The organism is Streptomyces sp. NPDC005141 (genome assembly GCF_053599975.1).
In genome coordinates this window covers 56,929-101,941 of sequence record NZ_JBSFYW010000032.1, presented here as the reverse complement: position 1 = coordinate 101,941, position 45,013 = coordinate 56,929, and the positions used below count along the sequence as shown (strand labels likewise).

General features: G+C 70.9%; 38 protein-coding genes (1 of these 38 cut by a window edge). 14 read left to right on the top strand and 24 right to left on the bottom strand.

Features of this window, described 5'->3' with window-relative positions; translation table 11 throughout:
• The first annotated feature begins 627 nt into the window (after nucleotides 1–627).
• Nucleotides 628–1,629: a tryptophan--tRNA ligase gene (trpS, locus tag ACWD68_RS24380; RefSeq protein ID WP_451808553.1), complete on the top strand. Its 1,002-nt coding sequence runs from the start codon at nucleotides 628–630 to the stop codon at nucleotides 1,627–1,629.
• A gap of 230 nt (nucleotides 1,630–1,859) precedes the next feature.
• Here the strand turns inward: trpS and proC are convergent, their stop codons facing one another.
• From proC to ACWD68_RS24365, 3 genes are all read right to left on the bottom strand, one after another.
• Complete coding sequence (gene proC / locus ACWD68_RS24375) at nucleotides 1,860–2,669, bottom strand: pyrroline-5-carboxylate reductase (protein WP_451808552.1); 810 nt, start codon at nucleotides 2,667–2,669, stop codon at nucleotides 1,860–1,862.
• Between the two features lie 151 nt (nucleotides 2,670–2,820).
• A complete protein-coding gene (locus ACWD68_RS24370) occupies nucleotides 2,821–3,654 on the bottom strand; it encodes an ABC transporter permease (protein WP_451808551.1) in 834 nt (277 codons plus the stop codon).
• A complete protein-coding gene (locus ACWD68_RS24365; protein WP_451808550.1) occupies nucleotides 3,651–4,766 on the bottom strand; it encodes an ATP-binding cassette domain-containing protein in 1,116 nt (371 codons plus the stop codon). Before ACWD68_RS24365 ends, ACWD68_RS24370 begins: the two co-directional genes overlap by 4 nt.
• Before the next feature lie 308 nt (nucleotides 4,767–5,074).
• Here ACWD68_RS24365 and ACWD68_RS24360 point away from each other — a divergent pair, with 308 nt between their 5' ends.
• Nucleotides 5,075–6,496, top strand: a complete 1,422-nt coding sequence (locus ACWD68_RS24360; RefSeq protein WP_451808549.1) for a SulP family inorganic anion transporter — start codon at nucleotides 5,075–5,077, stop codon at nucleotides 6,494–6,496.
• Here ACWD68_RS24360 and ACWD68_RS24355 read toward each other — a convergent pair.
• From ACWD68_RS24355 to ACWD68_RS24345, 3 genes are all read right to left on the bottom strand, one after another.
• A complete protein-coding gene (locus tag ACWD68_RS24355; protein ID WP_451808548.1) occupies nucleotides 6,460–7,254 on the bottom strand; it encodes a class I SAM-dependent methyltransferase in 795 nt (264 codons plus the stop codon). The genes ACWD68_RS24360 and ACWD68_RS24355 overlap by 37 nt on opposite strands.
• Before the next feature lie 144 nt (nucleotides 7,255–7,398).
• The gene (locus ACWD68_RS24350) at nucleotides 7,399–7,896 is read right to left on the bottom strand and encodes an EamA/RhaT family transporter (protein WP_451808547.1); all 498 of its coding nucleotides are present in this window, start codon (nucleotides 7,894–7,896) and stop codon (nucleotides 7,399–7,401) included.
• A gap of 65 nt (nucleotides 7,897–7,961) precedes the next feature.
• Nucleotides 7,962–8,279 carry a peptidase gene (locus ACWD68_RS24345; RefSeq protein WP_451808546.1) on the bottom strand — a complete coding sequence of 106 codons (318 nt, stop codon included), beginning with the start codon at nucleotides 8,277–8,279 and terminating at the stop codon, nucleotides 7,962–7,964.
• Between the two features lie 134 nt (nucleotides 8,280–8,413).
• Between ACWD68_RS24345 and ACWD68_RS24340 the strand changes: the two genes are divergently transcribed.
• The gene (locus ACWD68_RS24340) at nucleotides 8,414–10,591 is read left to right on the top strand and encodes a protein kinase domain-containing protein (RefSeq protein WP_451808545.1); all 2,178 of its coding nucleotides are present in this window, start codon (nucleotides 8,414–8,416) and stop codon (nucleotides 10,589–10,591) included.
• 95 nt (nucleotides 10,592–10,686) lie between these two features.
• Here ACWD68_RS24340 and ilvD read toward each other — a convergent pair whose 3' ends face one another.
• From ilvD to ACWD68_RS24320, 4 genes are all read right to left on the bottom strand, one after another.
• Nucleotides 10,687–12,540: a dihydroxy-acid dehydratase gene (gene ilvD / locus ACWD68_RS24335; protein ID WP_451808544.1), complete on the bottom strand. Its 1,854-nt coding sequence runs from the start codon at nucleotides 12,538–12,540 to the stop codon at nucleotides 10,687–10,689.
• A gap of 193 nt (nucleotides 12,541–12,733) precedes the next feature.
• Entirely contained in the window at nucleotides 12,734–13,351 is a 618-nt protein-coding gene (locus tag ACWD68_RS24330) for a TetR/AcrR family transcriptional regulator (protein ID WP_451808543.1), read from the bottom strand.
• Nucleotides 13,348–14,172, bottom strand: a complete 825-nt coding sequence (locus ACWD68_RS24325; RefSeq protein WP_451808542.1) for a sugar phosphate isomerase/epimerase family protein — start codon at nucleotides 14,170–14,172, stop codon at nucleotides 13,348–13,350. Before ACWD68_RS24325 ends, ACWD68_RS24330 begins: the two co-directional genes overlap by 4 nt.
• Nucleotides 14,173–14,871: 699 nt before the next feature.
• A complete protein-coding gene (locus ACWD68_RS24320; protein ID WP_451808541.1) occupies nucleotides 14,872–15,804 on the bottom strand; it encodes a Ppx/GppA phosphatase family protein in 933 nt (310 codons plus the stop codon).
• A 125-nt stretch (nucleotides 15,805–15,929) separates the two neighbouring features.
• Here ACWD68_RS24320 and ACWD68_RS24315 point away from each other — a divergent pair, with 125 nt between their 5' ends.
• Nucleotides 15,930–16,769 (top strand): hypothetical protein, encoded by an 840-nt coding sequence (locus ACWD68_RS24315; protein WP_451808540.1) that lies wholly within the window; start codon nucleotides 15,930–15,932, stop codon nucleotides 16,767–16,769.
• 10 nt (nucleotides 16,770–16,779) lie between these two features.
• Here ACWD68_RS24315 and ACWD68_RS24310 read toward each other — a convergent pair whose 3' ends face one another.
• Complete coding sequence (locus ACWD68_RS24310; protein WP_451808539.1) at nucleotides 16,780–18,576, bottom strand: BACON domain-containing protein; 1,797 nt, start codon at nucleotides 18,574–18,576, stop codon at nucleotides 16,780–16,782.
• Between the two features lie 363 nt (nucleotides 18,577–18,939).
• Between ACWD68_RS24310 and radA the strand changes: the two genes are divergently transcribed.
• Nucleotides 18,940–20,349, top strand: coding sequence for a DNA repair protein RadA (radA, locus tag ACWD68_RS24305; RefSeq protein WP_451808538.1), 1,410 nt, complete (start codon nucleotides 18,940–18,942; stop codon nucleotides 20,347–20,349).
• An 80-nt stretch (nucleotides 20,350–20,429) separates the two neighbouring features.
• Nucleotides 20,430–21,554 (top strand): DNA integrity scanning diadenylate cyclase DisA, encoded by a 1,125-nt coding sequence (gene disA / locus ACWD68_RS24300; protein ID WP_451808537.1) that lies wholly within the window; start codon nucleotides 20,430–20,432, stop codon nucleotides 21,552–21,554.
• Between the two features lie 222 nt (nucleotides 21,555–21,776).
• Here the strand turns inward: disA and ACWD68_RS24295 are convergent, their stop codons facing one another.
• Nucleotides 21,777–22,610: a hypothetical protein gene (locus tag ACWD68_RS24295; RefSeq protein ID WP_451808536.1), complete on the bottom strand. Its 834-nt coding sequence runs from the start codon at nucleotides 22,608–22,610 to the stop codon at nucleotides 21,777–21,779.
• Between the two features lie 191 nt (nucleotides 22,611–22,801).
• Between ACWD68_RS24295 and ACWD68_RS24290 the strand changes: the two genes are divergently transcribed.
• The 5 genes from ACWD68_RS24290 (at nucleotide 22,802) to cseC (ending at nucleotide 27,380) form a co-directional block, all read left to right on the top strand.
• Nucleotides 22,802–23,719 (top strand): A/G-specific adenine glycosylase, encoded by a 918-nt coding sequence (locus tag ACWD68_RS24290; RefSeq protein ID WP_451808535.1) that lies wholly within the window; start codon nucleotides 22,802–22,804, stop codon nucleotides 23,717–23,719.
• Nucleotides 23,720–23,970: 251 nt separating this feature from the next.
• The gene (locus tag ACWD68_RS24285; RefSeq protein WP_266761288.1) at nucleotides 23,971–24,510 is read left to right on the top strand and encodes a SigE family RNA polymerase sigma factor; all 540 of its coding nucleotides are present in this window, start codon (nucleotides 23,971–23,973) and stop codon (nucleotides 24,508–24,510) included.
• Entirely contained in the window at nucleotides 24,498–25,148 is a 651-nt protein-coding gene (locus ACWD68_RS24280) for a hypothetical protein (protein ID WP_451808534.1), read from the top strand. Before ACWD68_RS24285 ends, ACWD68_RS24280 begins: the two co-directional genes overlap by 13 nt.
• Before the next feature lie 19 nt (nucleotides 25,149–25,167).
• On the top strand, nucleotides 25,168–25,875 hold the full coding sequence (cseB, locus tag ACWD68_RS24275) for a two-component system response regulator CseB (RefSeq protein ID WP_451808533.1): 708 nt from the start codon (nucleotides 25,168–25,170) through the stop codon (nucleotides 25,873–25,875).
• A gap of 8 nt (nucleotides 25,876–25,883) precedes the next feature.
• Nucleotides 25,884–27,380, top strand: coding sequence for a two-component system sensor histidine kinase CseC (gene cseC / locus ACWD68_RS24270; RefSeq protein WP_451808532.1), 1,497 nt, complete (start codon nucleotides 25,884–25,886; stop codon nucleotides 27,378–27,380).
• A 212-nt stretch (nucleotides 27,381–27,592) separates the two neighbouring features.
• Here the strand turns inward: cseC and ACWD68_RS24265 are convergent, their stop codons facing one another.
• Nucleotides 27,593–29,218, bottom strand: coding sequence for an MDR family MFS transporter (locus ACWD68_RS24265; RefSeq protein WP_451808531.1), 1,626 nt, complete (start codon nucleotides 29,216–29,218; stop codon nucleotides 27,593–27,595).
• A gap of 173 nt (nucleotides 29,219–29,391) precedes the next feature.
• Between ACWD68_RS24265 and ACWD68_RS24260 the strand changes: the two genes are divergently transcribed.
• On the top strand, nucleotides 29,392–30,003 hold the full coding sequence (locus ACWD68_RS24260) for a TetR/AcrR family transcriptional regulator (RefSeq protein ID WP_451808530.1): 612 nt from the start codon (nucleotides 29,392–29,394) through the stop codon (nucleotides 30,001–30,003).
• A gap of 78 nt (nucleotides 30,004–30,081) precedes the next feature.
• Here ACWD68_RS24260 and ACWD68_RS24255 read toward each other — a convergent pair whose 3' ends face one another.
• Nucleotides 30,082–30,780, bottom strand: a complete 699-nt coding sequence (locus ACWD68_RS24255; protein WP_451808529.1) for a M23 family metallopeptidase — start codon at nucleotides 30,778–30,780, stop codon at nucleotides 30,082–30,084.
• Between the two features lie 808 nt (nucleotides 30,781–31,588).
• On the opposite strand from ACWD68_RS24255, the gene ACWD68_RS24250 reads away from it, so the two are divergent.
• Nucleotides 31,589–34,720: an NACHT domain-containing protein gene (locus tag ACWD68_RS24250; protein ID WP_451808528.1), complete on the top strand. Its 3,132-nt coding sequence runs from the start codon at nucleotides 31,589–31,591 to the stop codon at nucleotides 34,718–34,720.
• Between the two features lie 77 nt (nucleotides 34,721–34,797).
• Here the strand turns inward: ACWD68_RS24250 and ACWD68_RS24245 are convergent, their stop codons facing one another.
• Nucleotides 34,798–37,326: an ATP-dependent Clp protease ATP-binding subunit gene (locus ACWD68_RS24245; RefSeq protein ID WP_451808527.1), complete on the bottom strand. Its 2,529-nt coding sequence runs from the start codon at nucleotides 37,324–37,326 to the stop codon at nucleotides 34,798–34,800.
• A gap of 430 nt (nucleotides 37,327–37,756) precedes the next feature.
• Between ACWD68_RS24245 and ACWD68_RS24240 the strand changes: the two genes are divergently transcribed.
• The gene (locus ACWD68_RS24240) at nucleotides 37,757–38,491 is read left to right on the top strand and encodes an SCO3374 family protein (protein WP_451808526.1); all 735 of its coding nucleotides are present in this window, start codon (nucleotides 37,757–37,759) and stop codon (nucleotides 38,489–38,491) included.
• Here ACWD68_RS24240 and ACWD68_RS24235 read toward each other — a convergent pair.
• From ACWD68_RS24235 to panC, 9 genes are all read right to left on the bottom strand, one after another.
• Nucleotides 38,470–38,805 carry a histone-like nucleoid-structuring protein Lsr2 gene (locus tag ACWD68_RS24235; RefSeq protein WP_010986119.1) on the bottom strand — a complete coding sequence of 112 codons (336 nt, stop codon included), beginning with the start codon at nucleotides 38,803–38,805 and terminating at the stop codon, nucleotides 38,470–38,472. The genes ACWD68_RS24240 and ACWD68_RS24235 overlap by 22 nt on opposite strands.
• Before the next feature lie 227 nt (nucleotides 38,806–39,032).
• On the bottom strand, nucleotides 39,033–39,602 hold the full coding sequence (locus ACWD68_RS24230) for an amino-acid N-acetyltransferase (RefSeq protein ID WP_356464811.1): 570 nt from the start codon (nucleotides 39,600–39,602) through the stop codon (nucleotides 39,033–39,035).
• A 9-nt stretch (nucleotides 39,603–39,611) separates the two neighbouring features.
• Nucleotides 39,612–40,028: a BlaI/MecI/CopY family transcriptional regulator gene (locus tag ACWD68_RS24225; RefSeq protein ID WP_451808525.1), complete on the bottom strand. Its 417-nt coding sequence runs from the start codon at nucleotides 40,026–40,028 to the stop codon at nucleotides 39,612–39,614.
• A 227-nt stretch (nucleotides 40,029–40,255) separates the two neighbouring features.
• Nucleotides 40,256–40,441, bottom strand: a complete 186-nt coding sequence (locus ACWD68_RS24220; RefSeq protein ID WP_451808524.1) for a hypothetical protein — start codon at nucleotides 40,439–40,441, stop codon at nucleotides 40,256–40,258.
• A 13-nt stretch (nucleotides 40,442–40,454) separates the two neighbouring features.
• Entirely contained in the window at nucleotides 40,455–41,039 is a 585-nt protein-coding gene (locus ACWD68_RS24215; protein WP_451808557.1) for a hypothetical protein, read from the bottom strand.
• A 409-nt stretch (nucleotides 41,040–41,448) separates the two neighbouring features.
• Nucleotides 41,449–42,246 carry a type III pantothenate kinase gene (locus tag ACWD68_RS24210; RefSeq protein WP_389501536.1) on the bottom strand — a complete coding sequence of 266 codons (798 nt, stop codon included), beginning with the start codon at nucleotides 42,244–42,246 and terminating at the stop codon, nucleotides 41,449–41,451.
• An 8-nt stretch (nucleotides 42,247–42,254) separates the two neighbouring features.
• Nucleotides 42,255–43,232, bottom strand: a complete 978-nt coding sequence (nadC, locus tag ACWD68_RS24205; RefSeq protein WP_451808556.1) for a carboxylating nicotinate-nucleotide diphosphorylase — start codon at nucleotides 43,230–43,232, stop codon at nucleotides 42,255–42,257.
• Nucleotides 43,233–43,237: 5 nt separating this feature from the next.
• Complete coding sequence (locus ACWD68_RS24200; RefSeq protein WP_451808523.1) at nucleotides 43,238–45,007, bottom strand: L-aspartate oxidase; 1,770 nt, start codon at nucleotides 45,005–45,007, stop codon at nucleotides 43,238–43,240.
• A protein-coding gene (panC, locus tag ACWD68_RS24195) for a pantoate--beta-alanine ligase (protein ID WP_451808522.1) crosses the window boundary here: on the bottom strand, nucleotides 45,004–45,013 show its final stretch. It continues 983 nt past the right edge of the window; only the last 10 of its 993 coding nucleotides appear in the window; its start codon lies beyond the right edge, outside the window; the stop codon is at nucleotides 45,004–45,006. Before panC ends, ACWD68_RS24200 begins: the two co-directional genes overlap by 4 nt.

The following is a 45,013-nucleotide window of genomic DNA, read 5'->3' as shown; positions in this document are numbered from 1 at the left end:
CTTTGTACTCACCCTCTCGGGCTTTCCTCCGGGCGCTTCCCTTCGGTCTTGCGTTTCCGACTCTATCAGACCGTTTCCGTATCCGATTTCCTCGGCGCTTTCCAGGTTCCCGCTTCCGCGTTTCCCTTTCCGGCGAGTCCGACTCTATCAGATCCTTTCGGGCCTGACCCCCAGTCAGCGGGGCTTGCCTTCTCGGCCGTTGGGCCGTTCCGACGAGTGAGACATTAGCGGATTCCTGGCTCCCGAGCTAATCGGGGTGGCGCCCTTTCGAACGCGGAATCCTCATTTCGCAAACACGCATGAAAACGAGCCGACGACGAGTCGTCGATCATTGAATGGTGGTGCGGAATGGCTGTCCGGGGACCGACCGGAGTCGACGCTCACGTCGGACAACTCGGAGAACACTACGGACGCGCCGGAGTCGTGTCAACTCCGGTCTGGACAGGACACCCGAGGCGTACGCTGAGTCCATGACTACGCATACGTGCACCCAGCAGTGGTGGGCCGCCTGACGGCGGCCGTACTCACGTATGTACCCAACGGCCGCCGCCCTCGGCGGCCGTTTTTGTGTCTCCCTCCAGGGGAGCCGGCCGGTGGGCGCGGCGGCCTCGACCAGGAGGTGGAGAGATGACGCGGATCTTCAGCGGGGTCAAGCCGACCGGGCATCTGACGCTGGGGAACTATCTGGGAGCCGTGCGGCGCTGGGCCGACGCCGATCAGCACCGGGCCGACGCCCTGTTCTGCATCGTCGACCTGCACGCGCTGACCGTGGACCACGATCCGGGGCGGGTGCGCAGGCTCAGTAGGCAGGCGGCGACGTTGTTGCTGGCCTCGGGGCTCGATCCCGAGCTGTGCACCGTGTTCGTACAGAGTCATGTGGACGAACACGCGCGGCTGTCGTACTTGCTGGAGTGCGTCGCGACGGACGGGGAGATGCGGCGCATGATCCAGTACAAGGAGAAGGCCGCGCTGGAGCGGCAGCGCGGTGGGAGCGTGCGGCTGTCGCTGCTGACGTATCCCGTGCTGATGGCGGCCGACATCCTGGCGTACGGGAGCGACGAGGTGCCGGTCGGGGACGACCAGACGCAGCATGTCGAGTTGACCCGGGATCTGGCGGTGCGGTTCAACCAGCGGTACGGGCATACGTTCGTGGTTCCTCGGGCGACACGTCCGGAGGTCGCGGCGCGGGTCATGAACCTGCAGGAGCCGAGCTCGAAGATGGGGAAGAGCGACGACGTCGGACCGGGAGTCGTCTATCTGCTCGATGAACCGGATGCCGTACGGAAGAAGATCATGCGGGCCGTGACGGACAGCGGCCATGACGTGGAGTACGACCGGGAGAAGCGGCCCGGGATCTCGAATCTGCTGGAGATTCTCGCGGCGTGTGAGGGTGGGAACCCCGAAGCCTTGAGCGGTGTATATGAGTCGTACGGCGCTTTGAAGAAGGACACCGCCGAGGCCGTGGTCGAGCTCCTCAGGCCCGTACAGGAGAGGCACAAGCAGTTGTGCGCGGATCCTGCGTATGTGGAGGGGGTGTTGCGGGACGGTGCGGCGAAGGCCAGAGAGATGGCGCGGCCGAGGGTGGACGCGGCGTATGAGGCGATCGGGTTGCTGCCGGCGGCTGACTGAGAGCTGAGAGCAGAGAGCCGTGGCTGGCCGACGGCTGGCTGTGGCCGACGGCCCTCAGGTTGCCGGCTGCTGACTGCCGGCTGCCGACGGGCAGTCGCCCTCGGCATCGAGCCGCCCTCGGTATAGGGGCGGGTCGGTGCCGAGGGCGGTCGCTCGGAGCGGGTGCTCGGTGCCGAGGGCGGGTGCTCGGTGCCGGAGCGGGTGCCCGGTGCCGAGGGCGGTCGGCTCGGTCAGCTGTTGCCGGAGGCGAGTTCGCGGCTGCGGTCGCGGGCTGCTTCCAGTGCGGCGATGAGCGCGGCGCGTACGCCGTGGTTCTCGAGTTCGCGGATGGCGTTGATCGTGGTGCCCGCGGGGGACGTGACGTTCTCCCGGAGCTTCACGGGGTGCTCGCCGCTGTCGCGGAGCATCACGGCGGCGCCGATCGCGGACTGGACGATCAGGTCGTGGGCCTTGTCGCGGGGCAGGCCCAGCAGGATGCCCGCGTCCGTCATGGCTTCGACCAAGTAGAAGAAGTAAGCCGGTCCCGAGCCGGAGAGGGCGGTGCAGGCGTCCTGCTGCGACTCGGGGACGAGGAGTGTCTTGCCGACGGCGCCGAAGAGGGCCTCGGCGTGCGCGATGTGCTCGGCGGTGGCGTGGCTGCCGGCGGAGATGACGGACATGGCCTCGTCGACGAGGGCGGGGGTGTTCGTCATGACACGGACGACGGGGGTGCCGGTGGCCAGGCGTTCCTCGAAGAAGGAGGTGGGGATGCCTGCCGCGCCGCTGATGATCAGGCGGTCGGCGGGGAGGTGAGGGGCGAGTTCGTCGAGGAGGGTGCCCATGTCCTGGGGCTTGACGGTGAGGATCAGGATGTCGGCGGTCTTCGCCGCTTCCGCGTTGCTGACCGGGGTCACTCCGTGGCGTTCCTGGAGTTCCTTGGCCCGCTCCGGTCGGCGGGCTGTGACCAGGAGGTCGGCGGGGGCCCAGCCGCCTCGGATCATTCCGCTGAGCAGGGCTTCGCCGATCTTGCCGGTGCCGAGGACTGCGACTTTCTGAGTCATGGTTGCGGGTGCCCTCCGAGGGTTGGGTCGTCCGCGTTCATCCTCCCACCGGGGTCGTGGGGGCGGGTGGGCTGTCCGGTGGGCGGACGTCGTCCGCCCCGGTCCCGGCGGGCGTCCGCCCGGTCCGCCGGGACCGCCCGGGCGCGGGTCCCTACGGCGTCCTGCGTCGCAGGGTCGCCGCTCCGAGTCCCAGGACCAGCAGCGCGCTCCCGGCGACGATCAGGGCGTCGCGTACGAAGGTCGCGGTCATGTCGGTGTGCTTGAGGACCTCGTTCATGCCGTCGACCGCGTAGGACATGGGCAGGACGTTGGAGATGGCCTCCAGGACGGGGTGCATGTTGGAGCGGGGGGTGAACAGGCCGCAGAGGAGAAGCTGAGGGAAGATCACGGCCGGCATGAACTGGACGGCCTGGAACTCGGAGGCGGCGAAGGCCGAGACGAAGAGGCCGAGGGCCGTTCCGAGGAGGGCGTCGAGGAGGGCGACCAGTAGGAGGAGCCAGGGGGAGCCCGTGGCGTCCAGACCGAGGAACCAGACCGCGAGTCCGGTGGCCAGGGCCGACTGGATGACGGCGAGAACGCCGAAGGCGAGGGCGTAGCCGGCGATCAGGTCGCCTTTGCCGAAGGGCATGGCGAGGAGGCGTTCGAGGGTGCCGGAGGTGCGCTCGCGCAGGGTGGCGATGGAGGTCACCAGGAACATCGTGATCAGCGGGAAGATCCCGAGGAGGGACGCGCCGATGGAGTCGAAGGTGCGGGGGCTGCCGTCGAAGACATAGCGGAGCAGGAAGAGCATCACGCACGGGATGAGGATCATCAGCGCGATGGTGCGCGGGTCGTGACGGAGCTGACGCAGGACGCGGGTCGCGGTGGCCATCGTGCGGGAGGCGTTGAGCGCGCTCGGGCGTGACGCCGGTCCCGCCTGTCCGGACGCGCCGAGGCTCGCGGGTGCGGTCGCCGGAGTGGGGCTCGTGGGTGCGGTCGGGCTCATCGTGCGGTCTCCTCGCGGGGGTGGGCACCGGCGGACCGGGAATCGGCGCCGGAGGCCGGGGGCTCCGTGGCGGAGGGCGGGGGTGCGCCGTCGGAGACTTGGGGTTCCGTGGCTGGTGCCGGGGGTTCCGTGGCCCGTGCCGGGGACTCCGATGCCGGGGGCTCCGTGACCGAGGTCTGAGGGTCCGTACCCAATGCCGGGGGTTCCGTTGCCGCGGCCCGAGGTTCCGTGGTGGGGACCTGGGGTTCCGTGGTGGGGACCTGGGGTTCGGGGTCGGTGGGGGTCCGCGGTTGGGGCGTGGTGCTCGGCGTGGACCCGTGCGCCGCGGCGACCGCCTCGTCGACGAGGTGGAGGAAGGCGGCTTCGACGGTGTCGGAGCCGGTCCGTTCGCGGAGGGCGTCGGGGGTGTCGTCGGCGAGGATCCCGCCCTCGCGCATCAGGAGGAGCCGGTGGCAGCGCTCGGCCTCGTCCATGACGTGGGAGGAGATCAGGAGGGTCGCGTCGCGCTCTTCGGCGATGGCGTGGAAGAGGCTCCACAGGTCGCGGCGCAGGACCGGGTCGAGGCCGACGGTCGGTTCGTCGAGGACGAGGAGTTCCGGGGTACCGAGGAGGGCGACGGCGAGGGAGACACGGCTGCGCTGGCCGCCCGAGAGGTTGCCGGCGAGGGAGTCGGCGTGGGAGGCGAGGTCGACGTCGGCGATGGCCCGGGCGACGTCGGCGTGGCGGCGTTCGGCGGCGGCCCGGCCCGGGTCGAGGATCGCGGCGAAGTAGTCGAGGTTCTGGCGGACGGTCAGGTCGTCGTAGACGGAGGGGGCCTGGGTGACGTAACCGATGCGGGAGCGGAGGGCGCCGTCACCGGCGGGGAGGCCGAGGACCTCGAGGGTGCCGCCGACCTTGGCCTGCGTGCCCACGATCGAGCGCATCAGGGTGGATTTTCCGCAGCCGGAAGGGCCGAGCAGGCCGGTGATCTGGCCGCGCGGGACGGTGAAGTCGAGTCCGTTCAGGACGGTGCGGGGGCCGCGGACGACGGTGAGGCCTTCGGCGCGGACGGCGGGCTGGGAAGGGGGCACGGGTGTTCCTGTGGGGTCGGGCGGACGTGGACGAATAATCATCGCTCGATGAATATTCCTCCCGCGCGGCGCGGCGGTCAAGAGCCGCGGTGCGCCCGTCGAACGACCGGAGCACCGTGCGGCGCAGGCGCGCGTCGGCGCGAACGGAACGGGGTCGTCCGCTGTGTCACCGAACGATGCGCTCCCGCGTTCGCGTGACGGTTGTCCGGAGGGGCTGTGCGATCAACCGGCTTACCTGACAATGGATTTCAATGTGCGATACGGCTTCCCGCCGTACCGCCAGGTCCGCCGCACCCTCCCCCGGCGCGGCACCCACGCATCTCCCACTGTCGACCGGAGGTGCTCTTGTGATGCGCAAAGCCGATCTGTTCGCGTCCCTCGTCGTCTTTTTGGTGGCGCTGCCCCTGTGTGTCGGGGTCGCCATAGCGTCCGGTGTGCCCGCCGAGCTGGGGCTGGTGACCGGGATCGTCGGTGGGCTGGTCGCCGGGATGCTGCCCGGGAGCAGCCTGCAGGTGAGCGGGCCCGCGGCCGGGCTGACCGTGTTGGTCTACGAGGCTGTGCAGTCGTACGGGGTCCGGGTGCTGGGTGTCCTGGTGCTCGCGGCCGGGCTGGTGCAGCTCGGCCTCGGGGCGTTACGCCTCGGGCGATGGTTCCGGGCCGTGTCCGTGGCCGTGGTGCAGGGAATGCTCGCCGGGATCGGGCTCGTGCTGATCGTGGGCCAGGTGTACGCGATGGGCGACGCGACGGCGCCCTCCGGCGGGCTCGGGAAGATCGCCGGGCTGGGCTCGCTGGCCGGTGCCGCGGATCCGGTGGCACTGGCGATCGGCGGCGCCACCGTGGCCGTACTCCTGCTCTGGCCGCGGTGGCGGCGGGGCGCGCGGGTGGTGCCCGCACCCCTGCTGGCGGTGGCGCTCGCCTCGGCCATGACCGGGGTGTTCGATCTGGCGGTGCGGCGGGTCGAGGTGCGGGGGCTGCTCGATGCCGTACGGCCGCCGTCCCTCACAGACCTGGGCCGGCTCACGGAAGTGGGCGTGATCGGGACGGTACTGGCGTTCGCGCTGATCGCTTCGGCGGAGTCGTTGTTCAGTGCGGCGGCGGTCGACCGGCTGCACCGCGGGCCGCGCACCGATTACGACCGGGAGCTCATCGCGCAGGGCGCCGGGAACGCGGTGTGCGGGATGCTCGGGGCGCTGCCGTTGACCGCGGTGATCGTGCGGAGTGCGGCGAATGTGCAGGCCGGGGCGCGGACCAAGGTGTCGCGGGTGCTGCACGGGGTGTGGCTGCTGCTGTTCACGGCCGTGGTGCCCGCGGTGCTCGGGATGATTCCGGTGGCGGCGCTCGCGGGGCTGCTGGTGCACGCGGGGTGCAAGCTCGTTCCGGTGCGGGAGGTGCGGACCCTGTGGCGCGGGCATCGCGGTGAGGTGGTCGTGCTGGTCGTGACCGCGGTGTCGATCGTGGTCGGGAACCTGTTCGAGGGTGTGCTGGTCGGGCTCGCGCTCGCGGTGGCCAAGACCGCCTGGGACATCAGCCATGTGCATGTGGAGACCGAGGACCGGGGCGCCGCGGGAATGGTCGTACGGGTGGTCGGCAACGCCACCTTCCTACGGCTGCCGAAGCTGCTGGACGCCTTGGAGGCGTTGCCGCACGACCGTGACGTACGGCTGGAGCTGGGCGGTTTGCGGCATGTCGATCACGCGTGTGCGGCGGCCCTCGAGGGGTGGGCCGCCGGGCGGGATCACGAACGGGTCGCCACCAGCAGTTCCACGACGTAGGTCTCCTCCACGAACCCTTCCGGGAACGCCTGGAGGAGGTGGTTCCGTTCCTCGGCGAAGAACGCTCCGGTGGTCTCCTCGCCGAGGACCAGGAACGGCGAGTGGCTGCCGATGTTGGCGAGGCGGGTGTCGATCGGGATACGCCGGCTCCAGCGGACCTGCCGATGGCCGAAGGAAAGACGGCCACTGGGGTCGGCGGTGAGCGAGTGGGTGGCGCGGGCGACGCTGCGGTTCATCTCGGCCTCCTGGTCCCGGTCGAGGAAGCGTTCGGCGCGCCGGGCCGCCGCGGCGATCCACGGGACATCGAGTGCCTCGGTGTTCCACCACAGGGCCAGCGCCCCACCGGGACGCAGCACCCGCAGCGCCTCCGGCACCGAACGGCTCGGGTCGGTCCAGTGCCAGGACTGGGCGTAGGTGAGGAAGTCCGCGGAGGCGGAGGCGAGGGGCAGGGCGTCGCCGCTGCCCCGGACGATCGGGATGCGGGGGTGGACGCGACGGAACTCCGCCGCCATGCCCGGTCCGGGTTCCACGGCGAGGACATCCGCGCCGCGGGCGTGCAGGAGCCCGGTCGAGATCCCGGTGCCCGCGCCCACGTCGACGACCGTGGCACCGGCCAAGGAGCGGGCCGCGAGAGCTTCGACGGCGTCGAAGAGGGCGGGCGGATACGACGGACGGTTCGCGGCGTACTGCGCCGCGGCCGCGTTGAAGGAGTGGGCCCGGGCGGCGTGCGGGGAGACAGGAGAGGGAGGAACGGTCATGAGTTCATGGTCGGGGGTGGTGAGGGAGCCGCGGTAGGGCTTACCCCGGCCTCCTGGGATCCCGGCCGGGCTCGTCCTCGGGTGCGGGACCTGGTTCGTCCCCGGCCCGTCACCGGCTCGCCATCGGTGCGGGGTCCGGCCGGGTCAGGACCGGCGGCCCTTCCGCGACGGGTTGCCGGTGCGGCGCGTGGTGCGGCGGGTGTACTGCTTCTTCGCCGCCTCGTACTCCTCGCGGTGGAGCTTCTCGCCCGGGGCCTCGGTGAGGGAGCGGACTGAGTAGGCGAGGAGGGAGCCGACGAAACCGATGGCCAGCAGACCGCGAAGAGAGGCCTGGCGGTCGGGGTCGGGGCGCTTGGCGAAGGTCTCCGAGGTGTGCCGGAACGCCAGGGCGCTGCACACCGCGAACATCACCACGACCATCACGGTCACGGGCGTTCCCACATCCGCGATGGCCAGGCCCTGGTAGGCGAAGCGGAGCACGAAGCAGGCGGCCACCGCGGCGGCGAGAGAGCCGGCGGCCACGCCGACCCGGCGGCCGGTGTAGCCGCCGTCGTGCTCCACCCAGGTCGTCCCGAAGAAACGCAGGGGCTCGGGCTGGGGCCCCGCGGGGGTGCCGGTTCCGGTGTCGGTCTCGTCGTTCACCCGACGATTATCGCTCCGGTCCCGGCGTCGGCGGCCGCCGCGGGTGCCCTGGGGCGGGGCGTCGGTCAGGAGCACTTCGGGGCGACGTAGCCGTCGCTGCCCGTCTGAACGTACGCGTCCGCCACGAACTGGCCGTTCGAGATGTTGTCCCAGATCTTGCTCGTTCCGTAGGGCCCGCTGACGGACTCTCCCGGGCACTGGCAGTAGATCGGAACACGCGAGCCCGCCGGCAAGGTGCGGACAATGCTGAAGTGGGTGCCCGGGCCGCTGCGGACGTTGACGTTGTGGCCCGGTGCGAGCGGGTACGTGCGCAGCGCCTGGGCGGCCAGCGGCTCCGCGTCCGCCGCATCCGTCGAACTGGTGATGGCGATGTCTTCCGCCATATCGATCTCCCCCGTTGATTGGTTCACGCCAAATTCATGCTGCGCGCCGAGGCTAGCAAGCCGTCGAGGTTTCGCACGAAGGATCGACTAGGCTCTGCGCGTCGCGCATGCGGACGGACCCACGGGGGTGAGTGATGCCGCCACAGCGCAGCACCGGTACGAACTCGGAAGCGGAACATCCGCGCTATGCCGGGCAGTACCTGCTGGAGGCGGAACTCGGCTCCGGTGGCATGGGGATCGTGCATCTGGCGCGGTCCGCCTCCGGGTTGCGGCTCGCCGTCAAGGTCGTCCATGCCCAGTTCTCTCAAGACCCCGAGTTCCGGGGGCGGTTCCGGCAGGAAGTCGCAGCCGCCCGCCGGGTCAGCGGTGCCTTCACCGCGCCCGTGGTGGACGCCGATCCCGAGGCCGAACACCCGTGGATGGCGACCCTGTTCATCCCCGGACCGACACTTGCCGAGCATGTGAAGCGGAACGGCGCGCTGTCGTCGGCCCGGCTGCGCCACCTGATGGCCGGACTCGCCGAGGCCCTGCGGGACATCCACCGGGCCGGTGTCGTCCACCGCGATCTCAAGCCCAGCAACGTACTGCTGGCCGACGACGGGCCGAAAGTCATCGACTTCGGCATCTCGCGCCCCGCCGACAGCGAACTGCGCACGGAGACCGGGAAGTTGATCGGCACTCCGCCGTTCATGGCGCCGGAGCAGTTCAGCAGGCCACGGCATGTCGGTCCGGCCGCCGACGTGTTCGCCCTCGGGTCGGTGATCGTCCACGCGGCCACCGGGAGCGGGCCGTTCGACTCGGACAGCCCTTACCTGGTCGCCTATCAAGTCGTCCACGACGAGCCGGACTTGACCGGTGTGCCGGACGACGTGGTCGACCTCGTCTCGCGCTGTCTCGCCAAGGAGCCCGAGGACCGGCCCACCCCGGACGAGCTGATGACCGCGCTGCGCTCGGTCTCGGCCTCGTACGACACCCGGGCCTTCATTCCCGAACAGCGCGTCGGGAACGGTGAGTCGGCTCCACCGGCGCGGGAGTCGCGTCCGTGGCCGAGGCGTGAGCGGCCGGAGGGTGCCGAAGACCGCACCCATGTCGCCGTCCGGAAGAGGGGCGGGTGGCGCCGGCGCCTGCCCGCGGTCGTCGCGGTCGCCGGGCTCGCCGTCGTCGTCGGCGCCATCGGCGCCTTCGGCCTCCTCGGCGGATCGCAGGGCCCGGCAGCGGAACAGCACACCGCTCCGCCGTCCAGGAGTGCCTTTCAGCCCTGGACCCTCGACCTGAAGGCCTCCGGCGCCGACGCCGACGGTCAGCCGCGGTGCACGTACGCGCCTCAAGCGTTGCTGTGCGTCCGGCCCGGTGTCCTGGCCGCCGCGATCGATCCGGACAACGGCAAGGTGCTGTGGTCCCGGAGCGGCACGGGGAACGCGAGCAGCTACTCCACCCCGGCCCCGGTCCTCTCCGGGGGGCTCCTGCTGGTCGGCAGCGGGGACGGGCATCGGCTGACCGCGCTGGATCCCACCACGGGCACGACCCGCTGGAGTCGTGATGTCGCGCGCTACGAGGGCCGTATCACCCACGTCGCCGGCGTCGTGCTGCTCACCGGCCCCGACTCCAAGGTCATCGCGCTGGACGCCGCCACCGGCGAGGAGAAATGGCGTCACGCCATCCCGGGAATGAGCCTCCCCCAGTTCCACTCGTTCGGGGACGGGGTCGCCTACCTGGTCTCGACGCCGGCTCCGACCGGGACCGGGACCCGGACCCGGGTGGCCGCCGTGGACCCGGAGACCGGTGCCACGACCTGGCAGCGGCCCATGAACGGGGAGCTGAGCATCGTGGCCGCCCACGACGGAGCGGTCTGGTTCACCTCGGCCACCGTCGACCAGTACACGGATGCCGTACTGCGCTACGACGTGACGAACCGCAGGCTTCACCGCACCGCGCTGCGCATCCCGCAGGCCCAGGCACAGGTGGCCGTACGGGGGGACACCGCTTATCTGCTGGGCAACGACGGTTCGCTGGTCGCCGTGAACACCAAGACGTCGAAGCAGCTGTGGCGGGTGGAGACGTCCGTCAGCAAGGCATCGGCCCCCACCGTGGCCGGTCATCGTCTCTACCTCACCGCGGTGGACGGGCGTCTCATCGCCGTCGACACCGATCGAGGCTCGTTGCTCGGGCAGACAAAGGCCCGACCGGGCGGTGACCGGGGCTCACTGGTCAGCGCCCTCCCGGCCCCCGTCCCCGCCGGCAACCACATCTACGCCACCGCCCCCGACGGCTCCCTCTTCGCGGTCGACGCGCGGGATCCCTCGGGCTGGTGACGCGCGAAGGGGCCGCCCCGGCAGGAGCGGCCCCTTCGCGGACCTCTGACGCGTGACCGTCGGCCCGGTGTCCGGGCCGGGGATCGCGTCGGTGATCAGCCCAGCTTCGAGACGTCTCGCACCGCGCCCTTGTCCGCGCTCGTCGCCATCGCGGCGTACGCGCGCAGGGCGGCCGAGACCTTGCGCTCGCGGTTCACGGGGGCGTAGACGCCGTTCAGGGCCTCGCGGCGGGTGGCCAACTCGTCGTCGGACACGAGCAGTTCGACCGAGCGGTTCGGGATGTCGATGCGGATGCGGTCGCCGTCCCTGACGAGGGCGATCGTGCCGCCCGACGCGGCCTCCGGGGACGCGTGGCCGATCGACAGGCCCGAAGTCCCGCCGGAGAAGCGGCCGTCGGTGATCAGGGCGCAGGTCTTGCCGAGACCGCGGCCCTTGAGGAAGGACGTCGGGTAGAGCATCTCCTGCATACCCGGGCCGCCCTTGGGGCCCTCGTAGCGGATGACGACGACATCGCCGTGGGTGATCTCCTTGCGGAGGATCTTGTCCACGGCCTCGTCCTGGGACTCGCAGACGACCGCCGGACCCTCGAAGGTCCAGATCGACTCGTCGACGCCGGCCGTCTTCACGACGCAGCCGTCGACGGCCAGGTTGCCCTTGAGGACCGCGAGGCCGCCGTCCTTGGAGTAGGCGTGCTCGGCGGAGCGGATGCAGCCGTTCTCGGCGTCCTCGTCGAGGGCCTCCCAGCGCTCGGACTGGGAGAAGGCCTCGGAGGAGCGGACGCAGCCGGGGGCCGCGTGCCACAGTTCGATGGCTTCGGGGGACGGGGAGCCGGCGCGCACGTCCCACGTCTTCATCCAGTCGGAGAGGGACGGGCTGTGGACGGAGTGGACGTCCTCGTTGAGCAGGCCCGCGCGGTGCAGTTCGCCGAGGAGGGCGGGGATGCCGCCGGCGCGGTGCACGTCCTCCATGTAGTACGTACGGTCCTTCGCGACGTTCGGGGCGACCTTGGCAAGGCACGGCACCCGGCGCGAGACGTCGTTGATCTCGTCCAGACCGAAGGGGACGCCCGCCTCCTGGGCCGCGGCCAGCAGGTGCAGGATCGTGTTGGTGGAGCCGCCCATGGCGATGTCGAGGGCCATGGCGTTCTCGAAGGCGGCGTGCGTCGCGATGTTGCGCGGCAGGACCGACTCGTCGTCCTGGTCGTAGTAGCGGCGCGTGATGTCGACGACCGTGCGGGCCGCGTCCTCGTACAGGCCCTTGCGGGCGGTGTGCGTGGCGAGGATCGAGCCGTTGCCGGGCAGGCTCAGGCCGATGGCCTCGGTCAGGCAGTTCATCGAGTTGGCGGTGAACATGCCGGAACAGGACCCGCAGGTCGGACAGGCGTTCTCCTCGATACGGAGGATGTCCTCGTCCGAGATCTTGTCGTTCACGGCGTCGGAGATCGCGTCGACCAGGTCGAGCGTACGGACCGTGCCGTCGACCAGGGTGGCGCGGCCGGACTCCATGGGGCCGCCGGAGACGAAGACCGTCGGGATGTTCAGGCGCAGGGCGGCCATGAGCATGCCGGGCGTGATCTTGTCGCAGTTCGAGATGCAGATCAGGGCGTCGGCGCAATGCGCCTCGACCATGTACTCCACCGAGTCCGCGATCAGGTCGCGGGAGGGCAGGGAGTACAGCATGCCGCCGTGGCCCATCGCGATGCCGTCGTCGACGGCGATCGTGTTGAACTCGCGGGCGATGCCGCCGGCCGCCGTGATGGCCTCGCTGACGATCCGGCCGACGGGCTGGAGGTGGGTGTGCCCCGGCACGAACTCCGTGAAGGAGTTGGCGACCGCGATGATCGGCTTCCGTCCGATGTCCGCGCCCGGTACACCGGAGGCGCGCATAAGGGCGCGTGCGCCCGCCATATTGCGGCCGTGGGTGACTGTGCGGGACCTCAGCTCGGGCATCGTCGCTCGCTCCTTCGGGGAGGTATGAGGAGAGTTATGACTGAGGTCGAGCGTACGCCGGTGCTCCAGGATCCGGACAGGCCGTCCGGAATGCGGGACGGATGTCTCGGTCAGCGGCCACTTCCGCACGGCATACGCCCTCGTCAGCGACGTGTGGGTGCCGACGCGGCGCGCTCGGGGCGCCCCCGCTCGCTCATGGGTTCGTCAGGTGTCCCTGCACCACGGGCGCCACGCGCGCCACGATCCGCTCCGGGTCGGCCGAGGCCAGCGGTTCGACCTTGATCACGTACCGGAGCATGGCGACACCGACGAGCTGCGCGGCGGCCAGCTCGACGCGCAGCTCGGCGTCCGGGACCTCCAGGCGCTGGGCGATGCGGCGCAGCAGCTGGGCGGCGATGAGACGGCGGAAGACGGCGGCGGCGGTCTCGTTGTTCACGGCGGAGCGGACGATCGCGAGGAGCGGGGTGCGGGTGGCCGGGTTCTCCCAGATGCCGAGGACGAAGCGGGTCAGGCGTTCGCCGACACCGTCGAGGGGCCCTTCCTCGACGGCCGTGGGGGCGTCCAGGGCGGGCGCGAAGGCGACCTCGATCGCCGCCTCGAAGACCTGTTCCTTGGTGCCGAAGTAGTGGTGCACGAGGGCGGAGTCCACACCGGCGGACTTGGCGATGCCACGGACCGACGTCTTCTCGTAGCCGCGCTCGGAGAACTCCTCGCGGGCCGCCTCCAGGATGCGGTCGCGGGTGGCGGGGCCGGACTCCGTCTGCGTACGCGTGGGGCGTCCCCGGCCGCGGCGGGGGGCGGCGTCCGTCATCCGCGGGGCACCTTGACGGCGGACGCGAGGTGGAGCCGGGTGAAGGCCAGGGCCTCCGCCAGGTCGGCCTCGCGCTCGGCGCTCGACATCGCGCGGCGGGTGTTGACCTCGATGACGACGTGCCCGTCGAAGGCGGACTGCGCGAGACGGTCCAGAAGTTCGGCGCAGGGCTGGGTGCCGCGGCCCGGGACCAGGTGCTCGTCCTTGTTGGAACCGTTGCCGTCGGCGAGGTGGACGTGTCCGAGGCGGTCGCCCATGCGGTCGATCATCTGCAGGGCGTCGGTGCGGGCGGTCGCGGTGTGGCTGAGGTCGATCGTGAAGTGCCGGTAGTCGTCCTTCGTCACGTCCCAGTCGGGGGCGTACGCGAGCATCTCGCGGTCGCGGTAGCGCCACGGGTACATGTTCTCGACGGCGAATCGGACGTCCGTCTCGTCGGCCATGCGCCAGATCCCGGTGACGAAGTCACGGGCGTACTGACGCTGCCAGCGGAACGGGGGATGGACGACGACGGTGCTCGCGCCGAGCTTCTCGGCGGCGGCCCTGGCGCGCTGGAGCTTGGTCCAGGGGTCGGTGGACCAGACCCGCTGGGTGATCAGCAGACAGGGGGCGTGGACGGCGAGGATCGGCATCCGGTGGTAGTCGCTGAGGCGGCGCAGCGCGTCGATGTCCTGGCTGACGGGGTCGGTCCACACCATGACCTCGACACCGTCGTACCCGAGGCGCGCGGCGATCTCGAAGGCCGTCGCCGTCGACTCCGGGTACACGGACGCCGTGGACAGCGCGACCTTCGCATCCGGGATGCGCACCACTGGTTCTGCCACGAGGGACAGCGTACGGGGTGCCTTCGGCGGTTGGGCGAGGGGCGGCGAGCTTGGCCGGGAGGCTCCTGCGGGCCTCCGGCGGGGGTGGGTTGGCCTCCGGCCGGGAGGTGGGCCGGCCTCCGACCAGGAGGGAGTCGGCCTCCGGCCCGGGGTGCGGCCGTCGTCGTCCGGGAGGGCTCGGGGCCCCGGCCGGGCGAGCACTCGTGATGGACGCCACGGCCCCGGCCGGAGGTTCCGGTGACGGACGCCACCGACACGCGGGTGCTTCCGTGACGGACGCCACGGACACCTGCGGGGTCCTTCCGTGACCGTCACCACTGGCACTCGCACTGACTCTGGCTCTGGCTCTGGCTCTGGCACCGGCACCGGCGGGGCGCTCCCGACGTGATCGACGCCAGGGCACCCCTGGGTGCTCCCGGCATGATCGACGGGTCGTGCGCCGCATCGCCGTGGGTGGAGCGACCGTCCGGCGTGCGTGGCCGGTCGCGCCGTTCCCCGCGTCCCCGTACGGCATCGACCCTGAGGTCCGGTCCCCCGTCGGCGGCGGGGCGGGCGCAGACTCGCCGTGCGGGGACGTGCCGGAGGGCGGCTGCCCCTCGTCCGTGGCCGGTCGCGCCGTTCCCCGCGTCCCTGTACGGCACTGGCCCCCTGAGGTCCGTCGCCCGCGTCCCTTGCGGGGGCTCCGCTTCCGTTCTGCTTCTACTCCGATGCCATCTGGTCCAGGCGGCGCAGGATGACGCCCTCGCGCAGGGCCCAGGGGCAGATCTCCAGGGTCTCCACGCCGAAGAGGTCCATGGCGCCCTCGGCGACCAGGGCGCCGGCGAGGAGTTGGCTGGAGCGGCCCGGGGAGACGCCCGGCAGTTCGGCCCGCTCGTCGGCCGTCATGGACGTGAGGCGGGGGACCCAGTCCTCCAGGGACCGGCGCTTGAGCTCGCGCTGGACGTACAGGCCGTCCGTGGAGCGCGCGGCCCCGGCGATCCGGGCGAGCTGCTTGAAGGTCTTGGAGGTGGCGACCACATGGTCCGGGGCGCCGAACCGGCTGAACTCACCGACCGTCCGGGCGATCTGGGCCCGCACATGGCGGCGCAGGGCCCGCACGTCCGCCGGGTCCGCCGGGTCGTTGGGCAGCCAGCCCGCGGTCAGCCGGCCGGCGCCGAGCGGCAGCGACACCGCCGCGTCCGGCTCCTCGTCCATGCCGTACGCGATCTCCAGGGAGCCGCCGCCGATGTCGAGGACCAGCAGCTTGCCCGCCGACCACCCGAACCAGCGGCGGGCCGCCAGGAAGGTGAGCCGGGCCTCCTCCGCGCCGCTGAGGACCTGCAGCTCGACATCGGTCTCGGCGTGCACCCGGGCAAGAACCTCGTCGGCGTTGCTGGCCTCGCGTACGGCCGAGGTCGCGAACGGCAGCAGGGCCTCGACACCCTTGTCCTCGGCGGCCTCCAGGGCGTCCCGGACCGTCTCGATCAGCTTGTCGACGCCTTCGGGGCCGATCGCCCCGCTCTCGTCGAGCAGTTGGGCAAGCCGCAGATCGGCCTTGTGCGAATGCGCGGGCAGCGGGCGGGCGCCGGGGTGGGCGTCCACCACCAGCAGATGCACCGTGTTCGAACCCACGTCGAGGACACCGAGTCTCATGTACGGAACGCTACTGCCCACCCGGCCATTCACGTGGGGCGGGGCGAAAGCCCACGTCGAACGGTGCTCTCCGGACAGGGGCCGAGGCGTCCCCGTAGCGGGCGGAAGCGACTTACCCTGGACGCGTGCCAAAGACGAAAAAGGCGAAGCCCGACAAATCAGCCACGGGTTCTTCCCAGGCGAAGGCCACGAAGCCCAAGAAGTCCGTGAAGAAGAGCGACGAGAAGGGGCTCGACTTCGCGCGCGCATGGGTGGAGTTCCCTGACCCGGCCGATGACGAACAGGTCTTCCGGTGCGACCTGACATGGCTGACCTCTCGCTGGAACTGCATCTTCGGCAGCGGCTGCCAGGGCATCCAGGCGGGCCGCGCCGACGACGGCTGCTGCACGCTGGGGGCCCACTTCTCCGACGAGGACGACGAGAAGCGGGTGGCGGGGCACGTGGCCCGGCTCACACCGGAGATCTGGCAGAACCATGACGTGGGCGTGGAGACGGGCTGGGTGTCGCAGGACGAGGACGGCGACCGCCAGACCCGCCCGTACCAGGGCTCCTGCATCTTCCAGAACCGTCCCGGCTTCGCCGGTGGCGCGGGCTGCTCGCTGCACATCCTGGCCGTCAAGGAGGGGCGCGAGCCGCTGGAGACCAAGCCGGACGTCTGCTGGCAGCTGCCCGTGCGCCGCACCTACGAGTGGATCGACCGGCCCGACGACACCCGGGTGCTCCAGGTCTCCATCGGCGAGTACGACCGCCGCGGCTGGGGCCCGGGCGGCCACGACCTGCACTGGTGGTGCACGTCGGCGACCTCGGCACACGGCGCCGGCGACCCGGTGTACGTCTCGTACCGTCCGGAGCTCGTCGAGCTGATGGGCAAGGCGGGATACGACCGCCTGGCCGAGCTGTGCGAGGAACGGCTGGCCTCGCAGCTGCCGCTGCTGGCACCGCATCCCGCGGATCCGGTGGGCTGAGCCACAGGGCCTAGGCGGGGTCCGGGTCGCCGCTGTCGCCCGGCGGTGACGTCGAGTCGCCCGGGTCCGAGGAGGCCGAGTCGGTGGGAGTGGGCGTCGGCGTCGGGTCGCTCGGCGTGGGGGTCGGGTCCGGACTGGTCGGGGGCTGGGTGGAGCCCGGCCCCGAGGGGCTCGGGTCGCTCGGGGTGGGTGCGGGGTCGTGGCCACCGGGGTGGGACGGGCCCGCTTTCCCGTACCCGGCGATGGTGACCAGCGCGCCCGCCGGGGAGATCGACACCCGCGCGCTCCAGTGACCCACCGGCTCGCGAAGATGATCGACGTACACCTTGATCGTCAACGACTCGCCCGGGTCGAGCGTTCCCGAGGACTGGCTGAGGTAGAGCCAGGACGCTCCGGTGCGCGCCGACCAGTGGACCGGTGAACTGCCGGACGCGGTCAGCGTGACCAGGGTCGTGTCGCCGTCGGTGCCGGCCGCCACGGACAGGTGTCCCGGGGCGCTTCCGGGGGCGCTGACGACCTCCACGGAGACATCCGGCGAGTGGCCGCCCTTGGTGAAGCGGGTGTCGGGTCCGGCGCTGGCGTTGCCGGCGTTCTCGTAGCCGCCCGCCCGCCCGTCGTCCAGACCGTCGGGGTCCTGGGCCTCGCTGGTGCTGGCCGGGCGGCCGTCCACGCCCTCACCGACCAGGGGCGCGCCCCGGTACGCCGCCCAGAGGGCGAGAACGGGCGCGGCGACCACGGTGGCGACGATCGTGGTCGTGACGGCACGCGCGCGAAGCCGGTCCCTTCGGGCGGCGTGGTCCTTGGGGTCCATCGGGAAACCGCGCCGGTCGAAGCGTGGAGCGCTGCCCCGCGCGCGGGGGGCGTGGGCCATGGCGACGCGCAGGGCCGCGTGCGGGGCCTCCAGGACGGGGAGCGCCGCGGGCGTGACGCTGGTGCCGGGCCAGGCGCCGGGGACCGCGCGCTCGGCGGTGCGGCGGCAGCGCGGGCAGTCGTCGACGTGCCGGACCAGCTCGCCGCGCAGGGTGGTGCTCAGCACGAGCTGGTTGTCGCCGGTGAGCCGGGCCACGCTGGGGCAGGCGCCGGTCTCCACCACGGCGAGGGCCGCGCGGGTGCGTTCGACCTCGCAGGCGGCGGAGGCGAGCAGCTCGCGCGCCGCGGCGAGGTCCATGCCCAGGACAGAGGCGACCTCGTGGGCGGCGAGCTGGTGGCGTACCGCGAGTTCGAGCGCCTCGCGCTGCTCGGGGGTGGTGCCTGCGGCCTCCGGCCAGGCCAGCAGCCCGAGTTCGCGCCGACGGTGGGTCCGGACCTCCTCGGAGACGGGGGCGGCGCTCAGGGCCTCGGCCGCGCGCCGGTCGGCTGCGGCCTTGTGGGCTCCTTTGGGCGCGGCCTCCTTGCGGGTGTCCTGGGAGGCGCCCCGGGAGTCGCTCTTGTGCGGGGCGGACCGCCCGGAGGCGTGCGCAGCCTGCCGCTTGCGCCGCGCTTCCGTGAGCTTGCGCAGGCAGGACCAGCGGGCCAGTGCGTAGAGCCAGGCCCTGCGGTCGGCGGCGGACTCGGGGCCGCGCGGACCGCGCCGCTCGGCCAGCGCCAGGGCGTCCCCCAGGGCGGCGGTGGCCGCGTCGTGGTCGCACAGCACGGACAGGCAGTAGGTGAACAGGCCGTCCAGGTAGGGCTCGTAACGCGCGGGGGGACGCTGGGCCAGGGTGCGGGAGGTCGCGCCACGGGGCACGGCCGCCCGCTTGCGCGCGGTTCCGTGCGCCCGGTGTGCGCCGGTGGTGTGCGTGGAGGTCTCCGAACTGCTGCTCATCACCCGTGCGACCGTAGGTGCCCGGGGGCAGCCCCTTCCTCCCCCTTGAGCACATTTAATCCGTACGGGTGAAACGATCCCTCATAAGGGGACAGGAACCCCCGACCCCTGGCCTGGGCCGTCACGGGTGGCGATGGCAGTCGATGGCAGATGGGGGCGCGAGGGCTCCGCCGAGGGCTCGGTCGCACGGGGGCGGGAAGGGGGCACGGGGGCTCGGGACACGGGCTGCGGCGGCTCGGGGAGCAGGCCACGGCGGCTCGGGGCCGAAGCGCGGCGACGCAGGTCGGGCGGGGGTCAGGACGGGGCCCGGGGCCGGGGTCCACCGGTGCGTGCCGGGTTGTCAGTGGCTCCGGCTACGGTTCGGTCATGGCTGCCCGTACGAGAACCGCGAAGGACCGGCCGTCCTACCGCTGCACCGAGTGCGGCTGGCAGACGGCCAAATGGCTCGGCCGCTGCCCCGAATGCCAGGCCTGGGGGACGGTCGAGGAGTACGGCACGCCCGCTGTCCGGACGACGGCACCGGGGCGGGTCACCACGTCCGCGGTACCCATCGGGCAGGTCGACGGCCGCCAGGCCACCGCCCGCAGCACCGGCGTACCCGAGCTGGACCGCGTCCTCGGCGGCGGTCTCGTGCCCGGAGCGGTCGTCCTCGTCGCGGGTGAGCCGGGCGTCGGCAAGTCCACCCTCCTCCTGGACGTGGCGGCCAAGTCCGCGAGCGACGAGCACCGCACGCTGTACGTGACGGGCGAGGAGTCGGCGAGCCAGGTGCGGCTCCGCGCGGACCGCATCAAGGCGATCGACGACCACCTCTATCTCGCCGCGGAGACCGATCTGGCTGCCGTCCTCGGCCACTTGGACGCGGTGAAGCCGTCCCTGCTCATCCTGGACTCCGTCCAGACCATCGCCTCCCCGGAGATCGACGGCGCGCCCGGCGGCATGGCGCAGGTCCGTGAGGTCGCGGGCGCGCTCATCCGCGCCTCCAAGGAGCGCGGCATGTCCACCCTGCTTGTGGGCCATGTCACCAAGGACGGCGCGATCGCCGGACCCCGGCTGCTCGAGCACCTCGTGGACGTCGTCCTGTCGTTCGAGGGCGACCGGCACGCTCGTCTGCGGCTCGTCCGAGGGGTCAAGAACCGCTACGGGACGACGGACGAGGTCGGCTGCTTCGAGCTGCACGACGAGGGCATCACCGGCCTCACCGACCCGTCGGGGCTCTTCCTGACTCGCCGTGCCGAGCCCGTCCCCGGCACCTGTCTGACCGTCACCCTCGAAGGCCGCCGCCCACTGGTCGCCGAGGTGCAGGCGCTGACGGTGGACTCGCAGATCCCCTCCCCGCGCCGTACGACGTCCGGCCTGGAGACCTCCCGCGTCTCGATGATGCTCGCCGTTCTGGAGCAGCGCGGGCGGATCAGCGCGCTCGGAAAGCGGGACATCTACTCGGCGACGGTCGGCGGTGTGAAGCTCTCCGAGCCCGCCGCGGACCTCGCCATCGCGCTCGCCCTGGCGTCCGCGGCGAGCGACACCCCGCTGCCCAAGAACCTCGTCGCGATCGGCGAAGTGGGGCTCGCGGGCGAGGTCAGACGGGTCACGGGGGTCCAGCGCAGGCTGGCCGAAGCGCACCGTCTGGGCTTCACCCACGCGCTCGTCCCGACCGATCCGGGCAAGGTCCCGGCCGGTATGAAGGTGCTGGAAGTGGCCGACATCGGCGCGGCTCTGAGCGTGCTTCCGCGCTCGCGTCGCAGAGAGGCCCCACGGGACGAGGAACAGCGCCGGTAGACTTTGCCCTGGTCTCGCCCGTCCGTACGAACCGAGTGTGCGCAAAGCGGGCGTCCAGAACCTTCGACCGGAGGAGTGCAGTGGCAGCCAACGACCGGGCAGCAGCTCCCGGAAAGTCCGGTGGGAGCTCCGGTGCCGATGGCCTGATGCGCGCCGCGCTGAGCGCCGTGGCACCCGGCACGGCACTGCGCGACGGGCTTGAACGGATCCTCCGCGGCAACACGGGCGGACTCATCGTGCTCGGCTCCGACAAGACCGTCGAAGCGATGTGTACGGGTGGATTCATCCTGGATGTCGAGTTCACCGCGACCCGACTGCGCGAGCTGTGCAAGCTCGACGGCGGCATCGTGCTCGACAAGGACATCACCAAAATCCTCCGGGCCGGTGTGCAGCTGGTGCCCGACCCGACGATCCCGACGGAGGAGACGGGCACGCGGCACCGCACCGCGGACCGGGTGAGCAAACAGGTCGGCTACCCCATCGTCTCGGTCTCCCAGTCGATGCGTCTGATCGCCCTGTACGTCGACGGTCAGCGCCGCGTCCTGGAGGACTCCGCCGCGATCCTCTCGCGCGCCAACCAGGCCCTCGCCACGCTGGAGCGCTACAAGCTCCGCCTGGACGAGGTCGCGGGAACGTTGTCAGCGCTGGAGATCGAGGATCTCGTCACCGTCCGGGACGTCTCCGCGGTCGCCCAGCGTCTGGAGATGGTGCGCCGCATCGCCACCGAGATCGCCGAGTACGTCGTGGAGCTGGGCACCGACGGTCGCCTGCTGACCCTCCAGCTCGACGAGCTGATCGCCGGCGTCGAGCCCGATCGCGAGCTGGTCGTCCGGGACTACGTTCCCGAGCCGACCGCCAAGCGTTCCCGCACGGTCGACGAGGCGCTGTCCGAGCTGGACGCGCTCAGCCATGGGGAGCTCCTCGAACTCTCCACGGTGGCAAAGGCGTTGGGATACACCGGCTCCCCGGAGGCGCTCGACTCCGCGGTCTCCCCGCGTGGTTTCCGCCTCCTCGCCAAGGTGCCGCGGCTGCCGGGCGCGATCATCGACCGGCTCGTGGAGCACTTCGGCGGGCTCCAGAAGCTGCTCGCCGCGAGCGTGGACGACCTGCAGACGGTCGAGGGCGTGGGCGAGGCCCGCGCGCGCAGCGTCCGCGAGGGCCTGTCCCGGCTGGCGGAGTCGTCGATCCTGGAGCGTTACGTCTAGGACCTGTCCGGTCGATCACCGTGGGGCCGCGGGGTGTGGCACACACATCCGCCGCGGACTCGCGCGGCGGGGTCCTGGACTTCGACCGGGGCCCGGCGCGACCAAGGGGCGGACCGCCCCTCGGCACCGGCCCCGGTCTCCCTCCGGGGCTGCCCGGCCCAGGCCTGGCCGAGGAGGCCCCGGATCAGACCTCGCCTGCCGAGGATCCTCGCCTCGGGACCCTCAGTCCTTGGACAGCACGAACGAGGTCTGCGCCTTCGGCAGGCCCGGCGCCTTCGCCTCGACCAGGTACGTGCCGGCGGGGGCCGCACCCGGCGGGGGCGTCGCGCACTCGGGGGCGGAGGCCTTGCGGTCCCACTTCACCGTGTAGGTGACCTGGTTGCCGGCCGGTACGCGGTAGAGGACGCCCGCGGCGCTCTTCGGGCAGTCGTCCGAGGCCCAGATGTCGTCGTCACTGCCCGCCTGAGTGATCGTCAGAACGGTGTTCTTCGGGCCGAGATCGACCTTGCAGTCGCTGCCCGAGGAGTTCTTGGCGATGAGCTCGACCGTGGGCTGCTCACCGGGAGCGTAGGTGTTGTGGGTGCTCTTGAGAGTCAACTTCACCTTGCCCGCGGTGCAGTTGGGGAGAGTGGAACCGGCCGGGAGCTGATCGGCCGATCCGCCACCGTTGCCGGCCCCTTCGCCGGAACCGCCGCCGGCGCTCGCGCCGGAGCCCGTGGAACCCCCGTCGGAGCCGTCGCCGGAACCCCCGCCGCTTCCGCCGCTGTCGCCGCCTCCGCCGTCACCGCCACTGCCACCGCCACTGCCACTCGACTCGTCGCGGCCGCCCGGGTGTTGACTGATCGCGGGACCCGAACCGGAGGGACCCGGCGTGATCGAGGGCGCGGGGTTCTTTCCGTTCGACCCGCCGGAGTTGTTGTTGCCGCCCCCGCCGCCGGTACTGACCACCCAGACCGTGAGCAGCGCCAACAGCGCTACTACGGACAGCAGAACGGCCCTCCGACGCCAATAGATGGTGGAGGGAAGCGGCCCGACCGGATTGCGCAGAGATCCCACGGCGCAAACTGTACGAGAGATCCGCCGCGCCGCTGGCCCCACCCGCCGCCCTGGTCGCAACTTTTCCGGATCATCATCCCGGCGGACAGCCCTCCCGGCGCCTCGACGGACACCGGGGGCGGTCTTTCACCACCGCCCGCCCCGGCGTCGTCCCCGCATCCCCGCCCCCGCATGGCAGGATCGATATCGCCATGACTGCACCCACCAAACCCACCAAGCCCACCCGGAACGCTTCCGGCGAGGACCTCCACACCCCCGTCATCGCCTGGTTCGACGAGCACGCCCGCGATCTGCCCTGGCGGCATCCCGATGCCGGCCCCTGGGCGGTGATGGTCAGCGAGTTCATGCTCCAGCAGACCCCGGTCAACCGCGTGCTGCCCGTGTACGAGCAGTGGCTGGCCCGCTGGCCGCGCCCCGCCGATCTGGCCAAGGACGCTCCCGGGGAAGCCGTCCGGGCCTGGGGGCGGCTCGGCTACCCGCGCCGCGCCCTGCGTCTGCACGGCGCCGCGGTGGCCATAACGGAGCGGCACGGCGGCGACGTACCGACGGAGCACGCCCATCTGCTGGCGCTGCCCGGCATCGGGGAGTACACGGCGGCGGCCGTCGCGTCCTTCGCGTACGGCCAGCGGCATCCCGTCCTGGACACGAACGTCCGCCGGGTCTTCGCCCGCGCCGTCGCCGGCGTGCGGTACCCGCCGAACGCCACCACCGCGGCCGAGCGCAAGCTCGCCCGCGCCCTGCTGCCCGAGAGCGAGAGCACGGCGTCGCGCTGGGCCGCCGCCTCGATGGAGCTCGGCGCGCTGGTCTGCACGGCGAAGAACGAGACGTGTCACCGCTGCCCGATCGCCGCGCAGTGCGCGTGGCGGCTGGCCGGCAAGCCGGAGCACGACGGACCGCCGCGCAAGGGGCAGACATACGCGGGCACGGACCGCCAGGTGCGCGGCAAACTGCTGGCCGTCCTGCGGGACGCCCATGCGCCGGTTCCGCAGTCCGCGCTGGACCGGGTGTGGGACGAACCGGTCCAGCGGGCCCGGGCGCTCGACGGACTCGTCGCCGACGGACTGGTGGAGCCGCTCCCCGGCGGTCTGTATCGGCTGCCGATGACATAGCGGAGGCGCCCAACCGGCATCAACCCGGACGTACTCCCCCTTCGCCTTACCCCGCGCCTACAACCGTTACACAACCGACGGACAGCCGAGTGCTGGCCGCAGGCTGTCTCGGACAACCCCGTGACAACGCCTCCGTAGCTTCATTGCCGTACCGCAGGAAGGGCCGCAACAAGCGGCCGCGGAGCGGCGGTTCGCAGGCAATGGACAACCGGCAGCAGGCAGGTCGGAAACGGGGATGGAGGCGGTTGATCATGGCGCACGGCGAGGTGCTCGAATTCGAGGAGTACGTCCGCACTCGACAGGACGCGCTGCTGCGCAGTGCCCGCCGCCTGGTCCCCGACCCGGTCGACGCCCAGGACCTGCTCCAGACCGCGCTCGTCCGGACGTACGGCCGCTGGGACGGTATCGCCGACAAGCGGCTGGCCGATGCCTACCTGCGCCGCGTGATGATCAACACGCGCACCGAGTGGTGGCGCGCCCGCAAGCTCGAAGAGGTGCCCACCGAGCAGCTGCCGGACGCGAGCGTGGAGGACGCCACCGAGCAGCACGCGGACCGCGCGCTGCTGATGGACATCATGAAGGTGCTGGCACCCAAGCAGCGCAGCGTCGTGGTGCTGCGACACTGGGAGCAGATGTCCACGGAGGAGACGGCTGCCGCACTCGGCATGTCGGCCGGAACGGTCAAGAGCACGCTGCACCGGGCGCTGGCCCGGCTCCGCGAGGAGCTGGAGAGCCGCGACCTGGACGCCCGCGCGCTCGAACGTGAGGAGCGGGAGCGTTGCGCGGCCTAGGATTTCGGGCCAGACGGGCCCTGAAGGCGGGGAGTTCGGCGGCGGCCGGGCTCACCGCCCTCGGTCTTTTCGTGACCGCGTGCGCCACCGGCGGCACCGGCGCCCGCGACGAGGGCCCGGCGGGCAGCGACGCCGTCGCCAAGAGCGGCGTCACACCGGTCGCCTCCGGCTCGCCCACCCGGGCTCCCAAACGCGTGGACGCGGTCAGGATCGTCAAGGCCGACCCGGAGGTCAGCGCGGCGGTCAAGCGCGACCTGAAGCCGTGCGTCGCCGACGAGTACCCGGTCGACGTGTCGTACGGGGACCTGACCGGCGGATCGTCGAACGACATCGTGATCAACGTGATGACCTGTGCCGACGCCGTGGGCGTCGGCTCGTACGTCTATCGCGAGGAGAACGGCAGGTACCAGAATGTCTTCAGGGCCGAGGAACCGCCGGTCTACGCCGAGATAGACCGCGGCGATCTGGTGGTCACCCAGCAGCTGTACGAGAAGGGCGACCCGGTGTCGTACCCCTCCAGCGAGGAAGTGATCACCTACAGCTGGTCCGCGACGCGCTTCGTCGAGCAGTCCCGGATCCACAACGACTACAGCAACGCGGTGGGCGGCGCGAGTTCGCCCGCCCCCGACGCGAACTGAGAGCGGACGGAACAGCCGGATGGCAGAGCAGACCCACGTCCTGTTCGTCGAGGACGACGACGTCATCCGCGAGGCCACGCAACTCGCCCTGGAACGCGACGGCTTCGCGGTCACGGCCATGCCCGACGGGCTCTCGGGCCTGCAGGCGTTCCGCGCCGACCGCCCCGACATCGCCCTGCTGGACGTGATGGTCCCCGGGCTCGACGGCGTCTCACTGTGCCGCCGTATCCGCGACGAGTCGACCGTGCCGGTCATCATGCTGTCCGCGCGCGCGGACTCGATCGACGTGGTGCTCGGCCTGGAGGCCGGCGCCGACGACTATGTGACCAAGCCCTTCGACGGCGCCGTGCTGGTCGCCCGGATCCGCGCGGTGCTGCGCCGCTTCGGGCACGCGAACGGTGGGCAGGGCGCGGGGGCCGAGGGCGCCGGGTCGCTGGACGGCGGGATGCTCGCCTTCGGTGACCTGGAGATCGACACCGAGGGCATGGAAGTACGCAGGAACGGCACGCCGGTGGGCCTGACACCCACCGAGATGCGGCTGCTCCTGGAGTTCTCCGCGGCGCCCGGGACGGTGCTGAGCCGCGACAAGCTGCTCGAGCGGGTCTGGGACTACGGCTGGGGCGGGGACACCCGGGTGGTCGACGTCCATGTGCAGCGGCTGCGTACGAAGATCGGCCAGGACCGTATCGAGACGGTCCGCGGCTTCGGCTACAAGTTGAAGGCCTGAGCAGGGGTATGCGGGGGATATTTCAGCGCTCGGCTCCGGGGAAACCCTCGGTTCCGGGTCAGGGACCGATTCCGGGGAGACGCCAGGACGCGGGCGGTGGCACGGCCACGACCCCGCGCGGCGGCGCCGGCGCCGGCAGAGACGTGGGCAGGGGCAGAGGCCTCGGTATCGGTATCGACCGGGGCACCGATTCGGGGACGAGCATTCGTACGGGCATCCGATGGAAGCTCAGTACGGCGATCGCCCTGGTCGGCGCGCTGGTCGCGATCGCGTTGAGCCTGGTCGTGCACAACGCGGCCCGTGTCTCGATGCTGGACAACTCGCGCGACCTGGCCGACGAGCGCATCCAGCTCGCCCAGCGCATGTACGGGCCGGGCCGGACGCCACCGTTCGGGGCCAAGATCGACGATCCCTCCATTCCGGCGGACCTGCTGGCGAAGGTCTCGGAGGGGCGGCGGGCGACCTACGTCACCGCGGGCGCGAACGGTGTGCCGGACATCTGGGCCGCCGTACCGCTCAGGAACGGCCAGGTGCTGTCCTGGCACGAGCGGTTCACGGACCGCAACGCGGACGTGATGAAGGACCTCGACCAGGCGCTGATCATCGGCTCCATCGCGGTCGTCTTCGGCGGCAGCGCGCTCGGTGTGCTGATCGGCGGCCAGCTCTCACGTCGCCTGCGCAAGGCGGCGTCCGCCGCGAACCGGGTCGCCAAGGGCGAGACCGACGTCCGGGTCCGGGACGCGATCGGCGGCGTCGTGCTCGACGAGACCGACGACCTCGCGCGCGCCGTGGACGCCATGGCCGACGCGCTCCAGCAGCGCATCGAGGCCGAGCGCCGGGTGACCGCCGACATCGCCCACGAACTGCGCACACCGGTGACCGGACTGCTCACGGCGGCCGAACTCCTGCCGCCCGGCCGGCCCACCGAGCTCGTACGGGACCGGGCGCAGGCCATGCGCACGCTCGTCGAGGACGTCCTGGAGGTCGCCCGGCTCGACGGCGCCTCCGAGCGGGCCGAGCTGCAGGACATCATGCTCGGCGAGTTCGTGAGCCGACGGGTGGCCGCCAAGGGCGCGGACGTCGAGGTGCGCGTGGTGCACGAGTCGGAGGTCACCACGGACCCGCGCCGCCTGGAGCGCGTCCTGCTCAACCTTCTGGCGAACGCCGCCCGGCACGGCAGGCCGCCGATCGAGGTCACCGTCGAGGGGCGCGTCATCCGCGTCCGCGACCACGGTCCCGGCTTCCCCGAGAAGCTCCTCGCCGAGGGGCCGAGCCGGTTCCGCACCGGCAGCGCCGACCGCGCGGGCGACGGCCACGGGCTCGGCCTCACCATCGCCGCGGGCCAGGCCCGGGTGCTCGGCGCGCGGCTGACCTTCCGCAACGTGCGGCCCGCCGGGGCCCCGGACGGCGTACCCGCCGAGGGCGCGGTCGCCGTGCTGTGGCTGCCGGAACACGCGCCGACGAGCACGGGGAGCTATCCGATCCTGCCGGCGTCCGGGAAGTAGCCGGGCCCGGTCCCTGTCCATGACGTCCTTGGCCGGCCGCGGCTGTCGCATCCGGTCCACGTTCCGACGGTGGCAGGCGCCACCGACAGTGACGTGGAGCGGGGGACGGAACGCGGGGCGGCACGGGAGAAGGCCCCCGGGGCGGACAACGCCGGGGGCCTTCTGTCGAGGAGCTTCAGGGACGGACGGGAGAGGCGAGGCCTGCGGTCGGGTCAGACCGGCTCGGCGAGCGAGGCCTGAGGAGCCTCGTCCCGCACCCCGTCCTCGCCGGGCTTGGGAGCGCCCGCTCCCGCGCCCTTCAGCGGAACTTCCTTCACGAACACCGCCGCGACCAGCGCGAGCACGGCCACCACGGAGCCCAGCAGGAACGCGGAGTGCGTACCGGAGGACACAGCGTGCTGGTACGCCTCCCGGGCCACCGCCGGCAGCTTCGCCAGGCTGGCCGCGTCGAGCTGCGCGGACTTCTCGGTCAGCTCGGAGCCGATCGCACCGGCCCGCTCGGTCATGACGTCCTGCACCCGGTGGTTGAACAGCGCGCCCATGATGGCGACGCCGAAGGACGAGCCGAGCGTACGGAAGAGGGTGGTGGACGAGGACGCGACGCCCATGTCCTTCATCTCCACGCTGTTCTGCGCCACGAGCATCGTGATCTGCATCAGGCAGCCCATGCCCGCGCCGAGCACCGCCATGTACAGACCGGAGGTGACCCGCGTCGTCTCGGTGTCCATCTGCGAGAGGAGGAACAGGCCGACGATCATCAGCACGCTGCCGACGAGCGGGAAGATCTTGTAGCGGCCGCTGTTGGTGGTGACGCGTCCGGCGACCATCGACACGGCGAGCATCGCGCCGAGCATCGGCAGGAGCAGCAGACCGGAGTTGGTGGCGGACGCGCCCTGCACGGACTGCTGGTACAGCGGCAGGAAGAGCACGGCGCCGAACATCACGAAGCCGGTGATGAAGCCGATGAGCGACATCAGCGTGAAGTTGCGGCTGCGGAAGATGTGCAGCGGCATGACCGGCGCGGCGGCCTTGGTCTGCCAGAACACGAAGCCGACGAGGGCGGCGACGCCGATGCCGATCAGTTCCATGATCCGCGCGGAGCCCCAGGCGTACTCGGTGCCGCCCCAGGTGGTGACGAGGACGATGGAGGAGATCCCAAGGGCCAGCAGCCCGGCACCCAGGTAGTCGATCTTCGCCTCGACGCGCTTCCTCGGCAGGTGCAGTACGACACTGACCGCGATGAGCGCGACGACGCCGAGCGGGAGGTTGATGTAGAAGGACCAGCGCCAGCCCCAGTGGTCGGTGATGGTGCCGCCGACCAGCGGGCCGAGGATCATGGCGAAGGCCATCACGCCGGCCATCATGCCCTGGTACTTGCCGCGCTCGCGGGGCGGAATGAGGTCACCGATGATCGCCATGACGCCGACCATCAGACCACCGGCGCCCAGACCCTGAATGGCGCGGAAACCGATGAGCTGGCCCATGTCCTGGGCCATACCGCTGAGCGCGGAGCCGATCAGGAAGATCACGATCGAGGTCATGAAGGCGCCCTTGCGCCCGTACATGTCGCCGAGCTTGCCCCAGATCGGGGTGGAGGCCGCGGTGGCGAGGGTGTAGCCGGTGACCACCCAGGACAGGTGCTCCAGGCCGCCCAGCTCGCCGACGATCGTCGGCATCGCCGTGCCCACGATCATGTTGTCGAGCATCGCGAGCAGCATCGCGATCATGAGCGCGAGCAGGACGACCCGTACGCTGCGCGGCTGCTTCTCGTCCGGAGCCGCCGGTTGGCCCTCCGCCTGACTCCCGGCCGGTGCGGCCGCTTTCGTCGTGTCCGCCATCGTTTCCACTCCCCTAGGTACCACTGCCGCCGCCCGGCCACTTACTTGCCGACCGGCTAGCTGACTACACTCAGGGAAAGTAGCGGCGTAACTAGCCGGGCGTCAAGTAAGTTTAAGTAGTTTTGCCGACCGGACCGACAGGTAAGTTTTCAGGGAGCACGAGGAGTACGAGGATGGGCGGCACGATGGACGGCAGCAAGCGGCAGCGCCGGGGCGACACCCGCCAGCGCATCCAGGACGTGGCCCTCGAACTCTTCTCCGAGCAGGGCTACGAGAAGACCTCGCTGCGCGAGATCGCCGAGCACCTCGATGTCACCAAAGCGGCGCTCTACTACCACTTCAAGACCAAGGAAGAGATACTCATCAGCCTCTTCGAGGATCTGACGAGGCCGCTCGACGAGCTGATCGAGTGGGGCAAGCAGCAGCCGCACAGCCTGGAGACCAAGCAGGAGGTGCTGCGCCGCTACAGCGACGCCCTCGGCGGCGCGTCCCCGCTCTTCCGCTTCATGCAGGAGAACCAGGCGACGGTGCGCGAGCTGAGCATCGGCGAGACCTTCAAGGACCGCATGATAAGCATGCTGGAGATCATCAAGGAGCCCGAGTCGCCGCTGACCGACCAGGTCCGCTGCATCAGCGCGCTCTTCACGATGCACGCCGGCATGTTCGTCCTCAAGGACGTCGAAGGCGACCCCGAGGACAAGCGCAAGGCTGTCCTGGAGGTCGCCATCGATCTGGTGACACAGGCCCACGGGGGCGGAGCGGCCCACGGAGGCGGAGCCGCGTAGCGCCGCTTTCGACGCCGGGGGTCCGCCTCGGGCTCCACACCTGGGCTCCGCGCCGGGTCACCGGCGCGGGCGGGTGGATCAGACCTTGACGCCCTTGGCGCGCAGGAACGCGGCCGGGTCGATGGCCGAACCGTAGTTGGCGGTCGTACGGATCTCGAAGTGCAGGTGCGGGCCACTGGAGTTACCGGTGTTGCCGGACAGGGCGATGTGCTGACCGGTGGCGACGACCTGGCCTATCTTCACGTCGATGCGCGACAGGTGGGCGTACTGCGAGTACGTGCCGTTGGCGTGCTTGATGACGATGGCGTTGCCGTACGCCGGACCGTCACCGGCACCGTTGCCGCCGGTCTTGACCACGGTGCCGCCGTGCGCAGCGACGACGTTGGTGCCCTGCGGCACGGCGTAGTCCTGGCCGGAGTGCTTGTGGGACCACATGCCGCCGGCCTGGTTGAAGGAGGCGGACAGCGTGTACTTCTGCACCGGGTCGACCCAGGAGACGGCCTTCTTGGCGGCGGTCTTCTTGGCGGTCGCCTTCGCTGCGGCGGCCTTCTTGACGGCAGCCGCCTTCTTGACGGCGGCGGCCTTGGCCTGAGCGGCGGCCTGCGTCTGCACGGCGCTGGCCGCGGTGACGGTTCCGCTGCTGCTGAGGCCGGCTTCGGCGGCGGTCGCGACCCCTGCGCCCAGCACGACCGAGGCGCCCAGACCGACGGCGAGAACGGCCGCCCGAGTGCGGACCATGGACGTAAGGGACTTGCGGGACGTGACGCGCTTCGACATGAATACCTCGCGGAGACGGGGACAGGGGCTGAACGACCACTCCGGTGCACTGGCGGCCACCGAGCGGGCCATTCATTGGTAACCCGCACCCCCAGGGGGACTCAAACAGCCCATCTACGACGTGAGCTAGTACTTCACCGCGAAACTTGATGAACCTTGACAGTCCGGACATCCCGCTCGAGATGTTGCCGTTTTTGCCCAAGAAACCAGGTTTAGCCCCACTTCGGCCCGGCACATCCCTTGCTAAACCTGCCCTCGCCCCACCCGCCCGCACGGCGCGCCGATCGTCCTTCGGAGCCCGGGCCAAAGGTCCTTTTTGTCCGATTTCGCGTCTCCACTATTCAACTTAGTACCGGACAAAACGCCTGTGCGGCATGTCACCGGCCCCCCGGATTCAGGGCCCCCGGAATGTGACGCGGGCTACGCTGCGGCCCCTGGTTTCAAGGGCCTTGGGGAGCCGGCCGGCCCTCCCCGAGCGCCCGAATCCCCACCCCGTCGTCCTCGTGGCACGGATAGACCCTTACCGCGCCTGCGCGACCGCGCCTCCGCGACCGCGCGACGCGGAGCCGTCCGTCCACCGTTGGGCCGCCCGTCCGCCGTGGGGCCGCCCTTCGCAGGGCAGGGCTTCCCCCTGACGCGGGACCGTCGGCTCGACGCGGGACCGTCGGACGGCTCCCTGCCGGGGCGCACGCGGGCCGGGAGAGCCGGTGATCGTCCCGATCGGCGGTGATAGCGCGCTCTGCTGCGTGGATCAGCTGTCAGAACATACGGTTGTCCTTCAGGCTCAACGTTCTCCCGGGGGATCGTCATGGACCCAGTAGCCGTCGGCACCCGCCTGGCCTCCAGCGTGGCCGCGCCTCTCGTCAGGAAGCTCTTCGTGACGGAGGGCCCGGGAGCCGGGCTCGTGGACAAGCCCGTACGCATCTCGGCGTTCGTCTCCTTCAAGGGCGAGAAGCGGGCCGTCGGCGAGAAGGAACTGGCCGCTCTCTCGGCCGAGTTGGTCGGCCGGGCACTGCGGGCCGGAGAACGTCCGATCCCCGCCGAGGAGGAGCGGGCCGTCGTCCACGCCCTCGCCGCGACCCTGCACGGCCTGGGCGACCTCACCATGACGGACATCCAAGCCGTGGAACTCGGCCACCGGGCGCTCGCCCTGCGGCTGCGCGCGGCGAGCGGAAACCCCGACCGCGACCTGTCCTTCGACGCGACCCTGTTCTACGAGGGGCTGCTCGACACGGCCTGCCTCCACATCCTGCACTTCTTCACCCAGCGCTCGACCTTTGTCTCCCGCACCCTCGTGGAGCAGAGCCGCAGACAGCGCGAACTCATCGCCAAGGTGGATGAGTTGATCGCGCGCACCCCCATGACCGGCGGCACCGACCAGGCCTTCGAGCAGCGCTACCTCGCCCATGTCGCCACCAGGCACAGCCACCTCACCATCTACGGGATCGACCTCGTCAACTCCCCGGAACGCTGGCCGCTGGACGCCGCCTACCTCAGCCTCCAGGCCGTACGACCCGTCGGGGACGAGGAGACCGCTTCGTCGGGCGGCGTGCTCATCGCGGCGTCGGGCACCTCCCTGCCCGCCGAACAGGCCTTGTCGGAACAGGACTTGGTTTTCCTGCGCGGCGTGGCCGGTTCCGGCAAGACCACGCTCGTGCAGTGGCTGGCGGTGACCGCGGCACGCGGAGAGCGGGGAGACCGCATCCCCTTCGTTCTCCCGCTGCGCACCCTCGTCCGCCGCCCGGACGGCCTTCCGGCCCCCGACGCCTTCCTGTCCGCCGCCCGCATTCCCTTCCACGCGACCCAGCCCGGCGGCTGGACCGACCGAGTCCTCAGCCAGGGCCGCGCCCTGCTGCTCGTCGACGGCCTCGACGAGATCCCCGAACGCGACCGTGAACGCACCCGCCGCTGGCTGCGCGAGCTCCTCGACGCCTACCCCGGCAACCAGTGGCTGGTCACGTCCCGCCCTTCGGCCGTGCGGGAGGACTGGCTCGCGCCCGACGGATTCACCGAGCTCGTCCTGTCGCCGATGACCGGCGACGACGTGGCCGCGTTCATCCGCCGCTGGCATGCCGCGGCACGCCTGGACGCCTCGGACACGGACCGCCTCGACGGCTACGAGCGTTCCCTCCTCGACGCCGTCCGGACCAAGCCGGACCTCGGCCGGCTGGCCACCAATCCCCTGATGTGCGGTCTGATCTGCGCGCTGCACCGCGACCGGCGTGGCTATCTGCCGCACGGCAGACAGGAGTTGTACGACGCCGCGCTCTCCATGCTGCTGTCGCGCCGCGACGAGGAGCGCGACATGTTCCCACGGGGAAGCGGTCACGACGGCATCCATCTCACGGAGCTTCCGCAGATCCAGCTGCTGCAACGCCTCGCCTACTGGCTCATCCGCAACACCCGGGTGGAGATGGATCGCGACCGCGCCGAACGCATCGTCGCCGATGTGCTGCCCTCCCTCCCGGCCGCCGCCCACCAGGGCGACGCCTCGCAGGTACTGCGTCATCTCATCGTCCGCAGCGGCCTCCTCCGTGAACCCACCCTCGGCACCGTCGAGTTCGTCCACCGCACCTTCCAGGACTACCTGGGGGCCAAGGCGGCGGTGGAGGACGGGGACTTCGGCCTGCTGGTGCGCAACGCCGGGGAGGCGCAGTGGGCGGATGTGATCCGGATGTCCGTCGCCCACGCCCGCCCACGGGAACGGGCCGAACTGCTGGGCGCCATGACCGACTCGGCGACCCGGCTCGACGGGGCGTCCGCGACCCGCGTACGGCTGCTCGCCCTCGCCTCGCTGGAGCACGCAACGCAGCTCGCGCCCGAGGTGCGGGCCGCCGTGGAGGGCGACGCGGCCGCCCTCATCCCGCCGAGGACGTCCGAGGAGGCCCGCGCCCTGGCCGAGGCCGGCCCCCTCGTACTCGAACTGCTGCCCGGGCCGGAGGGGCTGACCGAGGCAGAGGCCCGGGGAGTCGTGGTCACCGCCTCCCTCATCGGCACCGACGCGGCCGTCCCGGTGCTGGCGCGCTTCCGTTCGCACCCGGCCCTGTCCGTACGGGCCCAGCTCACCTGGGGATGGCACCGGTTCGACACCGAGCGCTACGCGTCCGAGGTGGTCGCCCATCTGGACCCGGCCGATCTGTACTTCACCGCGCACTCGGCCGCCCAGCTCCAGGTGCTGCGCGACCTGGGCGGCCGGTCCATGCTGCAGATCGTCGGAGACCTCGGCTCGGCGGAGCTGCGCGCCTGCCTGCCGCCCGACCAGGTGACGCATCTCGTACTGCGCTACAACAACCGCCTGCGGGATCTGGACTTCCTGTCGGCTCAGCCGCGACTGGAGCAGCTCAACCTCGACCAGTGCCCGGGTGTCGAGGACCTCTCGCCCCTCGCGGCGCTGCCCCTGCGGGCGCTGTCACTGCTGTCCGCCGGATCACGGGGGCGGGCACCGGGAGGCCTGCCGGCGCTGGGCTCGCTGCGTGAACTGAACCTCGGACACCGGCTCACGGGCCGGTCCCTGATCGAGGCCCTCCCCCTGGAAGCGCCGCTGGAAGTGATCTCCTTCGGGCTGGACGCGCTCCGCGACACCGGGATGCGGGGACTGCGTCACTGGGAGTCCCTGCACACCCTCTGGCTGAGCCGGGTCCCCGGGGAGCTCTCCCCCGCCGACTGGTCCGAGGTCGCCGCACTGCCCGGGCTCAGAGAGCTGCGGATCCACCGGGCCGCCTTGGGATCCCTCGGGTCGGCACCGCCGCTTCCGGGCGTCGAGCATCTGGAACTCAGAAAGCTGCTCGGGAACGAGGACCTGTCCGGACTCCGGTCCGTGGTTCCGAATCTCCGGACGGTCAATTTCGTCCTCAATTCGGACACCGGCACCGCGCCGGAACATCTCTCGGGTCAATTGCCGGGCGAGCACACGACGACGAGGACCCACAACATTCTGTGACTCCTCCCTCTCCTGAAAAGAGGGGCTGCCCCGGGACCGAAGTCCCGGGGCAACCCCTTTCCAGGCGGACCCTGAGGTCACGCCTCCTTGCTCAGATTGGGACCGGCACCACCGGCGGCCTGCTCGATCGGCGGGACGTCGGGCAGCGCCGACTTCTCCTCGCCCCGGAAGGTGAAGGCCTTGGCCTCGCCCTCGCCCTCCGTGTCGACGACCACGATGTGGCCGGGACGGAGCTCGCCGAAGAGGATCTTCTCGGAGAGGATGTCCTCGATCTCGCGCTGGATGGTCCGGCGCAGCGGCCGGGCGCCCAGGACGGGGTCGTAGCCCTTCTTCGCGAGGAGGGACTTGGCGCTCGGGCTGAGCTCGATGCCCATGTCCCGGTCCTTCAGACGCTCGTCCACCTTCGCGACCATGAGGTCGACGATCTGGATGATGTCTTCCTCGGTGAGCTGGTGGAAGACCACCGTGTCGTCGACACGGTTCAGGAACTCGGGGCGGAAGTGCTGCTTCAGCTCCTCGTTGACCTTGGCCTTCATCCGGTCGTAGTTGGACTTGACGTCGCCCACGGCCGCGAAGCCGAGGTTGAAGCCCTTGGAGATGTCCCGGGTGCCGAGGTTGGTCGTCATGATGATGACCGTGTTCTTGAAGTCCACGACCCGGCCCTGGGAGTCGGTCAGGCGACCGTCCTCCAGGATCTGCAGCAGCGAGTTGAAGATGTCCGGGTGGGCCTTCTCGACCTCGTCGAAGAGGACGACGGAGAACGGCTTGCGGCGGACCTTCTCGGTCAGCTGGCCGCCCTCTTCGTAGCCCACGTAGCCGGGAGGCGAACCGAAGAGACGCGAGACCGTGTGCTTCTCGCTGAACTCCGACATGTCGAGGGAGATCAGCGCGTCCTCGTCACCGAAGAGGAACTCCGCGAGGGTCTTCGACAGCTCCGTCTTACCGACACCCGAGGGGCCGGCGAAGATGAAGGAACCACCGGGACGCTTCGGGTCCTTCAGGCCCGCTCGCGTGCGGCGGATCGCCTGCGAGAGCGCCTTGATGGCGTCCTTCTGGCCGATGACCCGCTTGTGGAGCTCGTCCTCCATGCGCAGCAGACGCGAGGACTCCTCCTCGGTCAGCTTGAAGACCGGGATGCCCGTGGCGGTGGCCAGGACCTCGGCGATCAGCTCGCCGTCGACCTCGGCGACGACGTCCATGTCGCCGGCCTTCCACTCCTTCTCGCGCTTGGCCTTCGCCGCCAGCAGCTGCTTCTCCTTGTCGCGGAGAGAGGCCGCCTTCTCGAAGTCCTGGGAGTCGATGGCCGACTCCTTGTCGCGGCGGACGCCCGCGATCTTCTCGTCGAACTCACGGAGGTCCGGCGGTGCGGTCATCCGACGGATGCGCATCCGGGAGCCCGCTTCGTCGATCAGGTCGATCGCCTTGTCGGGGAGGAAGCGGTCCGAGATGTACCGGTCGGCGAGCGTCGCCGCCTGCACCAGGGCCTCGTCCGTGATGGAGACGCGGTGGTGGGCCTCGTACCGGTCGCGCAGACCCTTGAGGATCTCGATCGTGTGGGGGAGGGAAGGCTCCGCCACCTGGATCGGCTGGAAGCGGCGCTCGAGGGCCGCGTCCTTCTCGAGGTGCTTGCGGTACTCGTCCAGCGTGGTGGCACCGATGGTCTGCAGCTCACCGCGGGCCAGCATCGGCTTCAGGATCGAAGCGGCGTCGATGGCGCCCTCGGCGGCACCCGCACCGACCAGCGTGTGGAGCTCGTCGATGAACAGGATGATGTCGCCGCGGGTGCGGATCTCCTTGAGGACCTTCTTCAGGCGCTCCTCGAAGTCACCGCGGTAGCGGGAGCCGGCGACCAGCGCGCCGAGGTCCAGGGTGTAGAGGTGCTTGTCCTTGAGGGTCTCGGGCACCTCGCCCTTGACGATGGCCTGGGCGAGGCCCTCGACGACGGCGGTCTTGCCGACGCCGGGCTCACCGATCAGCACCGGGTTGTTCTTAGTACGGCGGGACAGCACCTGCATGACCCGCTCGATCTCCTTCTCGCGCCCGATGACCGGGTCGAGCTTGGACTCACGAGCGGCCTGGGTGAGGTTCCGGCCGAACTGGTCGAGGACCAGGGACGTGGAGGGAGTGCCCTCAGCAGGACCGCCACTGGCGCCGGCGGTCTCCTTGCCCTGGTAGCCGGAGAGCAGCTGGATGACCTGCTGCCGCACCCGGTTGAGGTCTGCGCCCAGCTTGACGAGGACCTGGGCGGCGACGCCCTCGCCCTCGCGGATCAGGCCGAGCAGGATGTGCTCCGTGCCGATGTAGTTGTGGCCCAGCTGAAGGGCCTCGCGGAGCGACAGCTCCAGGACCTTCTTGGCACGGGGGGTGAAGGGGATGTGGCCTGACGGGGCCTGCTGGCCCTGGCCGATGATCTCCTCCACCTGCTGGCGGACCGCCTCGAGCGAAATCCCGAGGCTCTCCAGGGCCTTAGCGGCGACACCCTCACCCTCGTGGATCAGGCCCAGGAGGATGTGCTCGGTGCCGATGTAGTTGTGGTTGAGCATCCGGGCTTCTTCCTGAGCCAGGACGACAACCCGCCGCGCGCGGTCGGTGAACCTCTCGAACATCGTTAATCGCTCCTCAGAGCGGTCAGGCAGTAAGGGGACGCTCCCCTCCCTGTCCTTCCGCAGCTTAGTCCCGCAAGCGGGGACCGCTCATTCCAACTGCCGACACCGTCCTTGGCCTCCAGACCCCGAACGCCGACATCTGCTCCAACCTGATGGTGCGAGACGATGTTCCCGCAGGCCAGGCAGATACCCTCTCCCGCTGTACGCCGATGGCGAACGTGAGATGCCTGAGCCGTGCGTGTCGCCTCTCCCACTAGGGATGTCTTACCCGTACGCACTGACAGTCCATGCCGCGCGCACCGATTCCCTCCGCTACGGGCGAACATCCTTGCCCGGCCGAAAGCCCTCGCACGCCCGTTTTCCAGGAACTCTGTGCGTTCAAGGAAACGCCCAGCGTAACTCCGGGGCTCTTCCGGCGGTTGCTCCTTGCATGGTTCCCACCGTCCCTCTCCCCCGCCGGCGGTTCGATCCGGGAGATCCGGTCGATCCGGTGCATCAGTGGTACGAGAACGAACTGGGCTGGACCGCAGTGCCCGGGTCCCCGGTACGGCTCGTCACGGGGCTGCGCTTCGACGTCCTGGAGGTGCCTGCGGAGGCGGGATTCGCGGCGCTGCGGCATCTGGGGCCCGCGTCTCCGGTGGCGCTGCACGGGGGGCGGATGCGGCTGCTGGTGGCCGCGGGAAGCACGGAGGAGCTGCCGGGGCTGCTCGACTGGCTGGAGTGGGGCACTCTCGCGCTGGATCTCACGGCGATCGGCGCGGGCGGAAGCATCGAGGCTCCCCCGCCGCCGGATCTCGGCGTCCCGGTGCTGCCGGGCTTCGGGGCTCCGGTGTCACCGGTTCCCCGCGCTCCGCTGCCGGCCGGACCGGAGGACCGGCCCGAGGCCCGGACAGAGGACCACCCGCAAGCCCGTCCCGCGGACCCGCCGGCGGCCGGTCCGGAAACACACAGGGGCCCGCGAGGGGCCGCCCGCTGGCTGCGACCCCCGGAGCCCGGCTGCGAGGTGGAGCCGGCATTGCCGACGCTGTCGGCGCTGGGCGGCGGGGCCGTCGGCGGGGGCGGTGGGGGCGCCCCCGATCTCGTACGACTCGTGCGGACGATGGCGACACAGTGCCATCGGGTAAGGCTGCGGCGCGCCTGCGCTCAGCCGTTGGCCTTCTCGTAAGCCTCACGAATGGACGCGGGAACTCGGCCGCGGTCGTTGACCTCGTAGCCGTTCTCCTTCGCCCAGGCGCGGATCTGCGCGGTGTCCTGGCTGCCGCCGGAAGCGACACGGGCCTTTCCGCGTCCGCCCGAAGCACGGCCTCCGGTACGACGGCCACCCTTCACGTAGGGCTCGAGAAGGCCACGGAGCTTGTCCGCATTGGCGGTCGTGAGATCGATTTCGTACGTCTTGCCGTCCAACGCGAACGTCACGGTCTCGTCCGCCTCGCCACCGTCGAGGTCGTCGACAAGAAGGACCTGAACCTTCTGTGCCACCGGATTTCCTTTCATCGATAACTTCAGGGCAAGGAGGGCCCGCGGCATCCGCCGTTTCGCCGTCCCTTGTTATATGCAGTACTGCAGTACGTCGGAAAGCAAACCGCTTTTGCTGGAAAAACACAAACCCCTGGCAGAGACTCAGTGACCACTGCCCGCCCGGAAACGTGCGCGTTTCGGACATAGGGAACGTGGGCAACGCACTCCGCCGGAATAGCCGGTGGCGATCACAGATGCAGAAGCATCCGGCTGTTGCCCAAGGTGTTCGGTTTCACTCGTTCGAGACCGAGGAACTCCGCCACGCCCTCGTCATAGGAACGCAGGAGCTCGGCGTAGACATCGGTGTCGACGGGCGTCTCGCCGATCTCCACGAACCCGTGCTTCGCGAAGAAGCCGACTTCGAAGGTCAGACAGAAAACCCGTCGAACGCCGAGCCAGCGAGCGGTCTGCAGCAACTTCTCCAGCAACTGATGACCGACGCCGAGGCCCTTGACCGCGGGGTTCACCGCGAGAGTGCGGACTTCCGCGAGGTCTTCCCACATCACGTGCAGCGCACCGCAGCCGACCACCTCGGCGTTGTCGTCGCGTTCCGCGACCCAGAACTCCTGGATGTCCTCGTAAAGGGTGACCGTGGCTTTGTCGAGCAGGATACGGCGGCGCACGTTCGCGTCGAGGAGTCCGCGTACGGCCGCGACATCGCTGGTCCTGGCCCGCCGGACGGTGATGGCTTTTGCGGTGACTTCGGGATGCTGTGCCGGAAGCTCTGCTGGAACCTCTGCGGGATGCTCTGCTGGCATGAGCGGACGCTATCGCTCGGAGCCGTCCCCGTCCTCGGCGGGGTTCTCCTCGGAGCGCTCGGGCGCCGGCGGCCTTTCGACGGGTTCGGGAGCCTGCGGTTCGGGCCCTTGCACCATGCGTACCGCATCGCTGAGAGCGACCCGCTGTTCCTCGCTCATCATCCCGAAGAAGGCGACGAGAGCGGCCGCCGGGTTGTCGCTCTGCGACCAGGCGTCGTTCATCAGCGCCGCCGAGTAGGCGGCACGAGTGGAGACCGCCTCATATCGATAGGCCCGGCCTTCCGCCTCGCGGCGGACCCAGCCCTTCTGATGGAGATTGTCCAAAACGGTCATCACCGTGGTGTACGCGATGGACCGTTCCTGTTGAAGGTCTTCCAGGACTTCCCGAACGGTCACCGGGCGGTTCCACTTCCACACCCGCGTCATGACCGAGTCTTCGAGTTCTCCCAATGGGCGAGGCACAGCTCAGAACAATACTGGGAGATGAGCAACAAAAAGGGCGTACGACTCGAAGAACGTATGAAACGCATGAAACGTCTGAGTCGTACGCCGGTGAGCGCGTGGTCCGGCCGGGGCGGCCGTACGCCCGAGGGTTCGGGGAGGCCGTACGCCCAAGGGGGCGCGGTGGGACTTCGCGCGGGGCCGCCCTGGGCTCAGGCCCCGGCGTCCTTGGGGCCCGAGGCCTGGTGGGCGCCCTCCACGCGCGCGAGGGCGGCGTCGACGACCGCGTCCTCCTTGCCCTTGTTGGCGCCGCCCTGGCTCTTCACGATCGTCACGATGAGCCCGACGAAGAACACGGCCATCACGACGGGGGGCACGAGCGCGGAGACATAGTCCATGTCTCCAGAGTAGCTAGCCGGCCGCGAGCTGCTGCGGGGGGTCCGCCGGAGGCGGCCCGGGCTTGCGCCTCGGCGGGAAGACCTCGCCCGGGGTCGGGATGGGCCGGTCCGGGCGAGGCGGCTGGGACTGCGGCTTCGGCTCGGGCTTCTTGTCGGGCTCGTCGGCGGCCCGGCCCCCGGGCAGGGCCAGCAGCCGGGTGCGGGACGACGGCACCGACGGGACCGAGCGGCCCGCGAGCCGGGCGCGCACATCCTGCTCGGCGAGGACCCGGCAGCGGTCCAGGAGGGCCGCCGCGGTGGGGTTGCCGCGCAGCGCGCGGAGCGCGGCGAGGTCGTCGGGGTTCGGCCGGTAGCCGACCGCGAGGACCTCTTCCAGCAGGACGAGGTAGCCGGCGGCGGTGCCCGGCAGCGCGGCCCGGTAGCGGGCCAGGTCGGCCACCAGGAAAGCCCGGAGCCTGGCTCCCTCGCGGGCCGCCTCGTCGACGGACTCGGCGAGGCGGAGGCAGTCCTTGACGTCCTCGGCCGAGGCGGGACTGGGGTGCAGGGCGAGGGCGAGGGCACGGCGGAGCACACGCAGCTCCTCCGCACCGAACGCCATGCCGCCGTGGGATCCGTAAGGCGTGGGCATGCGGCGACGATACGCGCTAATCAGACAAAATCCGCATAGCGGGCTAAATGTGGCGCGTCATGCTTTCGCGGACGCCGGAGGGATTCGGAAGCGGATCCCGCACGCGGAACCCGGTGGCGGATCGAGGCTCTGCCCGTCGGAGACGACACGGAGAGGAGCTTCGCGACGTGTCGCTCTTCGACACCGGCTCGACGCAGTGCACGGGGCGAAACGCGTCGTCCCGGCGCGCGGACCGCGCGTGCCGCGCCGCACAGGGGCGCCCCGGTTGGAGGGGACGCGACACCGCACCGCCCGCCGGGAAGCGCGGTACACACCGCACGTCGGCGCGCACTCCGAGGGGCGCGGACGGCGCCGGTCCGCGGAGTGCGCTCCGGGGAACTCACATACGCGAGACGTTCCGCTCGTACACCAGGCGCAGACCGATCAGCGTCAGCCACGGCTCGTGCTCGTCGATCACCGAGGACTCGCCGAGGACCATCGGAGCCAGCCCGCCCGTGGCGATGACGGTGACGTCCTCGGGGTCGTCGGCGAGCTCGCGCGCCATACGGGTCACGACTCCGTCGACCTGGCCGGCGAACCCGTAGATGATGCCGGACTGCATCGCCTCGACGGTGTTCTTGCCGATCACCGCGCGCGGCCGGGCCACCTCGATCTTCCGCAGCTGAGCGCCCTTGACGCCGAGCGCGTCGACGGAGATCTCGATGCCGGGAGCGATGACACCGCCGATGTACTCGCCCCGCGCGCTGACCGCGTCGAACGTGGTCGCCGTACCGAAGTCGACGACGATCGCCGGCCCCCCGTACAGCTCGACCGCCGCCACGGAGTTGATGATCCGGTCGGCGCCGACCTCCTTGGGGTTGTCCGTGAGGATCGGCACGCCCGTCTTGACGCCGGGCTCGACGAGGACGGCGGGGACATCGCCGTAGTAGCGCCGCGTCACCTCGCGCAGCTCGTGCAGCACGGACGGAACGGTGGCGCAGATCGCGATGCCGTCGATGCCGTCGCCGAGTTCCTCGCCGAGCAGCGGGTGCATGCCCATGAGTCCCTGGAGGAGCACGGCGAGTTCGTCGGCGGTCCGGCGCGAGTCGGTGGAGATGCGCCAGTGCTCGACGATCTCCTCCCCGTCGAAGAGGCCGAGGACCGTGTGGGTGTTGCCTACGTCGATGGTCAGCAGCATGGCCGGGGTTACTCCGCCGCTCGCAGGTCGAGGCCGATGTCCAGGATCGGGGCGGAGTGCGTGAGCGCGCCCACGGCCAGGAAGTCGACGCCCGTCCGCGCGTACGCCGCGGCGTTGTCGAGGACGAGCCGCCCGGACGCCTCCAGAAGGGCCCGGCCCTCGACGACGGCCACCGCCTCCTCGCACTCGACGGGCGTGAAGTTGTCCAGAAGGATCAGGTCGGCGCCCGCGTCCACGACCTCGCGCAGCTGGTGCAGGGTGTCGACCTCGACCTCGACCGGGACCTCCGGGAACATCTCCCGTACAGCCTTGAAGGCCTGGGCCACGCCGCCGGCGGCGACCACGTGGTTGTCCTTGACCAGCGCGGCGTCGGAGAGCGACATGCGGTGGTTGACGCCGCCGCCGCAGCGCACCGCGAACTTCTCCAGGGAGCGCAGGCCCGGCGTCGTCTTGCGGGTGTCCCGCACGCGGGTCCCGGTGCCCTCCAGGGCGTCCGCCCACGCGCGCGTGGCCGTCGCGATGCCGGACAGCCGGCACAGGAGGTTCAGCGCGCTGCGTTCGGCCGTCAGCAGGTCGCGGGTGAGCGTGGTGACGCTCAGCAGCTTCTGGCCGGCCTCGACGCGGTCGCCGTCCTCGACGTGCCGCTCGACCTCGAACTCGTCGGTGCAGACCACGGAGAGGACCGCCTCGGCGACCCGCAGACCCGCGACGACGCCCGCGTCCCGGGCGGTGAAGTCGGCGGTGGAGACGGCGTCCTCGGGGATGGTCGCGACCGTCGTCACGTCCACGCCGTGGTCGAGGTCCTCCTGGATCGCCACGTTCGCGATGTCCTCGACCTCCAGGGGGTCGAGACCGGCGTCGGCGAGGAGCTGGGCGAGAGCGGGATCGAGGCCGCACTCCAGGTACGCCTCGTCCGTTTCGGCGCCGCAGCCGCAGCCGTCGCCGCAGCCGCCGCTCTGGGCGAGGGGAAGGTCGTGGGTGCTCACTTCGGTCACTGCTCCTGGGGAGGGGACTGGGGCGCCGGGTGGGGCTGCCGGGACGTCGGGGGGAAGTCTGCGGTATCGGTGGTGCGAACGGCGAGGGTCCGGTCGGGATTCAGCCGTACGACGATGTGGCGGCGCCACTGGGCGTCGTCCCGGTCGGCGTGGTCCTCGCGCCAGTGGCAGCCCCGGGTCTCCTCGCGGAGGCGGGCGGCGGCGACCAGGACACGGGCCACGCACAGCAGGTTGGTGGCCTCCCAGGTGTCGACACCGGGTTCGGAGGTCTTGCCGTTCTCGTCGAGGGCGTCACGCGCGTCGGCGTGCAGCCGCTGGAGCTGGTCGGCCGCGGTCGCCAGGGACTCCGCGGAGCGCAGCACACCGGCGCCCACGGTCATGATCCGCTGGATCGCGAAGCGGGCCTCGGGGGCGAGCAGCGGGTGCGCGGGCCTCTCGGGGTGCGGCACGGGCTCGGGCACGCGCGCGTGGAGACCGTCCTCGGCGTGGCTCTCCGCGATGTCGGCGGCGATGCGCTCGGCGTAGACCAGGCCTTCCAGGAGCGAGTTGGAGGCGAGCCGGTTGGCGCCGTGGACGCCCGTGCAGGCGACCTCGCCGCACGCGTACAGGCCGGGGACCGTGGTGCGGCCCCGCGCGTCGGTCCGTACGCCTCCGGAGGCGTAGTGCGCGGCCGGCGCGACCGGTACGGGCTCGGTCACCGGGTCGATGCCGTGGGCGCGGCAGGCGGCGAGGATCGTCGGGAAACGGTGCTCCCACATGGCGGTGCCGAAGTGCCGGGCGTCGAGGAACATGTGCTCGGCGTCCTGCTCCTGCATGCGGCGCATGATGCCCTTGGCGACGATGTCCCGGGGCGCCAGCTCGGCCAGCTCGTGCTGGCCCACCATGAAGCGCACGCCGTCACCGTCGACCAGGTGGGCGCCCTCGCCGCGTACCGCCTCGGAGACCAGCGGCTGCTGGCCCTCCGCGTCCGGTCCGAGGAAGAGCACGGTCGGGTGGAACTGGACGAATTCGAGGTCGGAGACCTCGGCGCCCGCGCGCAGGGCGAGCGCCACCCCGTCGCCGGTGGAGACGGACGGGTTGGTGGTCGCGGAGTAGACCTGGCCCATGCCGCCGGTCGCGAGGACCACGGCGGGGGCGTGCACGGCGCCCACTCCGTCGTGCTGACCCTCTCCCATCACGTGCAGGGTCACGCCCGCCGTGCGGCCGTCGGCGTCCGTGAGGAGGTCGAGGACGAGAGCGTTCTCGACCGTGCGCAGGCCACGCGCGCGGACCGCCTCGACGAGGGCCCGGGAGATCTCGGCGCCCGTCGCGTCGCCGCCCGCGTGCGCGATGCGGCGGCGGTGGTGGCCGCCCTCGCGGGTGAGCTCGAGCCGGCCCTCGGCGGACTCGTCGAAGTGCGCGCCGGTCGCGATGAGCCGCCGTACGGCGTCGGGGCCCTCGGTGACGAGGATGCGCACGGCCTCCTCGTCGCACAGGCCCGCGCCCGCGACCAGGGTGTCGTCCAGGTGCTGCTCGGGGGTGTCGCCCTCGCCGAGGGCCGCGGCGATGCCGCCCTGCGCCCAGCGCGTCGAGCCGTCGTCCAGGCGGGCCTTGGTGACGACGACGGTCCTCAGCCCGGCGGCCTCGCAGCGCAGGGCCGCGGTGAGTCCGGCGACGCCGGAGCCGACGACCACGACGTCCGCGGTGAGGGCCCAGCCGGGGGCGGGGGCGTGCAGTCGTATGCCAGTGCCAGTGGCTGTACCTGAACCTGTGCCATTGCCGGTCACGAGGCG

Coding starts and splice junctions, on each gene's coding strand:
- ACWD68_RS24345 (WP_451808546.1), bottom strand. CDS start 8,279: ATGGCGGAAGACATCGCCATCACCAGTTCGACGGATGCGGCGGACGCG.
- ACWD68_RS24330 (WP_451808543.1), bottom strand. CDS start 13,351: ATGACGGACGCCGCCCCCCGCCGCGGCCGGGGACGCCCCACGCGTACG.
- ACWD68_RS24260 (WP_451808530.1), top strand. CDS start 29,392: ATGGGCGGCACGATGGACGGCAGCAAGCGGCAGCGCCGGGGCGACACC.
- ACWD68_RS24250 (WP_451808528.1), top strand. CDS start 31,589: ATGGACCCAGTAGCCGTCGGCACCCGCCTGGCCTCCAGCGTGGCCGCG.
- ACWD68_RS24225 (WP_451808525.1), bottom strand. CDS start 40,028: ATGACGCGGGTGTGGAAGTGGAACCGCCCGGTGACCGTTCGGGAAGTC.
- ACWD68_RS24215 (WP_451808557.1), bottom strand. CDS start 41,039: ATGGCGTTCGGTGCGGAGGAGCTGCGTGTGCTCCGCCGTGCCCTCGCC.
- ACWD68_RS24255 (WP_451808529.1), bottom strand. CDS start 30,780: ATGTCGAAGCGCGTCACGTCCCGCAAGTCCCTTACGTCCATGGTCCGC.
- ACWD68_RS24220 (WP_451808524.1), bottom strand. CDS start 40,441: ATGGACTATGTCTCCGCGCTCGTGCCCCCCGTCGTGATGGCCGTGTTC.
- ilvD (WP_451808544.1), bottom strand. CDS start 12,540: ATGCCCGAGCTGAGGTCCCGCACAGTCACCCACGGCCGCAATATGGCG.
- ACWD68_RS24265 (WP_451808531.1), bottom strand. CDS start 29,218: ATGGCGGACACGACGAAAGCGGCCGCACCGGCCGGGAGTCAGGCGGAG.
- ACWD68_RS24240 (WP_451808526.1), top strand. CDS start 37,757: ATGGTTCCCACCGTCCCTCTCCCCCGCCGGCGGTTCGATCCGGGAGAT.
- ACWD68_RS24230 (WP_356464811.1), bottom strand. CDS start 39,602: ATGCCAGCAGAGCATCCCGCAGAGGTTCCAGCAGAGCTTCCGGCACAG.
- ACWD68_RS24210 (WP_389501536.1), bottom strand. CDS start 42,246: ATGCTGCTGACCATCGACGTAGGCAACACCCACACGGTCCTCGGCCTC.
- ACWD68_RS24370 (WP_451808551.1), bottom strand. CDS start 3,654: ATGAGCCCGACCGCACCCACGAGCCCCACTCCGGCGACCGCACCCGCG.
- ACWD68_RS24355 (WP_451808548.1), bottom strand. CDS start 7,254: ATGACCGTTCCTCCCTCTCCTGTCTCCCCGCACGCCGCCCGGGCCCAC.
- cseB (WP_451808533.1), top strand. CDS start 25,168: ATGGCAGAGCAGACCCACGTCCTGTTCGTCGAGGACGACGACGTCATC.
- ACWD68_RS24285 (WP_266761288.1), top strand. CDS start 23,971: ATGGCGCACGGCGAGGTGCTCGAATTCGAGGAGTACGTCCGCACTCGA.
- cseC (WP_451808532.1), top strand. CDS start 25,884: ATGCGGGGGATATTTCAGCGCTCGGCTCCGGGGAAACCCTCGGTTCCG.
- proC (WP_451808552.1), bottom strand. CDS start 2,669: ATGACTCAGAAAGTCGCAGTCCTCGGCACCGGCAAGATCGGCGAAGCC.
- ACWD68_RS24365 (WP_451808550.1), bottom strand. CDS start 4,766: ATGATTATTCGTCCACGTCCGCCCGACCCCACAGGAACACCCGTGCCC.
- ACWD68_RS24360 (WP_451808549.1), top strand. CDS start 5,075: ATGCGCAAAGCCGATCTGTTCGCGTCCCTCGTCGTCTTTTTGGTGGCG.
- ACWD68_RS24290 (WP_451808535.1), top strand. CDS start 22,802: ATGACTGCACCCACCAAACCCACCAAGCCCACCCGGAACGCTTCCGGC.
- radA (WP_451808538.1), top strand. CDS start 18,940: ATGGCTGCCCGTACGAGAACCGCGAAGGACCGGCCGTCCTACCGCTGC.
- trpS (WP_451808553.1), top strand. CDS start 628: ATGACGCGGATCTTCAGCGGGGTCAAGCCGACCGGGCATCTGACGCTG.
- ACWD68_RS24340 (WP_451808545.1), top strand. CDS start 8,414: ATGCCGCCACAGCGCAGCACCGGTACGAACTCGGAAGCGGAACATCCG.
- ACWD68_RS24245 (WP_451808527.1), bottom strand. CDS start 37,326: ATGTTCGAGAGGTTCACCGACCGCGCGCGGCGGGTTGTCGTCCTGGCT.
- ACWD68_RS24320 (WP_451808541.1), bottom strand. CDS start 15,804: ATGAGACTCGGTGTCCTCGACGTGGGTTCGAACACGGTGCATCTGCTG.